Annotated in this window: 55 protein-coding genes (1 of these 55 cut by a window edge); 19 read left to right on the top strand and 36 right to left on the bottom strand. The window is 65.0% G+C overall.

Features of this window, described 5'->3' with window-relative positions:
- Positions 1-549, bottom strand: the 5' portion of a protein-coding gene (locus BUE39_RS25655) for a glycosyltransferase family 4 protein (RefSeq protein WP_073431530.1). The gene continues 534 nt to the left of window position 1, outside the view; the window shows 549 of its 1,083 coding nt (coding positions 1-549); the start codon lies at positions 547-549; the stop codon falls past the left edge of the window.
- Positions 550-783: 234 nt separating this feature from the next.
- Between BUE39_RS25655 and BUE39_RS25650 the strand changes: the two genes are divergently transcribed.
- Positions 784-3,090 carry an FdhF/YdeP family oxidoreductase gene (locus tag BUE39_RS25650; RefSeq protein WP_073431510.1) on the top strand — a complete coding sequence of 769 codons (2,307 nt, stop codon included), beginning with the start codon at positions 784-786 and terminating at the stop codon, positions 3,088-3,090.
- A gap of 51 nt (positions 3,091-3,141) precedes the next feature.
- Here the strand turns inward: BUE39_RS25650 and BUE39_RS25645 are convergent, their stop codons facing one another.
- A complete protein-coding gene (locus tag BUE39_RS25645) occupies positions 3,142-3,735 on the bottom strand; it encodes a hemerythrin domain-containing protein (protein ID WP_073431509.1) in 594 nt (197 codons plus the stop codon).
- A gap of 437 nt (positions 3,736-4,172) precedes the next feature.
- Here BUE39_RS25645 and BUE39_RS25640 point away from each other — a divergent pair, with 437 nt between their 5' ends.
- Entirely contained in the window at positions 4,173-5,204 is a 1,032-nt protein-coding gene (locus BUE39_RS25640) for a flavodoxin family protein (RefSeq protein WP_073431529.1), read from the top strand.
- 67 nt (positions 5,205-5,271) lie between these two features.
- Here BUE39_RS25640 and BUE39_RS25635 read toward each other — a convergent pair whose 3' ends face one another.
- On the bottom strand, positions 5,272-7,320 hold the full coding sequence (locus BUE39_RS25635) for an NAD(+) synthase (protein ID WP_073431508.1): 2,049 nt from the start codon (positions 7,318-7,320) through the stop codon (positions 5,272-5,274).
- A 155-nt stretch (positions 7,321-7,475) separates the two neighbouring features.
- The gene (locus BUE39_RS25630; RefSeq protein ID WP_073431507.1) at positions 7,476-8,003 is read right to left on the bottom strand and encodes a CinA family protein; all 528 of its coding nucleotides are present in this window, start codon (positions 8,001-8,003) and stop codon (positions 7,476-7,478) included.
- A 275-nt stretch (positions 8,004-8,278) separates the two neighbouring features.
- Here BUE39_RS25630 and BUE39_RS25625 point away from each other — a divergent pair, with 275 nt between their 5' ends.
- Positions 8,279-8,791 carry a GNAT family N-acetyltransferase gene (locus tag BUE39_RS25625; RefSeq protein ID WP_073431506.1) on the top strand — a complete coding sequence of 171 codons (513 nt, stop codon included), beginning with the start codon at positions 8,279-8,281 and terminating at the stop codon, positions 8,789-8,791.
- Positions 8,792-8,843: 52 nt separating this feature from the next.
- Here BUE39_RS25625 and BUE39_RS25620 read toward each other — a convergent pair whose 3' ends face one another.
- The 8 genes from BUE39_RS25620 to BUE39_RS34465 all read right to left on the bottom strand — a co-directional run bounded on the left by BUE39_RS25620 (position 8,844) and on the right by BUE39_RS34465 (position 18,269).
- Entirely contained in the window at positions 8,844-10,187 is a 1,344-nt protein-coding gene (locus tag BUE39_RS25620) for a c-type cytochrome (protein WP_073431528.1), read from the bottom strand.
- Between the two features lie 113 nt (positions 10,188-10,300).
- Complete coding sequence (locus BUE39_RS25615) at positions 10,301-11,191, bottom strand: cytochrome c oxidase assembly protein (protein ID WP_073431505.1); 891 nt, start codon at positions 11,189-11,191, stop codon at positions 10,301-10,303.
- A 428-nt stretch (positions 11,192-11,619) separates the two neighbouring features.
- Positions 11,620-11,949, bottom strand: a complete 330-nt coding sequence (locus BUE39_RS25605; RefSeq protein WP_073431503.1) for a hypothetical protein — start codon at positions 11,947-11,949, stop codon at positions 11,620-11,622.
- A gap of 12 nt (positions 11,950-11,961) precedes the next feature.
- Positions 11,962-12,549, bottom strand: coding sequence for a cytochrome c oxidase subunit 3 (locus tag BUE39_RS25600; RefSeq protein WP_235004960.1), 588 nt, complete (start codon positions 12,547-12,549; stop codon positions 11,962-11,964).
- 93 nt (positions 12,550-12,642) lie between these two features.
- Entirely contained in the window at positions 12,643-14,592 is a 1,950-nt protein-coding gene (gene ctaD / locus BUE39_RS25595) for a cytochrome c oxidase subunit I (RefSeq protein WP_073431502.1), read from the bottom strand.
- Complete coding sequence (gene coxB, locus BUE39_RS25590; RefSeq protein ID WP_235004958.1) at positions 14,589-15,836, bottom strand: cytochrome c oxidase subunit II; 1,248 nt, start codon at positions 15,834-15,836, stop codon at positions 14,589-14,591. Before coxB ends, ctaD begins: the two co-directional genes overlap by 4 nt.
- Positions 15,837-15,899: 63 nt before the next feature.
- A complete protein-coding gene (locus BUE39_RS25585) occupies positions 15,900-17,582 on the bottom strand; it encodes a hybrid sensor histidine kinase/response regulator (protein ID WP_073431501.1) in 1,683 nt (560 codons plus the stop codon).
- A 417-nt stretch (positions 17,583-17,999) separates the two neighbouring features.
- The gene (locus BUE39_RS34465; protein ID WP_143031988.1) at positions 18,000-18,269 is read right to left on the bottom strand and encodes a hypothetical protein; all 270 of its coding nucleotides are present in this window, start codon (positions 18,267-18,269) and stop codon (positions 18,000-18,002) included.
- Positions 18,270-18,412: 143 nt separating this feature from the next.
- Between BUE39_RS34465 and BUE39_RS25580 the strand changes: the two genes are divergently transcribed.
- Positions 18,413-18,727, top strand: a complete 315-nt coding sequence (locus tag BUE39_RS25580; RefSeq protein ID WP_073431500.1) for a hypothetical protein — start codon at positions 18,413-18,415, stop codon at positions 18,725-18,727.
- Here the strand turns inward: BUE39_RS25580 and BUE39_RS25575 are convergent.
- Positions 18,717-19,103: a hypothetical protein gene (locus BUE39_RS25575; RefSeq protein ID WP_073431499.1), complete on the bottom strand. Its 387-nt coding sequence runs from the start codon at positions 19,101-19,103 to the stop codon at positions 18,717-18,719. The genes BUE39_RS25580 and BUE39_RS25575 overlap by 11 nt on opposite strands.
- Positions 19,104-19,434: 331 nt before the next feature.
- Here BUE39_RS25575 and BUE39_RS25570 point away from each other — a divergent pair, with 331 nt between their 5' ends.
- From BUE39_RS25570 to BUE39_RS25555, 4 genes are all read left to right on the top strand, one after another.
- Entirely contained in the window at positions 19,435-19,872 is a 438-nt protein-coding gene (locus tag BUE39_RS25570) for an Hsp20/alpha crystallin family protein (RefSeq protein ID WP_073431498.1), read from the top strand.
- Positions 19,873-19,901: 29 nt separating this feature from the next.
- A complete protein-coding gene (locus BUE39_RS25565; protein WP_073431526.1) occupies positions 19,902-20,309 on the top strand; it encodes an Hsp20/alpha crystallin family protein in 408 nt (135 codons plus the stop codon).
- 499 nt (positions 20,310-20,808) lie between these two features.
- The gene (locus BUE39_RS25560; protein WP_073431497.1) at positions 20,809-22,548 is read left to right on the top strand and encodes a methanol/ethanol family PQQ-dependent dehydrogenase; all 1,740 of its coding nucleotides are present in this window, start codon (positions 20,809-20,811) and stop codon (positions 22,546-22,548) included.
- A 90-nt stretch (positions 22,549-22,638) separates the two neighbouring features.
- Positions 22,639-23,880: a c-type cytochrome gene (locus BUE39_RS25555; protein WP_073431496.1), complete on the top strand. Its 1,242-nt coding sequence runs from the start codon at positions 22,639-22,641 to the stop codon at positions 23,878-23,880.
- A 211-nt stretch (positions 23,881-24,091) separates the two neighbouring features.
- Here BUE39_RS25555 and pqqD read toward each other — a convergent pair whose 3' ends face one another.
- From pqqD to BUE39_RS25535, 4 genes are all read right to left on the bottom strand, one after another.
- Positions 24,092-24,373 carry a pyrroloquinoline quinone biosynthesis peptide chaperone PqqD gene (gene pqqD / locus BUE39_RS25550; RefSeq protein WP_073431495.1) on the bottom strand — a complete coding sequence of 94 codons (282 nt, stop codon included), beginning with the start codon at positions 24,371-24,373 and terminating at the stop codon, positions 24,092-24,094.
- A gap of 87 nt (positions 24,374-24,460) precedes the next feature.
- A complete protein-coding gene (gene pqqA / locus BUE39_RS25545) occupies positions 24,461-24,535 on the bottom strand; it encodes a pyrroloquinoline quinone precursor peptide PqqA (RefSeq protein WP_073431525.1) in 75 nt (24 codons plus the stop codon).
- A 311-nt stretch (positions 24,536-24,846) separates the two neighbouring features.
- Entirely contained in the window at positions 24,847-26,829 is a 1,983-nt protein-coding gene (locus tag BUE39_RS25540) for a sigma-54-dependent Fis family transcriptional regulator (RefSeq protein WP_073431494.1), read from the bottom strand.
- A 290-nt stretch (positions 26,830-27,119) separates the two neighbouring features.
- The gene (locus tag BUE39_RS25535) at positions 27,120-29,384 is read right to left on the bottom strand and encodes a LamG-like jellyroll fold domain-containing protein (protein WP_084561484.1); all 2,265 of its coding nucleotides are present in this window, start codon (positions 29,382-29,384) and stop codon (positions 27,120-27,122) included.
- Between the two features lie 500 nt (positions 29,385-29,884).
- Here BUE39_RS25535 and BUE39_RS36115 point away from each other — a divergent pair, with 500 nt between their 5' ends.
- The gene (locus BUE39_RS36115; RefSeq protein WP_412534870.1) at positions 29,885-30,316 is read left to right on the top strand and encodes a DUF2964 domain-containing protein; all 432 of its coding nucleotides are present in this window, start codon (positions 29,885-29,887) and stop codon (positions 30,314-30,316) included.
- Positions 30,317-30,392: 76 nt separating this feature from the next.
- Here the strand turns inward: BUE39_RS36115 and BUE39_RS25525 are convergent, their stop codons facing one another.
- Both BUE39_RS25525 and BUE39_RS25520 read right to left on the bottom strand, forming a co-directional pair.
- Complete coding sequence (locus tag BUE39_RS25525; RefSeq protein ID WP_073431492.1) at positions 30,393-30,767, bottom strand: DUF3564 domain-containing protein; 375 nt, start codon at positions 30,765-30,767, stop codon at positions 30,393-30,395.
- Positions 30,768-30,836: 69 nt separating this feature from the next.
- On the bottom strand, positions 30,837-31,169 hold the full coding sequence (locus BUE39_RS25520; RefSeq protein ID WP_073431491.1) for a c-type cytochrome: 333 nt from the start codon (positions 31,167-31,169) through the stop codon (positions 30,837-30,839).
- A gap of 238 nt (positions 31,170-31,407) precedes the next feature.
- On the opposite strand from BUE39_RS25520, the gene BUE39_RS25515 reads away from it, so the two are divergent.
- Together BUE39_RS25515 and BUE39_RS25510 are read left to right on the top strand one after the other, a co-directional pair.
- Positions 31,408-31,692, top strand: a complete 285-nt coding sequence (locus tag BUE39_RS25515; protein WP_176035829.1) for a DUF1488 family protein — start codon at positions 31,408-31,410, stop codon at positions 31,690-31,692.
- Positions 31,693-31,791: 99 nt separating this feature from the next.
- Positions 31,792-32,778: a zinc-dependent alcohol dehydrogenase family protein gene (locus BUE39_RS25510; protein WP_073431490.1), complete on the top strand. Its 987-nt coding sequence runs from the start codon at positions 31,792-31,794 to the stop codon at positions 32,776-32,778.
- 84 nt (positions 32,779-32,862) lie between these two features.
- Here BUE39_RS25510 and fnr read toward each other — a convergent pair whose 3' ends face one another.
- From fnr to BUE39_RS25475, 7 genes are all read right to left on the bottom strand, one after another.
- Positions 32,863-33,651, bottom strand: a complete 789-nt coding sequence (fnr, locus tag BUE39_RS25505; RefSeq protein WP_073431489.1) for a fumarate/nitrate reduction transcriptional regulator Fnr — start codon at positions 33,649-33,651, stop codon at positions 32,863-32,865.
- Positions 33,644-34,075, bottom strand: a complete 432-nt coding sequence (locus tag BUE39_RS25500) for a response regulator (RefSeq protein WP_073431488.1) — start codon at positions 34,073-34,075, stop codon at positions 33,644-33,646. Before BUE39_RS25500 ends, fnr begins: the two co-directional genes overlap by 8 nt.
- A 250-nt stretch (positions 34,076-34,325) precedes the next feature.
- Positions 34,326-34,973, bottom strand: a complete 648-nt coding sequence (locus BUE39_RS25495) for a response regulator (protein WP_073431487.1) — start codon at positions 34,971-34,973, stop codon at positions 34,326-34,328.
- On the bottom strand, positions 34,970-36,316 hold the full coding sequence (locus BUE39_RS25490; RefSeq protein WP_073431486.1) for a PAS domain-containing sensor histidine kinase: 1,347 nt from the start codon (positions 36,314-36,316) through the stop codon (positions 34,970-34,972). Before BUE39_RS25490 ends, BUE39_RS25495 begins: the two co-directional genes overlap by 4 nt.
- Before the next feature lie 261 nt (positions 36,317-36,577).
- Positions 36,578-37,093: a universal stress protein gene (locus BUE39_RS25485; protein WP_073431485.1), complete on the bottom strand. Its 516-nt coding sequence runs from the start codon at positions 37,091-37,093 to the stop codon at positions 36,578-36,580.
- Between the two features lie 37 nt (positions 37,094-37,130).
- A complete protein-coding gene (locus BUE39_RS25480; protein WP_073431484.1) occupies positions 37,131-37,979 on the bottom strand; it encodes a universal stress protein in 849 nt (282 codons plus the stop codon).
- 117 nt (positions 37,980-38,096) lie between these two features.
- Positions 38,097-39,728: an oleate hydratase gene (locus BUE39_RS25475; protein ID WP_073431483.1), complete on the bottom strand. Its 1,632-nt coding sequence runs from the start codon at positions 39,726-39,728 to the stop codon at positions 38,097-38,099.
- A gap of 239 nt (positions 39,729-39,967) precedes the next feature.
- Here BUE39_RS25475 and BUE39_RS25470 point away from each other — a divergent pair, with 239 nt between their 5' ends.
- Together BUE39_RS25470 and BUE39_RS25465 are read left to right on the top strand one after the other, a co-directional pair.
- Entirely contained in the window at positions 39,968-40,312 is a 345-nt protein-coding gene (locus BUE39_RS25470) for a hypothetical protein (protein ID WP_073431522.1), read from the top strand.
- Between the two features lie 48 nt (positions 40,313-40,360).
- Positions 40,361-40,834: a universal stress protein gene (locus tag BUE39_RS25465; protein WP_073431482.1), complete on the top strand. Its 474-nt coding sequence runs from the start codon at positions 40,361-40,363 to the stop codon at positions 40,832-40,834.
- Between the two features lie 325 nt (positions 40,835-41,159).
- Here the strand turns inward: BUE39_RS25465 and BUE39_RS25460 are convergent, their stop codons facing one another.
- The 4 genes from BUE39_RS25460 to BUE39_RS34460 form a co-directional block, all read right to left on the bottom strand.
- Entirely contained in the window at positions 41,160-41,846 is a 687-nt protein-coding gene (locus BUE39_RS25460; RefSeq protein WP_073431521.1) for a nitroreductase family protein, read from the bottom strand.
- 112 nt (positions 41,847-41,958) lie between these two features.
- Positions 41,959-43,428 carry an MBL fold metallo-hydrolase RNA specificity domain-containing protein gene (locus BUE39_RS25455; protein ID WP_073431520.1) on the bottom strand — a complete coding sequence of 490 codons (1,470 nt, stop codon included), beginning with the start codon at positions 43,426-43,428 and terminating at the stop codon, positions 41,959-41,961.
- A gap of 47 nt (positions 43,429-43,475) precedes the next feature.
- Complete coding sequence (locus BUE39_RS25450) at positions 43,476-43,718, bottom strand: hypothetical protein (protein WP_073431481.1); 243 nt, start codon at positions 43,716-43,718, stop codon at positions 43,476-43,478.
- Positions 43,719-43,902: 184 nt separating this feature from the next.
- Positions 43,903-44,169: a hypothetical protein gene (locus BUE39_RS34460; protein WP_143031987.1), complete on the bottom strand. Its 267-nt coding sequence runs from the start codon at positions 44,167-44,169 to the stop codon at positions 43,903-43,905.
- On the opposite strand from BUE39_RS34460, the gene BUE39_RS25445 reads away from it, so the two are divergent.
- The 5 genes from BUE39_RS25445 to BUE39_RS25425 all read left to right on the top strand — a co-directional run bounded on the left by BUE39_RS25445 (position 44,168) and on the right by BUE39_RS25425 (position 48,177).
- Positions 44,168-44,965: a potassium channel family protein gene (locus BUE39_RS25445; RefSeq protein ID WP_073431480.1), complete on the top strand. Its 798-nt coding sequence runs from the start codon at positions 44,168-44,170 to the stop codon at positions 44,963-44,965. The two genes, BUE39_RS34460 and BUE39_RS25445, sit on opposite strands and share 2 nt — an antisense overlap.
- A 224-nt stretch (positions 44,966-45,189) precedes the next feature.
- The gene (locus BUE39_RS25440) at positions 45,190-45,750 is read left to right on the top strand and encodes a hypothetical protein (RefSeq protein WP_073431479.1); all 561 of its coding nucleotides are present in this window, start codon (positions 45,190-45,192) and stop codon (positions 45,748-45,750) included.
- Positions 45,751-45,837: 87 nt separating this feature from the next.
- A complete protein-coding gene (locus tag BUE39_RS25435) occupies positions 45,838-46,830 on the top strand; it encodes an IS5 family transposase (RefSeq protein WP_073431478.1) in 993 nt (330 codons plus the stop codon).
- Positions 46,831-47,165: 335 nt separating this feature from the next.
- Positions 47,166-47,816 (top strand): BON domain-containing protein, encoded by a 651-nt coding sequence (locus BUE39_RS25430; protein WP_073431477.1) that lies wholly within the window; start codon positions 47,166-47,168, stop codon positions 47,814-47,816.
- Positions 47,817-47,910: 94 nt separating this feature from the next.
- Entirely contained in the window at positions 47,911-48,177 is a 267-nt protein-coding gene (locus BUE39_RS25425) for a UDP-glucose 4-epimerase (RefSeq protein ID WP_073431476.1), read from the top strand.
- Between the two features lie 134 nt (positions 48,178-48,311).
- Here BUE39_RS25425 and adhP read toward each other — a convergent pair whose 3' ends face one another.
- Positions 48,312-49,337, bottom strand: coding sequence for an alcohol dehydrogenase AdhP (gene adhP / locus BUE39_RS25420; protein ID WP_073431475.1), 1,026 nt, complete (start codon positions 49,335-49,337; stop codon positions 48,312-48,314).
- A gap of 231 nt (positions 49,338-49,568) precedes the next feature.
- On the opposite strand from adhP, the gene BUE39_RS25415 reads away from it, so the two are divergent.
- Entirely contained in the window at positions 49,569-50,258 is a 690-nt protein-coding gene (locus BUE39_RS25415; RefSeq protein WP_073431474.1) for a CBS domain-containing protein, read from the top strand.
- 212 nt (positions 50,259-50,470) lie between these two features.
- Here BUE39_RS25415 and BUE39_RS25410 read toward each other — a convergent pair whose 3' ends face one another.
- The 5 genes from BUE39_RS25410 to BUE39_RS25390 form a co-directional block, all read right to left on the bottom strand.
- Entirely contained in the window at positions 50,471-51,628 is a 1,158-nt protein-coding gene (locus BUE39_RS25410) for a glycosyl hydrolase (RefSeq protein ID WP_073431519.1), read from the bottom strand.
- Positions 51,629-51,809: 181 nt separating this feature from the next.
- Positions 51,810-52,772, bottom strand: coding sequence for a T6SS immunity protein Tli4 family protein (locus BUE39_RS25405; protein WP_083083755.1), 963 nt, complete (start codon positions 52,770-52,772; stop codon positions 51,810-51,812).
- A gap of 89 nt (positions 52,773-52,861) precedes the next feature.
- Complete coding sequence (locus tag BUE39_RS25400) at positions 52,862-54,019, bottom strand: glycosyl hydrolase (protein WP_073431518.1); 1,158 nt, start codon at positions 54,017-54,019, stop codon at positions 52,862-52,864.
- A gap of 79 nt (positions 54,020-54,098) precedes the next feature.
- Positions 54,099-54,962 carry a hypothetical protein gene (locus tag BUE39_RS25395; RefSeq protein ID WP_073431472.1) on the bottom strand — a complete coding sequence of 288 codons (864 nt, stop codon included), beginning with the start codon at positions 54,960-54,962 and terminating at the stop codon, positions 54,099-54,101.
- Positions 54,962-56,173, bottom strand: a 1,212-nt coding sequence (locus BUE39_RS25390) for a DUF2345 domain-containing protein (RefSeq protein ID WP_143169522.1), incomplete at its 5' end; no start/stop codon positions are given. The genes BUE39_RS25390 and BUE39_RS25395, both read right to left, overlap by 1 nt.

Raw genomic sequence — 56,173 nt, 5'->3', positions numbered from 1 at the left:
GCCGGGCATCATGCGGCCGAGAAACAGCAGATACGATCCCGGCTCGGGCTGCAATTCGAACTCGTCGAGCGGCAGGCCGTGATAGACGGTGCCGCGCCAGTTCGCCCACGGCACCGGCCCGCGCTGATCGTTCGAGATGGAGACCAGCGGCGCCGCGGCGAATTCACGAAACAGCGGACCGTGGTCGACCGGAAGCAACTGCCCATGCAGCGTCGTGAGCGACGCGACGGGCAACGAGTCGGCCAGCGGAAAATGCAGCGGATCGCCGTGAAAGTGCACGACGTCGAACTCGTGCGCGAGATGCGCGACGCGCGCCAGTTGCCTCACGTGATGCGTGAGGGTGTCCCACACGCCGGCGTCGCGCCAGAGTCCGCGTTCGCAGACGGGCACGAGCCGCGCGCGCGTGGTCGAATCGGCGCTCGCGAAAAGCGTGACGTCATGGCCGCGCCGCACGAGTTCCTCGGTGAGATACGAAACGACGCGCTCCGTCGCGCCATAGGCGAGCGGCGGGACGCTTTCATAGAGCGGGGCGACCTGGGCGATTTTCATCGTTGCTTTCGAACTGTGCGAGGGTTGCTTTCCACGGTGGTGAATCACGGCCGTCATGGCCGATAGGTCAGAGGGATGCAAGGCGTGCGCCTTATCGCTGCCTTCACCCTCGTTATCGCTGCAGCAGCATCGGCTGTGCCATCGAAAACGGGGCGATCCCTGGCGCGCACATCGCGACGCGGGCATCGCGGTTGCTGCGCTGTGTTGCCGATAGCGTGTTGACCGGAGCGAGCGATGACCACCAAGCGCAATACCGAAGCCTATCCCTACGCCTCCGGCGGATGGGGTTCGCTCAAAGCGGTGACGAGGATTCTCACCCAGGAGCATGTCGCGTTGAAAGACGGCCGCGTGTTCGCGAAACAGAACAAGCCCGACGGCTTCATGTGCGTCAGTTGTTCATGGGCGAAGCCCGCCGAGCCGCACCTGTTCGAGTTCTGCGAAAGCGGCGCGAAGGCGACCGCGTGGGACACGACATCGAAACGGGTCACGCCGGACTTTTTCGAATTGCACACGGTCGCCCAGCTTTCCACCTGGCACGACCACGATCTGGAGGCGGCCGGCCGGCTCACCACGCCGCTGCGTTACGACCCGGCCACCGACCGCTACGTCAAGGTGAGCTGGCAGGACGCATTCGACGAAATCGGCCGCGAGCTCAACAGCATGCGGCCCGAGAGCGTCGTGTTCTACACGTCGGGGCGCGCCTCGCTCGAAACCTCATACATGTACCAGCTTTTCGCGCGCATGTACGGCACGAACAATCTGCCGGATAGCTCCAATATGTGCCACGAGAGCACGAGCGTCGGCTTGAAAAAGGCGATCGGCGCGGGCGTCGGCACCATCACGCTCGACGACTTCGAGAAGACCGATCTGATGTTCTTTTTCGGCCAGAACGTCGGCACCAACAGCCCGCGCATGCTTCACCAGTTACAGGACGCGCGCAAGCGGGGCGTGCCGATCATCACCTTCAATCCGCTGCGCGAGCCGGGTTTGATCCGCTTCGCCAATCCGCAGTCGCCGCGCCAGATGCTCACGCCGAACGACACGCTCATCAGCACGCAATATCACCAGGTGAAGAACGGCGGCGATTCGGCTGCGATTCTCGGCATCTGCAAGGCGGTGATCGCCGCCGACGACCTCGCGCGCGAGCAAGGCCGCGAGCGGATCATCGACGTGCCGTTCATCGAGGAACATACGCAGGGCTACGAGGCATTCGCCCGTTACGCGCGCGACGCGGCATGGCGCGACATCGAGACCGTCAGCGGTTTGCCGCGCGACGCGCTCGAAGCCGCCGCGGGCGAATACATGAAGGCCAACGCCGTGATGATTCACTATGGCATGGGCCTGACCCAGCACCGGCTCGGCGTGCAGAACGTGCGCATGCTGTGCAATCTGCTGTTTCTGCGCGGCAACATCGGCAAGCCGGGCGCGGGCCCCTCGCCGGTGCGCGGTCATTCGAACGTGCAGGGCCAGCGCACGGTGGGCGTGACGGAAAAGCCGGAACTGGCGCCGCTCGACAAACTGGCGAGCCAGTTTTCGTTCGAGCCGCCGCGCGAAACGGGCATGAATACCGTGGAGGCTTTCGAGGCGATGATCGCGGGCAAGGTGAGCGCGGTGTTCAACCTCGGCGGCAATCTGGTGCGTTCGGTGCCCGACCGCGCGCGGATCGAGCCCGCGTGGCGCAAGCTGCGGCTGACCGTGACCGTGGCCACCAAGCTCAACCGCAGCCAACTGGTGCACGGCGAGATCGCCTACATTCTGCCGTGCCTGAGCCGCATCGAAATCGACCGGCAGGCGAGCGGCGAGCAAGCCGTTTCGATGGAGGACAGCACCGGCTGCATGCATGGCTCGCGCGGCATGGTCGAGCCGGCCGGCGACGACGTGCGCTCGGAGCCGTTCATCGTGGCGGGCATGGCGAAGGCGACCTTGGGAGAGCGTTCGAGCGTCGATTGGGACGCGTGGAAAGACGATTACTCGATCGTGCGGGAAGAAATTGCCAGGACCTATCCCGAGATTTTTCACGACTTCAACGCGCGCATGTGGACGCCGGGCGGTTTCTTGCGGCCCTTGCCCGCGCGCGAGCGCAAATGGCAGACCGAAAGCGGCAAGGCGGAATTCATGGTGCCCGAAACCTTGGGCGAGGACCCCGACATGCCCGAGCGCGAACCCGGCGCGCTGCGGCTCATGACCTTGCGCTCCGACAGTCAGTTCAATACGACGATCTATCATCACGACGACCGCTTCAGGGGCGTGAAGGGCAACCGCATGACGCTGCTGATGAACGCCTCCGACATGGCCGCGCACGGCCTCGCGGAAGGCGACATCGTGACGTTGCAGACCATCGCGGACGACGGCGTCGACCGGCGCGTGACCGGCTTTTCCGTGAAGACGTATGAGATTCCGCCGGGCTGCATCGCCGGGTACTACCCGGAATGCAATCCGCTGCTGCCGCTTTGGCACTGCGCGAAGGAAAGCAAGGTGCCGGGCGCGAAATCCATTCCGGTGCGGATCGTCGAGACAGGGCGGCAGCGTGAAACGGCGTGAGCGTGCCGCCGCTCGGTGTCTTCCATGTCGCTCGGTGCCGCTTAATGCCGCTCAATGCTCGCGGGCCCGCCGCGGTTCGCGCGCTTTCGGCAGGCAATGCGTGACGCCGAGCACCAGCATCGCGCCGATCAGAAAGCTCGCCACCGGGAACGTGCCCATCGTATTGAGCGCGATTTCCGCGGGGCGCTGCCCCAGCAATTGCAGCCTGCGCCGCGTCATGCTGGCGCCGAGCGAATGAAGCTGCGTCTGCAAGGCGCGCTCCGCGGCCGGTAAAAGGACCGTTTCTTCGTCCGCGGCGTGGTGAATGATCTCGCGCATCAGTTGCATGAAGAGCGCGTCGTAGGCCGCGTTTTCCGGGCCCATCGCGCGCAGCCGGTTGATCGTCGCGCGCATTTCGTTGTGTTCCGGGGCGCTTTTGGCGAGCGTTTCGTCGTCGCCCATCACGGCCGCCAGGGCCGGATAGAAAATTTCTTCCTCCAGTTGCGCGTGAATCTCCAGCGCCGCACAAGTTGAATTGACGATCGCCTGCTTGCGCCACCAGGGGCTCGTCGCGTGATAACGATGGAACGCGGCAAGCGCGTGCATGTGATCGAGGCGAATCATCGCGGTGATGCTCGGGGACATTCTGGACGTATCGGTGGGCATGGCGTTTCTCCATGATTGACGCCGGTATCGCGCGCATCGGCGGGCGACGCCAATGCGGCGTGACCAAGGACGGATGGCGTGCGGCAAGCAATGGGCAGGAGAATCCGGGGTCCGAAGTTCGCCTGCGCGGCTCGAATCCCGCATGCGCTGTACCTGCTCGCGGCGATTGGCCGGGCGCACCGCCGTGACGTCCGAAGCGGACCGCCGCGTTGGTCCGGTGCAGCAGCGGAATGTTTTTTGCTGCACGGTTCGCTGTGCCGTGACCGTGCGTAACTCGACGCGCTGCACGATTCGCGGTGCACGATCAACACCCCCTCGTGACGACAGACAGCCAACTCATGGACCCAACCCAAGCCCCGCCATCGCCCGCCAACGAGCCTGCCGCACAAAAGCTCGACATGAAAATCGACGTCAGAAAAGGACAGGTCACTGAAAAAATGTCGCGCGACGCGTTTCGCGCGCGCTTCATGGCGCGCTTTTACGACCCCGCGTTTCGCGGCGAAGACGAAGCCTTGGCGCGGCTCGAAAACATTGCGTGGGACGCTTACTCGCAAGCGCGCAAGTCGCCGGTCACCGACAAGGCCGGCCCCGGTTTTGCGGACCCCGGCTACGATCTTTCGGTCGAATGGCGCGCGGCCAGCGAGCGCATCAAGGCGGCACAAGCGCGTCAACGCGATCCTGCATCGCGCGCGCGGGTGCTGGTGGTCAACGCATCGTCGCGAAACGACTATACGTGTCCCGGCGAAATGTCGAAAAGCTTCCGGCTCGCGAAACTCGCGCAGGCCACGCTGGTGCAGCAGTCATTCGACGTGGATCTGCTGGATCTTTCGCGCCTCGCGTCGGATCGCGATCTGCACATTCATCCGTGCAAGGGCTGCGTGTCGACCGCGATGCCGCTGTGTCACTGGCCGTGTAGCTGCTATCCGAACCATTCGCTGGGCCAGGTCAACGACTGGATGAACGACATCTACGAACGCTTCGCCGCCTGCCACGGCGTGCTGTTCGTCACGCCCGTCTACTGGTATCAGGTCAGCAGTCCGCTGAAGCTGATGATGGACCGGCTCGTCTGCGCGGACGGCGGCAACCCGGACCCGACCTCCACGCACGGCAAGCGCGTCGACGAAGCCAAGCGCCTCGAACTCGACGGCTGGGGCTATCCGAAACATCTGGCGGGCCGCGCGTATGGCGTCGTCGTGCATGGCGACGTGGCGGGTATCGAGGACTCGCGGCACGCGCTGACCGACTGGCTCGACTGGATGGGATTCGTCGAAGCGGGCGCGAAGTCGCGTCTGGATCGCTTCATCGGCTATTACGAGCCTTATGCGACGAGCCACGCCGCGCTCGACCGGGACCACGACGTGCAGCGCGAAGTGGCGAACGTCGCGCGTGCGCTGGCCGAGACGGTACGGCAGGTCCGCGCGGGACGCACGAATCCGGACGAGCCTCTGGAGACGCCGCGAGCGAAGTGATGGAAAGTGATCGAAGGGACCGCGCGAACACCGGGCATACCCCGCCCCGAACACACCATTCAAACGCTCAGTCCGGAATACGCCCGAGATCTTCCAGCCACACCGTCGCCTCGCCGTCGCTCGGCGCACGCCAGTCGCCGCGTGGCGACAGCGAGCCGCCGCTGCCGACCTTCGGCGCGTTGGGAATGCACGAGCGCTTGAACTGGCTGGTGCGGAAAAACCGCTCCGCGAAAATGGCGAGATTGCGTTTGATGTCGGCCAGGCCGTACTCGTTGCGCACCATGTTCCGCCCGGCGGGCCACACGCCGTGCTCGCGCTCGCCCCATGCGGCGAGCGCGAGAAACGCGACCTTCGACGGCGCGAAGCCGAAACGCAGGATGTGATATAGATTGAAGTCCTGCAATTCATACGGGCCGATCACGCTTTCGGTTTTCTGATCGAGCACTTTCTCGACCTTGCCGGGCACGAGCTCGGGGCTGATCTCCGTGCCGAGGATCTGTTCGAGCACACGCGAACCCGCCGCGCCGATCTGCTCCGACTCGGCCACCCAGCGCACCAGATGCGCGATCAGGGTTTTCGGCACGCTCGCGTTGACGCTGTAATGCGACATGTGATCGCCCACGCCATACGTGCACCAGCCGAGCGCGAGTTCGCTCAGATCGCCCGTGCCGATCACGATGGCCTGGTGGAAGTTGGCGAGCCGGAACAGATGGCTGGTTCGCTCGCCGGCCTGAACGTTCTCGAAGGTCACGTCGTACTGTTCCTTGCCGGATGCGAACGGGTGCCCCAGGTCCTTGAGCATTTGCAGGCAACTCGGGCGGATATCGATTTCCTCCATCGCGCATCCCACGGCCTGCATCAGGTCCTTCGCCTGCTGCAAGGTGCGGCTGCTGGTCGCGAAGCCGGGCATCGTGTAGGCGAGAATGTTCGAGCGCGGCAGCTTCAGCCGATCCATCGCCTTCGCGCAGACGAGCAGCGCCTGCGTCGAGTCGAGACCGCCCGACACGCCGATCACCACCTTCGAAATTTTCGCGGCGCCCAGCCGTTGAATCAGCGCCTGCACCTGGATGTTGTAGACCTCCGCGCAACGTTCGTCGCGATTCGCCGCGTCGGCCGGCACGTAGGGAAAACGGTTGACGGCGCGCGCGAGCGGCAAGCGTTCCGCGTCGGGCAGCGATACCGGAACCGTGACCACTTCGAACTTGCCGACTTCCTCCGCATGACGGCGCGTGGACTGTCCGAAGGTGGTTTGCCGCATGCGTTCGCGCGAGAGCCGTTCGAGATCGACGTCGCCGTAGATCACGTGAGACGTGTCCAGAAAACGTTCGGATTCAGCGAGCAATTCGCCGTTCTCGTAGATCAGCGCCTGGCCGTCCCACGCGAGATCGGTGCTCGATTCGCCACGTCCCGCGGACGAGTAGAGATACGCCGCGAGGCAGCGCGCGGATTGCTGGCCGACGAGCTGATGGCGATACCCCGACTTGCCGATCACGATGTTCGACGCCGAGAGGTTCACGAGCACGGTCGCGCCGGCCAGCGCCGCGAACGACGAGGGCGGCACCGGCACCCAGACGTCCTCGCATATCTCGACATGAAAGCGCAACAGCGGCGCGGCGGGCACGTCGAACAGCAGCGACGCGCCGAACGGCGCTTCCTGTCCGCACAACGCGATTCGCGTGCACGACGCGTTCTCGGCGGCGCTGAACTGGCGCGCCTCGTAGAACTCGCCGTAATTCGGCAGATAGCTCTTGGGCACCACGCCGCAAAGCTTGCCGCCCGCAATCACCAGCGCGCAGTTGAACAGCTTGTGCTCGACCTTGAGCGGCGCGCCGATCACGAGCACGCTGGCGATTTTCGCGGAGGCCGCGATGATTTCACCGATCGCGTCTTCGCAGGCATCGAGCAGCGCGCGCTGATGGAACAGGTCGTCGCAGGTATAGGCGGACACGCCGAGCTCGGGAAACGCCACCAGCAGCGCGCCGTGTTGCGCGGCCTCGCGGGCCAGTTCGAGCGTTTGCGCGGCGTTGAAATGCGGATCGGCGACGCGGCACACCGGCACCGCCACCGCGACGCGGGCGAAATCGTGAGTGTAGAGATTGAAGAACGATCGGCTCATGTTCTGGAACACCTTCGAGGACTGCGGGCGGAAAACAGGCACGCGCCAGGTGCGGTGCGTGCGGTGCGTGCGGTGAACAAGCGCCGGATGACGGGTCGATGCGGGCTCATCGGATGCAGCGCGCCGCGCATCGGCGCGCGTTCGGCCTGTCGCACTCAAAGCGCCGCAAGAGATCGCCCGTGCCTGACGTTCGGCAACTGGTTGAAATAATGCTCGACCCGCGAGAGGGCGTAAAGCGCGGCGCATTGGCGGATCGTGACGCGGTCGCCGTCGAATACGCGCGTTTCGCTGAACGCATACTGGCGCTCGCGCTGCTTGTAGCGCCACGCGAAGCATTGCGTGCCGGGCGCGAGATCCGAGCCGTCCGGCGGCGGCCCGGCGAGCCCCGTGTTGGCGACGACGATGTGCGCGTGGCACGCTTGCTGCGCAAGCAGGCCCGCCGCCATTTCCCGCGCGACTTCCTCGCTCGTCAGGCCGAAGCGTTCGATCGTGCGCGCTTCAACATTCAGAAAGCCGCATTTGCCCGAAGGCGAATACACCACCAGGCCGACGTCGAGACACGCGCCGCTGCCGGGCACGTCGGCGAGCAGCGAGGCGATCAGGCCGGCCGTGCAGGATTCCGCGGTGGCGATCACGAGGCCGCGCGACGCCAGAAAGCCAACCACACTGCGGGGAATATTCATTGTTCTCCGGTCCTCCACGACGCTCGATGAAGCGCTCCTTCCTCGCGTAGCAAGCGCGATACCCGCGCTTGCGCGCCACCGTCACCGTGCCTGGCGATTGCTAAAGGCGCGTTTGCGGCGGCGCGGCGCTACCGTTGTGGTGCGCTTCGGATCGCTCTACCGGCGCGCCGTTTTCCGGCCCCGGTATCGCGTCGTCCTCCCAATTGCCGCAATGCGAAGATCGGTACAGCGCTTGCTGATCTTCCTATGTACGCAACGTAAAGGAGGCGAGGTCGATGCTGTTCCCGACAATCGTTGTCAGCCGCGAGGACCCGTCCTCGACCGACGCACGCATCCTGCTCGACGAACTGAGCGCGACGCTGGCCGTGCTCACCGGCGACGGCGGGCAGAGCCGCTTTTCGGTGCGCGACGTCGCCGTGGACACCGCGCGTTTCGTCGTGGCGAGAAGCGCGTTCGGCACGCCGCTCGGCTGCGGCGCGTTCAGGCCGCTGCGGGAAGACATTGCCGAGCTCAAGCGCCTCTATGCGCGCCCCGGCGCGGACGGCGCGGGCAGCGCGATACTCGCACATCTCGAACAGGAAGCCGGGCGGCTCGGCTATGCGGCGCTGTGGCTGGGCACGCACGCGAACAATCGGCGGGCCATCGAGTTCTATGAAAAGCACGGCTTTCATCCCATTCCGCCGTTTGGGCCCTACGTCACGAGGGCGAACGTCTGCTGCTTCGAGAAACGGCTCGATGGTCAGTCCCCCGGCAATCAGCGCGAAATCAGCATGCGCGGCGCGGGATGAGAGTGCGCGGCGGCCCTCCCGAACGCCGTTCGCGGCGTCGTTCGCGCCCGTGTCATTTATGCAATTTCTCCCGCAATGTGCGCACGTCGTTGGCCGTGACCGGCTGCGCGTCGTTGCCCCAGGACGTGCGAATCCACGTGAGCACGGCGGCCATCTGCGCGTTCGTGAGATCGTGCGCGAAGCCCGGCATCGACTGGCGCGGCGGTCCGTGCAGCGTGCTCGGACTATTGCCGCCTTCCACCAGTAGACGAATCAGCGACGTGGTGTCCTCGCCGATCACCGCGGGGTTGCCCGCCAGCCGCGGAAACACCTCCGTCACGCCCATCCCCTCCGATCCGTGGCAACGCGCGCAAAACGACGTATAGACGCGCGCGCCGAGCGTTTGCGGCGGGTCGAGGCGGTTGCCGTTGCGCGTGGACGGATCGGGCCGCGCGTGCGGGTCGTAGCGTCCCGCCGGTTTTTGCGCCGGCAGGGATTTGAGGTAATGGGCGATGGCGAGCGCGTCGTCGTCGGTGAGATATTGCGTGCTGTCCTCGACCTGCTCGACCATCGAGCCGAAGGCCGCGAGCCCCGCGCCGTGGCCCGTCCTGAGAAACGCGGCCAGCTCTTGCGCGCCGATGCGGCCGAGCCCCGCGCCCGGATCGCCGGTCAGATTCGGCGCGAACCAGTGATCGTTGACGCCGCCCGTCAGCCAGTCCGACGACGATTCGTCATAGCCTTTTTCCTGGTAGCCGAGGCCGCGTGGCGTGTGGCAGGTGCCGCAGTGTCCCGCGCCTTGCGCGAGGTAGGCGCCGCGATTCCATTGCGCGTCGCGGCCGGGCTTCGGCTGATACGGCTGCGTCGGCAGGAAGGCCAGTTGCCAGAAATAGAGCGCCCAGCGCTGGTTGAACGGGAACGGCACTTTCGTCGGCTGATTGGTCTTCGCGACCGGCTGCACCGCGCGCATGAAGTACGCGTAGAGCGCTTGTACGTCGTCGTCGGTCAGTTTCGAGAACGACGGGTAGGGCATCGCCGGATAGAGCCGCTTGTTGCCTGGCGCGACCCCCTTGCGTAATGCGCGCTCGAAATCCGCGTAACTGTAGGCGCCGATGCCGTAGCGGCGCTCCGGCGTGATGTTCGTGCTGACGATGGTGCCGAAAGGCGAGGCGAGTCCGAGCCCGCCGGCGTAGGCCGCGCCGCCGACCGAGGTGTGGCAGCCGGCGCAATCGGCCGCCTTGGCGACGTATTCGCCGCGCGCGATGAGGGTGGCGTCGAGGCTATGGGCCGGTTGGCTCGACGCCGATGCCGCGAGCGAGCCGAACGTCAACGCAGACGCGATGTGCAACACGGCCAGCAATTCGATGCGCCGCTTGTTGGTCGATCTCCTGGTCGACTTCCTGGTCGACTTTTTCGTCATCTGTCGTGGTCGCGCGCGGTTCGCCGGGTTGACCTGCGCGCGAGCCATTGTGCCGCTTTCGGGCGTGGCGCCGCCGTCGCCGGCGCCGCGCTGGGGCAACGCTTCGCGCCGTTTCATGATGCGCCGTCCCGGCGCGCGGCCACGCCATTCGGAACGAGCGCGGCGGGTGCGCGCCGCATCAGCCAGCGCGCGCCCGTCACCAGCGCGGCGAGCAGATACGCGAGGCCGCCCGGCACCCACATCACGAGACCGCCCAGTTGCTGATCGAGCAGTGGATCGACGCCGAGCGCCGAGGCTGGTTCGACGTAGGCCGGATACCAGAGCCCCGGCGCGAGCGTCAGCAACGCGCCGAGCGCGCCGGTATGAACCATCGTCGTGAAGAGCGACAACATCGCGTAGCCGCTTTCATTGCGCCGGGCCGCTTCGCCGAACACGGTCCACCAGAACAGCAGCGCGCTCAGCACAAAGCTGGCGTGCTGCAGCGCATGCAGGCCGGGCGAGGCGAGCGCGGCCTCGAACAGACGCGGCATATGCCACGCCCACAGCGCCGCCGCATGCAGCAGCCAGGCGACGGCCGGCCGGCACAGCACACGCCAGATGCCGCGCCACGCTCGCGTGCGCACCGCCGCGCCGATCGCATGCCGCGAGCGCGGCGGCAACGCCCATAGCCAGAGCGCGAGCGGCCGTCCGAGGACGAGGAGCGGCGCGGCGACGATCATCAGCAGCTCGTGCTGCACCATATGCGCGGAAAACAGCGCGGCGCTCAGCGCATCGAGCGGCGACGCGAGGGCCGCCACGAGGGCGAGCCAGCCCAGGCCGAACGCCGCCAGTTGCCGGGCGCGGACGACGCGGCCTCGCCGGCCGCGCGTGCGCAAGCGCAGGTAGCCGAGGCCGTATAAGCCGAGGCTCGCGAGCAGCAAGGCGACGACCCACGGCTCGAAGGTCCAGTGCGGCACGAAGGACGGCGCGGCTCGGTCCGCGGCGCTCAGGTCATGCGCCTGCACGTAGGGACTTACGAATAGCGCAAGGGTAGCGGTAGCAGTAGGGGAAGCGGCTTTAGCAGTGGCACCAGCTTTGGCAACGGCAGAGGCAACAGCAGAGGCGACCGCAACAGCAGAGGCAACCGCAACGGCAGAGCCAACCGCAACGGCAGAGCCAACCGCAACGGCAAAGCCAACCGCAACAGCAAAGCCAACCGCAACGGCAAAGCCAACCGCAACGGCAAAGCCAACCGCAACGGCAGAGGCGACCGCGACAGCAGAGGCGACCGCAACAGCAGAGGCGACCGCAACAGCAGAGGCGACCGCAACAGCAGAGGCGACCGCAACAGCAGAGGCGACCGCAACGGCAAAGCCAACAGCAACAGCAACAGCAACAGCAACAGCAACAGCAACCCCGACGCCACCCGCGCCGCAACCCGCCAAGACGTCCATCACACGCATGCGGAAATCAGCCATTGCGGAATCCACATCGCAACCAGTGCGAGCGTCGAGACGAGACCGACGAGCGTCGCCGTGCACGCGAGCATCGCGGGCCGGGCCGGCAAGGCGACGGCGGAGGCCGGCGCGATCAGGCTCGTCTCGCGCCAGCGCCGCCAGGCGAGCAGCGTCGCGATGACCGAAAAGAGCAGCGCCGCGCCGGTCACGCCGCCGAGCGGCAGCATCGTGCGCCACGCGCAGGCGGGCGGCACCAGCGCGTAGTCGATCGAGAGCGCCGCCAGCACCGCGGAGGGCGTGCCCAGAAGCGCGAGCCAGGTTCGCATGGTCAGTCTCCATCACAGCCGCGGCGCCAGGTAGATCACCGCATAGACGGGCAGCCAGCTCAACACCACGAAATACCAGTACAACGCGTTTTCGCTGACGTCGACGAGGCGCTTGCCCTCGAACGGTCCGGTGAACAGCAGCACACCGAGCACGGCGGTGTCCACCGTGTCGGTGATCAGATGCGTGGTGTGCAGGCCCAGCAGCAGCCACACGACCGAACCATACGCATTGGTGTTCCAGCTCACGTTCAGCGCGGCGAACTCGAAACCGCGCAGCACCAGAAACACCCCCGCGAACGCGAGACAGACGGAAAGCCACAGCCGCGCGCCAACGCGATCCTCGCGTTCGGCGGCGCGCTTGGCGAGCTGATTGGGCCACATGCTCACGAGCAGCACCGCCGTGTTGACGCTGCCCCACACGAGCGCGGGCGGCACGGCGTTCAGCGGCCAGATCGCAGTGAGGCTGCGCAGATAGAAGTACATCATCGCGCCGATCGCGAACACCGTGCCTTCGATCAGCATCAGGCAGACCGTGCTCCACCACATCAGGCTGCGATGACTGAAACCGAAGCTCGGCAAGCGGCGCACGTCGAGCGTCAAGGTGTCGGGCGCATCGCGCGTGGTGTGCCGTGTCGTTGGCGTGCGCGGCGTTCATGGCGTTCATCGCACTCGCCGGCACCTTGCGAAGCTCCGTCATGGCCGCTGCTCCAGGTCGAGCGCGCGGCGGTTTTCGCCGCGATTCGGCCAGAACCAGCCGATCAGCGCGACGGCGACCGGCACCGAGCCCCACACGACCGCCCACGGCGTAAACACCGAGCCGATGAACAGCACGGTGGTGGCGACCGCGCTCACGAACGGCCAGATCGACGGCGACGGAAACAGCGGCCGCAGATCGGGGAGCGCGTCGAGCGCGGTGGTCGACAGCACTTCGCGGGCGTCGGCCGCGAGACCGCTCACATAGGCCGGCTGCGCGCCCGGCTCCCAGAGCGGATCGCGTCCGTGCACGACCGGCAGCGCATCGAAGTTATGCGGCGGCGGCGGGCTCGCCGTGCTCCATTCGAGCGTGCCGGCGCCCCACGGATCGGCGCCCGCGAGCGCGCCGCGCCGATAGCTGCGCACCACGTTGACGAGGAACACCAGCACACTCACGCCGATGGTCAATGCGCCGAGCGTCGCGCCCAGATTCAGGCCGTCCCAGCCCATGCCGTGCGGATAGGTCCACACACGGCGCGGCATGCCGTGCAGCCCGAGCACGTGCATCGGAAAGAACGCGACATTGAAGCCGATGAAGAACAGCCAGAACTGCCAGCGCCCGAGCGTTTCGTCCAGCATCCGGCCGGTCGCTTTCGGAAACCAGTAATAGAACGCGCCGAAGAGCGGAAACACCGCGCCGCCCAGCAGCACGTAATGCAGATGCGCGACCACGAAATACGTGTCGTGCACCTGCAGATCGAGCGATACGGAACCGAGCATCACGCCCGTCAGACCGCCGAGCACGAGGATGAAGAAGAACGCGAGCACGAACCACAGCGGTGTTTTCAGATTCAGGCGGCCGCGCCAGAGCGTGGCGAGCCAGCAGAAGATCTGCACGCCCGACGGTATCGCGATCATCAAGCTCGCCGCGGTAAAAAAGCTCTTGCCGAGCGCCGGAATGCTGGTGGCGAACATGTGATGCACCCAGAGCCCGAAGGCGAGAAACGCGGTGGCGATGAGCGCGAGCACCATCGCCGGATAGCCGAATACCGGACGCCGCGCGAAGGTCGCGACGATCGACGAGATGAAGCCGAGCGGCGGAATGAAGATCAGATAAACCTCGGGGTGGCCGAAGAACCAGAACAGGTGCTGCCACAACAACACGTCGCCGCCGCGCGCCGGATTGTAGAAGTGCGTGCCGACGAGGCGATCGAGTATCAGCGCGGTGCTGCCGAGCATCACGGCGGGCATCGCGAACAGCACCATGAACTGCGTGACGAGCGTCGCCCACACGAACAGCGGCATGCGGTTGAGCGACATGCCCGGCGCGCGCAGCTTGAAGATGGTCGCGATCAGCACGACGGCTTCGAGCAGCGCGGAGAGTTCGGTGAAGGTGATCATCTGCGCCCAGATGTCGACGCCCTTGCCGGTCGAGTAATCGGGACCGGCGAGCGGCACGTAGCTGAACCAGCCGGTGTTCGCGCCCGCGCCGAGCGCGAACGCGACGTACAGCGTCAGGCCGCCGAACAGGAACACCCAGTAGGCGTACGCGTTCATGCGCGGGAACGCGACGCTGCGCGCGCCGATCATCAAGGGCACGAGCCAGATGGCGACGGCCTGCATGACGGGCACGGCGAACAGGAACATCATCGTCGTGCCGTGGATCGTGAAAAGCTGGTTGTACAACTCGGGGCCGACGAGGCGATTGCCGGGTCGCGCGAGTTGCAGCCGCATGGTGAGCGCGAGCAGGCCGCCCAGCAGAAAAAACGCGAACGTGGTGACGACGAAGCGCCGCGCGACCGTCTTGTGATTGACCGCCGCGAGCGCGCCGAACCAGCCGGGACGATCGCTCCAGGTGCGCGCGAGCGCGGCGCGCACCTCGGGCGTAGCGCCGGGGCCGTCGAACAGGCGTGTTTCGGGCGTCGCCGAAGCGGATGGAAGGTCGCTCATTGCAGGGTTCCGAGCCACGCGACGAGGGCGGCCATGTCCTGTTGCGAGAACCGGCTCGCGGGCATCGACGTGCCGGGTTTCATGCTGCCGGGCGCCGCGATCCAGGCGGCCAGATTGGCGGGCGTATTGTCGAAGGTGCCGGCCGCGAGCATCGGCCGGCTCATCAGGTGCGTGAGATCCGGGCCGAGCAGGCCCGCGGCCGACGTGCCGCGCACCGTGTGGCAATTGGCGCACGCGCCGGTCGTGAAGAGTTGCTCGCCGCGTTTGTGCATGTCGGTCACGGCTTGGGGCGCGGGCTCGCGCTGATGCGCGGCCCACGCCTCGTACCGCGCGGGCGGCTCGGCCACCACCGAGAACGCCATCAACGCATGTTCGAGGCCGCAGAATTCCGCGCATTGACCGCGATAGGTGCCGGCGCGGTCCGCGCGAAATTCGATGGTCGCGTCGCGGCCGGGGATCATGTCTTTCTTGCCGTGCAGGTTCGGCACCCAGAAGGTGTGGATCACGTCGTCCGCTTTCAGCGAAATGACGACGGGGCGGCCGACGGGCACGTGCAATTCGTTGGCGACCGCGAAGGCGTCGCCGGCGCTGTCGCCGCCGTAGCGCGCTTCCCACCACCATTGATGGCCGGTCATCTCCAGATGCAGCGCATTGGCGACGGGCAGCCGCGACAGCGCGCGGTCGGTCATCACGTCGGCGAGCAGCAGGCCGAACAGCAGCACGACGGATGCGATGCTCGCGCCGGTCACCACGCGGCGTGTGCGTGCTTCGTGGCTCGACTCGTGGCCTGCCTCGGGCCTATTTTCAGGGCTCGGCTCAGGCCGCGTTTCGGACCACTCCCACGGCGTGGGTTCAAGACCCGCCTGCCGCTTGCGAGCCGACGCGCGCAGCATCGCGATCAGCAGCGCAATCAGCACGGCGGCGAACACCAGCGAGCACACCGCGAGCGTGAGATTCCACAAGTTGAAGATGTGCAAGGCCTGCACGCCGGCGGGACGCAGCGCATTCTGAGCCGGCTCGCCATTGGCGTGGGGCGGGAGAAAGGCGGCGCAAAGCAGCGCGGCGAACCGCAAACCCGAACGGACGAGCCGCGGCTTCCGTGCAAGCGCGCAAACGAGCGCGACGAACCACGAACCCCGGCGGACAAGCCGCCGCTGCCGTAGAGGACGCCATTGCTCGATGGTGCATGCGTTGCGGGTTTTCATCGCGCCGGGGGACTGGATCGTGTGCCCGAGCGCCAGCAATTACCGTTCCCCAGCCGGGGCGCGGCGGTTTATCCGCACTGAACGCGCAATGAACGCGCGCCGCTAGACGATCCCCTGAACCCGCCCCTCGGTGCGGTTCTCCAGAATGTGCTGAAGCTTTTCCAGCGACAGCGGCTTGGTGAGGTGGTAATCGAAACCGGCCGCCAGCGCGCGCGATTTGTTGGACTCCGACGCGTAGCCCGTCAACGCGACGAGCGTCACGTCGTCGAGGCGCGGGTCGGCGCGAACCGCGCGCGCCACGTCGAAACCGTCCATGTCCGGCATGCCCACGTCGATGATCGCGACTTCGGGATGCGTCTCGCCGATCAGGCGCACCGCATCGTGTCCATTGTCCGTCGCGCTCACGTGGTGGCCTTCCAGTTCGAGCAGGACGCTGAGCACTTCCAGCGCGTCGCGGTTGTCGTCGGCGAGCAGCAGGCGGGTGGGGCGCACCTGGGGCATCGTCATGGCGGGCTTCTGGGCCGGCGCGCTGCGCAGGATCGGCAGGCGCACCGTGACGAGCGTGCCCGCGCCGGCCGCTCCGCTTTGAATCGCAATGCTGCCGTGGTGCAGTTCCACCAGACGTTTCGCCACCGCGAGCCCGATGCCGAGGCCGCCCTCGGAGCGGGCGCTGCCGCACGTCGACTGCGCGAACAGCTCGAACATGTACGGCTGGATCGACGGATCGATGCCGATGCCGTTGTCCCTGACCTCGATCACGACGCACCCCGGCTCGCCGGAACCGGCGGCATGCTCGGTACGAACCGACAGTTCGATCTTGCCGCCCGCCGGCGTGTACTTGGCGGCGTTCAGCAGCAGATTGCCCAATACCTGGCTCAGCCGCACATGATCCGCGCGCACGTGAACCGGCGCTTCGAGGCCGCTCAGTTTCAGCGTATGCCTGCGCGATTCGAGATGATGCTTGACCGCGCTGACCGCGTCGAACGTGATCTCGTTGAGCGACGTATCGCTCAGCTTGATGGCGAGCTTGCCGTGCTTGAGCCGCGCCGCATCCAGCAGATCGTCGACCAGCGTGCGCAGATGCTTCATCTGGCGTTGCGCGATGGTCAATACGGCGTCGGCTTTTTCGTTCGCGGCGCACAGGCGCTTCGCGGCCGAGATCGCGCCGTCGATCGGCGCGAGCGGATTTCTCAGTTCGTGTCCGAGCATGGCAATGAACTCGTTGTGTCGGCGATCGCTCTCGGCGCCGTCGTCGCGCACGTTCGCCATCGTCAGCGCGGCGCCCGCGACGATGGCGAGGCTCGACAGCACGCGGGCGTGCTCGCCGTCGAAGCGGCAGGCCGCGTCGTGAGACATCGCCCAGATCGCGCCGAGCTGACCGCTGTCCGACGGAATCGGAACGACGATGCCTTCATGCACGTCGATGCCCGCGAACCGCAGACACCCGAACTGTTCCTCGGGCCGCACGAAGAGCCGCGGGCGGCCGGCGTCGAGCGTCACGCCGCACGGGCACTCGTTCCACGCGGTGCTTTTGCCTTGCAGGCCCGCGCACGATCCGGCCACGGCGAGCCAGCGGAACGAGCGGTTGTGGGGCGGCCCTTCCAGCAGGCTGATGCCCGCGCTGCCCGCATTGCACAATGCCAGCGCTTCGTTCGCGATCGCTTGCAGCAGCGCGTCGCGCGAGCCGGTTTGAGCGCGCGCGAGACGGAGGAGGGCAAGGTTTTCCCTGGCGTGGTCGGCCGCCCTGGCCGGGCGCCGCGCCAATTCATCGGCATCGTCGTGCATGCGATTATCCAAACGGTCGGGGAACTGGCGGCGAGCGGGCAGACGGACTTCGTTGACCGCCTCCACAAATCAATATAGCTGAAGCGGTGAAAAATTCCGGGGGTTTCGTGCGCGAGCGCACAGGGTGAACGAGGGGCTGTCGTTGCCGACGAAATGATGTCGCGTAGAGCGCGCGAGCAGACGTCGTATGTGAAGAGGAAACCGCGGCCTGGCGCCGTTCGAAAACGGTGGGCTCTGCGTGGTCGCGGCCTTGTTGCCGGCGTGTCGATCAGCCGGCGCACGCGGGGAAGAAACTACAAGCGTGCAGGCAGGAACTGCGTCGTGTGTCACCGTTGCCGCCGTTGCCGCCGCGTGGCCGGCCCGGTCATGCGCCTCCTTCCGCATGATCTCCGCGCGGCCACGGCGGCTACGGGTTCTTCATGCTTCCTCATCCGACTCCGGGGACCCGGTTTCCGACAGATCGTCGTCCCGAACTTCGGCTTCGCGCACACTCGTGCCTTCGTCGTCGGTCTCCGACACATCGGTCTTGAACGTGCCCGGTTCGCCGGCCTCTTCATCGGGGGATGCACGCCCCGGTTGACCGGTCTCCACATCGGGCGACGCACGGCCTGGTTCATTGGGTTCAGCGGGCTCAGTGGGTTCATTGGGTTCATTGGGCTCATCGGGCTTTTGTGCTTGCGTGGCCATGATTCTCTCCTTCGAGATTGAGGGTGCCTGCGCTGCGAGCAACGATCAAGCCCGCCTTTGCGGCGGCGCGGCGCGCGGCTTGGCGCACCGGGCATGGGCAATGCGGCCTTGTCGTCAAAAGGCCCACGAGGCAGGAGGTTCACATGCGAGTACAGACGATAGCCATTGCGAACCTGCTGGTGACCTCGACTGCCGTGCCCGATTCCGACGGCGGTTTTCTATGGGCCGTGTTCGTCACGGAAAGGAATCCGGAACACCGGTCGATTCTCGAACGGAGAGGAACCTGTGGACATGTGCCGAGAGGCGATGCGCTCGACATCGCGGCGCGCATGGCTCGCGAGATCGCCATCGGCCTGGCCGTGCTGGCCGACGATGCGCTCGCGTCCAGAACAGCCGGCGGCGTGGCGCCGCTCGCCCGCTCTGCGGCACCGCCGCCGGCCACCGCGCTCACTGAATAGGCGGCACGGTGCCGGTCTTCTGCGCGAGCAGGCGTTCATAGACGCCGAAGCGCAGTTCCACCTCCTGCTCGCTCAACCGTTCGATGCTCAACGTGACCTTGTCGGCCGGCAGGCCGAAGACCGTGGAGAGCGCGACTTCGATCGGCGCGGCGCTCGCCAGATCCTGCTCGACGGTGGTGGCGACCGTGATCTCGAAGCTGCCGTCCTCGTCTCTCAGCAGAACCTCGACGAGCCGGGCGCGCGCGCTCATGTTGTTCTCGATCGCCAGCTTCGCGACTTCGGCGAGCGTGCGCAGCGTGGCGGTCGGAAAGCCGCGGGTCGCGCGCAGGCGAGTCCGGTGTTTGCCGAAAGTGACCCATTCCGCGTCAAAACTCATGATGCCTCCAGGGGTGAATCGGGTTGCAAGGGAATCGGGAGAGAGTGTAGGGATGGGCCAACGATTTTCAAGGGCGGCGAGGGCCGCTTTCGCTCAAAAAATTTCGCCGGGCGAGCTCTTGAAACCGCCTGGCCTCGACCTATTTTCCGGTCATCATCGTGCAGTCGCGTCTCGCGTTCGCATCCTGCGTTGCGTGAATCGCGCTGCGTGTTTAACTCGTGTTTCGACTCGTGTTTCAACTTATTTGCCGGCGGTGAGGCGGATGAACCCGGAGCGCGTTTGCCCGTTCGTCGCCTTGCCTTAATTAAGGAGCTTACGGAGGACCCAAGCCATGAGTGACTTCTTTTTTGGACTTCCCCTGTTCGACGATTTCGAGCGTCTGCAACGCCAGATGACGAACCTGCTGACCGGCGCGCCCGTCAGCATTCGCGCGGGGCGCTTCGGCGCGTTCCCGCCGATCAACCTGGGCAGCACGGACGATTCGGTGGAGATCGTCGCCTTCGCGCCGGGCATCGACCCCGCGAAACTCGAAGTGACGGTCGACAAGGGCCTGCTCACGATCAACGGTGAACGTGAAGCGGCACCCGACGCGGAGGGCGAGAGCCGCAGCTACGCGCGCGAGCGTTTCACGGGCAGTTTCCGGCGCGCCGTCGAGTTGCCGCGCGACGCCGATCCCGACAACGTGCGGGCGCGCTACGTGAACGGTTGCCTGATCGTCACCGTGGGTAAGCGCGAATCGTCGAAACCCCGCTCGATTGCGATTCAGTGAGCATTGCGATTTTCATCAAGGAGCTTGCCATGAACGACAAAACTCAAGTGACCGAGCGCGACACGAGCGCAGTCGCTCAACGCACGGGCGAGCGCTCGTCGAAGACGCCGGCCGTCGTGCCCGCGGTGGACGTGGTGGAGGACAAGCACGGCATCACGCTGTGGGCCGACTTGCCGGGCGTCACGCGAGAAAATCTCGACCTGCGCGTGGAAGGGCCGAACCTTTTCATCGAGGCCGAAGCCACCGTGCCCATGCCCGCCGAATTGCGCGTGCATCACACCGAGATGCAGCAGCCGCGTTTCGCGCGCGCGTTCACGCTGAGCGCCGACTTCGACACCGCGCAGATCGACGCCAGCCTGAAGGACGGCGTGCTCAAGCTGACGATTCCGCGCAGGGAAGAAGCGCGTCCGCGGCGCATCGACGTGAGCGTCGATTGAAGCCGGCGGCGCTAGTGCGTCGAGGCCGCCTCGTTGCGTAGTCTTAGCCGCGAGGCGGTGGGGTCCGTCGCAGGGTTTAACGCTGCGACGGACCGCCGCTCAACCGCGTCAACCGCGGCTTCTCCTTCCAACCGACACCCGATTCCCGGCCCGCCGACGCTGATCCCGCGCTGTCTTCTTCTCGCGGCCGATTCGCGGCCGATAACTGTCCTCTTTAGCAACACATCCCCCTTTTGCTTGCGCCAGCGTGCAACACCGCGAGGCACGCCGCGGCAAGCTGTCACACGATAGTCCCTGTTCCTTTTCACGCGCCGTCAAGGCTTCCCGAGACGCCGCGTCCCAATGGCATGCGACTTGCCTTGAACGGTCAGCAGCCAGTCTGCGTTCACTAGACGATGACGCCGCCCGCATGGCCTCGCGTCGAATAATTCCACAGCAATCTGCATGGGACCGGCGTCACGCTCCAAAGCGCGAACGCCGGTCCACACAGGAGACAAGGATGAAAGCACGTCCAATTTCGGCGACGCGGCCCACGGCGCTCGCGATGAGCATCGCCACGGCGATCGGTCTGATGCTCGCCTCGGCAGCGGGATCAGCGGCGGGAGCGGCCGACTATCCGCCGGTCACGTACGAGCGGTTGACGGCGGCGCAGAGCGACCCCGGCTGGCTCACGTATTACCGCACCTATAACGGCCAGGCGCATTCGCCGCTCAAGCAGATCGACACGTCCAACGTGAAGGGACTCAAGCAGGTCTGGAGCTACAAGTTTCCGGCCGATCTGCAGCAAGGTTTCGAGGCGACGCCGATCGTCAATGGCGGCTATCTCTTCGTGACCACGCCGAAAGACAACGTGTACGCATTCGATGCCGCGACCGGCAAGCAGCTCTGGAAATTCGAGCCCAAGCTCGGCGCCGAGTCGTTCAAGACCGCATGCTGCGACGTGATCAACCGCGGCGTGGCGCTGTACGGCAAGAACGTTTATGTCGCGATGCTCAACGGCGAGGTCGTCTCGCTCGACGCGCAAACCGGCGCGCTCGCCTGGCGCAAGTCGATGTTCGAGCCGGGCCTCGGCTACGCGTTCTCCCTCGCGCCGCTCGCGCTCGACGGCGCGCTGGTGGTCGGCAGCGCAGGCGGCGAATACGGCGCGCGCGGCTTCATCGCCGCGCTCGATCCCGCCGACGGCAAGGTGCTGTGGAAGCGCTTTACCGTCCCCGCAGCCGGCGAGAAGCACGCCGACACATGGCCGAAGGGCATGCAGGAGCATGGCGGCGCGCCGGCCTGGCTGACGGGCACTTACGACGCCGCATCGAAAACGCTCTACTGGGGCGTCGGCAATCCTGGGCCGTGGCTCGCCGATCTGCGTCCCGGCGACAACCTGTACTCCGACTCGCTGCTCGCGCTCGATCCGAAGAACGGCGATCTCAAATGGCACTACCAGTACACGAAAAACGATACGTGGGACTACGACGGCGTCAACACACCGGTGCTCGCCAATATCAAGTATCAGGACAAGGATTACGACGCGATCATCCACGCCGACCGCAACGGCTATTTCCATGCGATCGATCGCGGCACCGGCAAGCTGATCTACGCGAAGCCCTTCGTCAAGGCGACCTCGGTGACGGGCTATACGGAGGACGGCGCGCCGATCCAGGACAAGTCGAAGTATCCGAAGGCCGGCACGACGATCGAAACCTGCCCGAGTTTCCTCGGCGGCAAGAACTGGTGGTCGGTGTCATACGATCCGCAAAAGCACATCGCGATCGTGCCCGCGCTGCATGCGTGCATGTCGCTGTCCGGCAAGTCGGTCAATTACATGGAGGGGCTGCCGTATCTCGGCGAGGGCTTCGAGATCAAGCCTGAGCCCGGCAGCAAGGGTTATGGCGAGTTGCAGGCCATCGACGTCGATACCGGCAAGAAGCTCTGGAGCCACTGGAGCAAGCTGCCGTGGAACGGCGGCGTGGCGACCACCGCGGGCGGCCTGGCATTTAGCGGCTCGCTCGACGGCTACCTGTATGCGTTCGACGTGACGACGGGCAAGGTGCTGTGGAAAAGCCCGAAACTCGCGAGCGGGATCATCGCGCAACCGTCGGTGTTCGAGGTCGACGGCCGCGAGTACGTCGCGATCCTCGCCGGCTATGGCGGCGCCAATCCGATCTGGGGCGGCCCGATGTCCAAGGCGGCGGACAAGGTGCCACGCGGCGGCACGCTGTACGTGTTCGCGCTCAACAAGGGTTGAACTCCACATGGCCGCCGCGCCGGTTTGCGCCACGCAGCTTGCGTGCGCCCTGCGGTCGTGGCGGCCGGGCCTTTTCCGGAAAGCAGGATCATGAAGACTTCACTCCATTCGTTTGCTCTCGCCAGCGCGTTGCTGGCGATTGGCGCGCTCGCGCCTCAATCCGTTCTTGCCGGGGCGGCCAGCGTGCGCGTCTGCACGTTCCCCGGCAGTCCCTCCACGGCGCTCGACGAGGCGGTGGCGCGCGAAGCGTTCCGCACCGCGGGCATCGCACTGTCGCTCGCGCCGGGCGGCTTCGCCAGCAGCGACGACGACGGCGTGTCGCTAAAGGAACTCGACAAGGCGTTGGCGCGCAAATGCGACGTGATCGCGGGCTTCCCGCGCTCCGAGGTCGCGGACGGCGCCGCCAGCAAGCTCACGTTCTCGCGCGGTTATCTACAGTCCGGGTATGTGAGCGTCACGTCGCGCGGCTCGTCGGCGCAGGCCGGCGACGCCGAAGTGGTCGCGGCGACTTACGCGAGTCCCGCGCAACTGATCGCCGTGCAGCAACCCGGTGTCGAACTCGACCTGGAGAACACGGCGGAACTGACCGTCGATGCCGTGGCACGCGGCCATGCGCGGCGCGCGATCGTCTGGTATCCGGCGGTCGTCGCTTATTCGATCGCGCATCCCGAGCGGCATTTCCAGATCGCCGGCACGCACTCGCCGTATGCGGACTGGCATCTGACCTTCGCGTTCGGCACGAACGGCGCCGCGTTGCGCCCGCGTATCGACGCCGCGCTGGAGAAGATGACGACCGACGGCAGGCTCGCCGCCTTGACCCGCGCATGGCGTTTGCCGGAAACGGCGCTGGCCGACGCGCGACCGGCGGCCACGTTCGCCTATCGCGACGGCCCCGCGCGCGGCAACGACGTGGGGCGGATGATGCGCGCGGGCGGCCGTGAGTCGCCGCAAGGCCGCTTCATCAAGGTCGATGCGAGCGCACCCGCCGAGGCGCCCGGCTTCGACCGCGCCCAGGTCGCGCACGGCAAGACGCTGTACTCCAGTTCGTGCGCGAAGTGCCACGGTCCCGATCTGCAAGGGCTGAATGCGCCCGCGCTGCGCGGGCCGTCGTTCGCGCCGGCCGCGAATGCGAAGCTCACGATCGGCGGGGTGTACGGCTACATGGCGAGCAATATGCCGGCGGATCGTCCCGGCAAGATGAAGCCGCAGGATTACGCCGACATCATGGCGTTCCTGCTGTATTCGAACGGCTATGGAGCCGGCAAGACGAAGCTGACGGACGACGCCGCGAAAGCGTCGACGACGCCGCTCAACGCGCGCGCCGCGCAATAGTGCGAAGGCCCGGCGCTCGCCGTGTGGTTGCGCGGCGAGCGCCGGAGGTCGGGCTCAAGAGCGATTGCGTGTTAGAGAAGATGCCGTGCGCGGCGCATGAAAACACACGCGATGCGAGAGGTCGGTTGAGCCGTGCCAACAGCCATGACGACCTGCCCGCTCGGCCCTCCCACGATGCCCGCATCAACCCCTGTCAATCGAGTCAATCGAGTCAATCGAGCCAGCCGCGTTGCCGTGCATGGTCGATGAAGCGATAGATATCGGCGGCCAGATCGGACGCGCGAAACAGATCCTCCAGTTCACCGATGATGTCGTCCAGTTCGCGCGTGCCATCGCAGCGCGAGAGAATTTCGCCCGCGCTCGGATTGAGCGTCACCCGACCTTCGGGATGGAGCAACACATAGGCATGCTGCCCGGCTTCCCATTGCAGGCGGAATATCGCGCGCAGGCGCGGCCGCAAGCTGAGGTAGCGCCGGATGTTCGGGGCGGTCATGGGAAGCGGGGTGTGGCTGAACGATGAGCAGGGCGCCGCCGCGCACGATGACGACTTGCAACGTGCGCGCGGCGCTTCATCGTTGCTTCAGCGAACGGCGATGTACATCGTGACTTCAAAACCGAAGCGAAGATCGGTATAGGCGGGGGTGGTCCACTGCATGGCTGTCTCCTGGGGTATGGCATGTGATGGGAAAAACCGCATGGTTAAAGCTAAGCGGCCGCGTCATTAAACGCAATGTCCATGCCGGATGGAGCGAAACGGCGTATCGAAGCGGTTAGCCGCGCAGTGATGACGCGGCCGTTGAGATCAACGCGGCATCAACCGCTTTTGCCTGCTGCTTGCGCCGATCTGGCGCATCGAACAGCGCAGCGCTGAACCGCGCGCTGTTCAATCGAAGAACACGCCTGTTGCAATATGGAACACCGTTGAACACGTGTCGTCGCGCGAGGTCCGTAGCGCTCGGTCCGCTGTCAGGCCTCGCCCGCGGTGCCGTCCGTGCTCGCTAGCGCCGGCAATTTGCGGTAGATGGTATTGCGCGACACGCCCAGCGCGCGGGCCGCCGCCGACACGTTGCCGCGATGCTGCGCGATGGCCGCGGCGATCGCGCTGGTGGTGACGTCGCGCAAGCGCTCGCCCTGCAAGGGAGCGGCTTCGGCGGGGCGCGCGCTGGGCGACGGGGCGGAGCGCAAATCGTCGAAGAAGTCGTCGGGCAAGTGCTCGCGGCGAATCTCGCCGTCCTCGTCCACCATCGCGGCCGCGGTGCGCAGAAGATTGCCGAGCTGACGAAAATTGCCCGGCCACGCGCACTGCTCGAACAGCGCCATCACGTCGGCGGCGACGCTCAGACGCCGGCCGTCGGGCTCATCGAGCGATGCGCAATGCAGCATCTTCTGGATCACGGCTAGCAGGTCCGTGCGCTCGCGCAGCGGCGGCAGTTTCACCACCAGACCGTTCAGGCGGTAATACAAGTCCTCGCGGAAACAGTTCTGCGCGATCATCTCGCGCAGATCGCGATGGGTCGCGCAGATGATCGCGATATCCACGGGAATCGATTTGGTCGAGCCGAGCGGATTGACGAGACGCTCCTGCAACACGCGCAGCAGCCGCACCTGGAGCGGGTAGGGCATGTCGCCGATCTCGTCGAGAAACAGCGTGCCGCCGTTCGCCTGCAGCAGCTTGCCGGCCGCGCCCTTGCGGCGCGCGCCGGTGAAGGCGCCTTCTTCATAGCCGAACAGTTCGGATTCGATCAGGCTTTCCGGTATCGAAGCGCAGTTCACCGCGACGAACGCCCCCGACCTGCGCGGCGAATCGTTGTGGATCGCCTGCGCGAGCAGTTCCTTGCCGGTGCCCGTCTCGCCGGTGATCAGAATGGGGATGTCCTTGCCGAGCACCTTGCGGACCTTGGTGATGACCGTGGCGATCTGCGGATCGCCGGTGTCCAGATAGCTCAGTCTCGACAGCGCGCCCGCGGCCACCGCCGGCGGCGTCGCGTCGGGGCGCGGCGCGGGCTTCTCCGCGCGCGGCGCAGGCGGCGGCACGCCGTCCTCGGCGAGCGTGGCGCGGCGGAATTCGACGCGCGCGCAAACCACCGCGCCGTTATGCAGGTTCAACGACAGATTCCGGTCGCCGCCCGCACGCAGACGGTCGATCAACTGCGGACTCGTCAGGCCGAACAACGAGAACAGCGTATGCGCGCGCAAGGCGGTGAGCGGCAGGCCCAACTGGAATTGCGCGCTGCGGTTGGCGGACAGGAAGCGCCCATCGCAGGTGAACGCGGCGATGCCTTCCATCAGCGTGCCGAGAAACTCCGGCCGGCCGTGAAAGGCGATCCGCAAGGTCTCGCGGAAGGTATTGGTGAACAGATGATTCTCGATCATCTGCACGGACATCTTGGCGAGCGCCATCGTATGTTGATGGTAGCTGCGATGGTCGCCGCTCACGTCGAGCACGCCGATCAGATCGCCATACGGATCGAGGATCGGCACGCTCGAACAGGTCAGAAAGCGGTTGGCCGCCAGATAGTGCTGCTCGCCATGCACGACGGTCGGCGAGCATTCGGCGATCGCGGTACCGATCGCGTTGGTGCCCTGGCGGTCCTCGGCCCAATTCGCGCCGGGGCGCAGCGCCACCTTCTCCGCGCGGCGCAAAAACTCGTCGTCGCCGATCGAATGAAGAATCAGCCCTTCGGCGTCGGTCAGCACGATCATGCTTTGCGTGTTGACGATCTGCTCATGCAGCGTTTCCATCACCGGCGTGGCATGCGCGCACAGAACGCGGCTCTGTTCCAGCCGCAACGCGAGTTCCGCGGCCGGCAGGACGTCGTAGTCGGGCCGCATCAAGGCACTGAGGCCGAACGTCTGCGAACGCTCGTGGGACCTCTGGATGGATGGCGTGAGCCAGCCCGCTTCATGCGGGGCGATTGGGGTCATGGCGTGATGAACGGCATCGCGCATTTGTCTCCTCCTGCTGGTCAGGTCTGGTCGATCGCCAGAACCGTATGGGCACATCGCTTAAAGCAAATCGCGCGCCAGTTCGCGATTTTTTGGGCCGCGCATGGGGGGCCAAGCGCGGCTCAAGCGTGGCCCAAACGTGGCACAAGCGCGGCCCATGCGTTGCATGTTGTTCCTGAACGCAACCCAGGGATTGACCTGAATCAACGCAGCGCGCATTGAATGCGCCCGAGGCGGGGCGCTCAATGCTGACGCTGCGTCGAGGAGGTGCCCGTCGAGATGCCGGCCCGTCGCTACGCGGAGATCAATGCCGTGATCTGCTCGGCGCTGAGCGCGTTGCGATAGACGCGGAACTCGTCGATCGAGCCGTTGAAATACGGATCGGCGAATTGCGAACGGCCGATCCAGTTCTGGCTCGTGCTTTCCAGGCGGAACGGCGCGAACGACATCGCCGTGTTGATGCCGATCGCGGCGCCGTTCAGGTACAGCGTGCCGACGCCGCCCGACAACGTCACCGCGACGTGCGCCCATTGTCCGGTGGGCAGGGCCACATTGCCGTTGATATCCTGCTCGCCGGCCCCACCGTTCAAGGTGATCGCAAAGCGCGCGAGCCCGTTGTTGGCGCGCGGCGTCAGCATCATGTAGCGGCCCGTGCCGGCGCCGAAGTCGAACACGCGCTCCCAGGTTCGCGCCGCGTTCCAGTAGACCCAGGCCGCGATCGTGAAGTCGGCGACGTCGGCGACCAGATCGACGGGCAAGCTGACATAGCCGGTGCTGCCGTCGAGCGAAACGGCATTGCCTTTCTTGCCGGGCACCCGGCTCGCTCCGCCGACGAGCGTGCCGGCATGGCCGTTGCCGCTCGAATCGGCCGCGCTCGTGCCGCTCGTTTCGTCGAAGGCGAGCCACGTTTGCAGTTGCACCGCGGTGACCGCCACCGCCTCGTTCGACGCGGCCGTTTCGCCGGACGGCGTCGTGGCCGTGACGACGTAGTACCAGGTGCCGGCCGCCACGGCGCTGTCCGTGTAACTGAGCAGATCCGTGACGCCGCTCGCGATCGACGTGTACGGACCGCCCGCCGTGCTGCCGCGCTTCACGTTGTAGCTCGTCGCATAGGCGGTCCCCCACCACGACAGGATGACTTGCCCCGCGCTGACGCTCGCGGTGAGTCCGCTCGGCGCCGCGCCGCTCGCGATCGGATCGCGCGTGCAGGTGAGGCTGCCGTAGCCGAGCTGGTCGTAACCGCCGCTGTTCGGGCCGTAGTTGCCGCCGCCGCCTTCCGGTTGAACCAGCGCCGCGAATTTCTGCGTATACGGCGCGGCCAGGCCCTTGCGGTTGACGTAGTGGTTGTACACCAGCGCCCAGCAGGGCCGGATCGTGCCTTGAGAGGCGGTCGAGAACACCGTCTGATTGACGTTGTCGACATTGTTGTAGCGCACATAGGGCACGGTGTAATACGTCGTGCCCGATTCGATCAGGTTGCCTTTGGCGACGTATTCCGCGCCCATCAGGAAGCGGTTGTTGTCGTAGCCGTAGAGGTCCACGCCCTGGTTCCAGGCCATCTCGCAGATCGCGCCGCCGAGCGCGATGCCGAGCGTGTTGTGCCCCTGGTCGCGTCCCGATTCCTGCCATTGACCGAGATAGCCGGGGTGCACGTAGTACACCGCGTTGAAGATCGCGCCGTTGCCCGCGCCGCTCTTGAAGTAGGACACGGCTTCGTCGAACAGGGCCTGGTCGTCGCATAGCACGCCGATCGCCATGATCGACGCCATGTTGCACAGATCCCAGTTGGCCCAATAGTGGGTCGCCTGGGTGTTGTTGTGCCGGTTGAGGAAGTCGTGATTGATCGGATAGAAGATGTTGCGCATCATCGCCTGGAAGCGCGCGAGGTCGGCGGCGGCCCAGCCTGAATACGTGCGCATGATTTCGCCGGCGTTGGCGAATTCATAGCCGTAGATGCCGGCCGCGAGATCGACGTCCGTGGAGCCGCCGAGGCCGGTCAACGTCGAGGACCACGCGTTCATGATCTGCACCGACTTGTCCGCATACGCCGTGTTGCCCGTCACTTTCCAGCGCAGCGCGCACGCGTAGGCCGCCGCGATGTCGTTGAACAGCAGCGAGTAGTTCTGCGGGTGAACGCCGTCGTCGCCGCGGTAGACCACCGCTTGCGGACGCGGCGTCCATGACAGGCTCGCGTGACTGTTCGCGATCAGGCTGTTCCAGCTATCGACCCACGGCGACGCTTGCGCCGCGACCTTCTGGCTCATCCGGTCGAAGTCGGCCTGGGTATGCAGCAGGCCGGGATGCACGAACGCGCCGGATGACGCGCTGTTCGCCACGGCTTGCGTCGACCGGGGCGACGATTGCGCCGATGATTGGGTCGACGACTGCGCCGAGGCCGCCGCGGACGCGCCGCCTTCCGCGCCGCCGCCGCAGGCGGACAGCGCCAACGCGCCGAGGCTGTAGAGGAAGGTGCGGCGCGACATGCCTTCGGCGATGTCCGCCTCGTTGGCGAGGCTGTCCGATGGTTCAAACCACGGTTCAGGCGAAGCTGAATTCATGTGTGCCTCTGGTGCAACGGCCTTGCTCGATTTCGCCCGCTTCATGCGCTTCTCCGCTCCTGATTGGGACGGCTCCGGGGTGGGTTCATGAACCCTTGCGGTGGCCGCCGATGGTTGGCAAACGTTTGCTTTTGCGGCCGCGATCCGTGTTGCCGGCATGCGCCGGCGAACGACATCATCGTGGCTTATTCGTGCTGCGGTTTAGTGACTCGCGATTTGCGACATACGCGTTAATTCGTATAAAACTGATTTGCCGGCATTCGCTTTCCATTCGCTTACATGAATGCGCGGCTCGTGCTGCTGCGATGAATGGAATTCGGATATCGCTCCAATCCTGTCGAGCGATAAGAGGCACGTGTCCAAGCGCGTATCCAAGCGCATATCCAAGCGCATATCCAAGGTATACGGCCACGACGAGGGGTTCTGAAGAGCAAAACCGGACGCTATTTTATTGGATCGGGCCGGTCGCCGATTTTCAATTGCATTAATACAAAGGCGCAATGAAAAAAACAGGGATTCCCTATATGGGAATCAGGATTGCCTTACACGGAAAAGCGGCCAATTGCATCCGCGATGCGACGAGCGCATCGAGCTTCGCGAGGTCATCGGGGAGACGCCATGGCCTGCCGGTTTCGCGTTCTTTCCGGCGCATGCCGACTATGTTGATATCGGTCAAGCGAAATCAGCCCGCGAGAGCGATGATGTCTTTATCACTCCGTCCAGGCTCCGTGGAGGGCATCATGGTCCGCTCAGAAAGCAGAATCGTTTTTTCGGCCATTGCCGTATTCGTGGCGTTGGCGGGCATTGCTGCGTCGATCCGCGGTTTGCTGTTCGATGCGCCGCAGTTCTTCCACTACGGTGTCGCGGCCGTGATTGGCGGCGTCGCGTGCTTTGTGCTCTTGCTCAATCCGACGCGCAACGGCGATACGTAAACGTAGGATAAGCGCGGCGATCGTCACCGCGCCGCGAGCGGGTGGTCGGCGCCAGCCGGCGTTTTACGCTGCTTCGTTACGCTTCCTCGCCGGCAGCGAACAAGCCGTGTTCGGGCTGCGCCTGCTCGTTATCGACACACTGCACATGCCAGTGGCCGGTCATCAGGAGGCGGCCGCGTTCCGCGCAGCATTGCGCGCGTCCGGTCTCGCCTTCGAACGGCCCGCTGCGGTCTTTCAGATCGAGGCCTTCGAGCACGCAGAGAGGCGTCGCGTCGCGCGGGCCGCACATAAGGGTATTGCCGCCATCCACCCGCAGCGTGCCCCATTCGGGCAGGTCGAGCCCGTGGTGGCCTTCGCGCGACCATTGCCGCGTGTCCTTGTCCAGCCAGAGGATTGCAAATGCCATCGGGTGGGTGCAGTCGAAGGCGTCGAGGTGGACAGTGAGGCGCATGAAAATTCTCCGAAACGGGCGGTCCGGTTCAGGCGGAGCAGACCGCGGAAGTCATGATTCAAAAGCGGGTCATTGACTCAACACCCACTGCACCAGCGTGTGCGCATCCTCCGGGGACAGCGGGCCGCCGCGGTCGGCCGGCAGCGGCATCGGCGTATCGCCCCAATGCGCCTTGCCGCCGAGCCGCAGCTTGTGTTCGAGCATGAACTGCGCGTTCGGCACGTCGCGGTAACGCTCGGCGATCTGCTGAAACGACGGCGCGAGGAACGGCGCATCGCGCGTGTGGCAAAACATGCAGTGATGCTGATCGACCAGCGCGGCCGGCTCCGGCGCGGCGTGCGCGGCGGCGGCCAGCACGAACCCGGCACATGCCACCAGACAGTTTCTGGACAGGACGTTCACGGCACGCGCTCCTTGGCGACGGGGATGAGTCCAGTGTAAGGGCCGCGCTCCGGGTGCGATTGACCTCGGTCAACGAGGACGCAGGGGCTGAGTTTGACGAATCGCGCCGGGCTCCTATGCTGATGACAGGCGGTGCAGAGCGGGGCGACCCACGGACCGGGCCGCCTCGACGCGTGGTGCGCGATGCGCGGGTGGGCGGGCATGCCGCCCAAGCCTCGCATTCTGCGCAAGGAACCAGGTGGTGATGATGAAGATTCATTTTCCCGAGGAACGTCCGGAATATTGCGCGCGCGATCTCGTCGTCGCGTTTCCGGCCGAGGTGGATGGCGTGCGCGTGCAGTGCGCGATCACCGCGGAAGCGCTCGAGGATCATTTTGGCGCCGCGTCGCTGCGCGAGGACGATCTGATCGCCGCATTCGACTCGAACCGGCATCCGATCGAACACGCGGCAACGCAACTGCTGAACGAAATCGGGGCCAAGCCGGTGCTCATGCACAGCGGGTATTTCCGCTTTTGCGACTGATTTCGCGTGAGGCGGCCGGGCGCGCGGCCTGTTTCAATGCGTTCGGATGCGTTTCGATGCGTTTCGATGCGCCAGCCGCCCCGGTTCGAGGAGACTCTGATGCGTGCGATGGTATTCGACGGCAGCGCGTCGTCGCTGCGTGAGCGGGATATGCCTGATCCGACGCCAGGCCCTGGGCAGATCCTGATCGATGTTCATACCTGCGGCGTGTGCCGCACCGATCTCCATCTGATCGACCATGAGCTGGAGCACCCGAAACAGCCCGTGATTCCGGGCCATGAAATCGTCGGCACGGTGGCCGAACTCGGCGCGGGCGTGACGGGCTTCGCCGTCGGCGACCGGGTGGGGGTGCCGTGGGTGGGCCGCACCTGCGGGCATTGCCGCTACTGCCTGTCGGCGCGCGAAAATCTCTGCGACGAGGCCGGCTTCACCGGTTATACGATCGACGGCGGCTACGCCGAGCGCACCGTCGCCGATAGCCGCTACTGCTTTCATCTGCCGGAGCACTACACGGATATCGAGGCGGCGCCGCTGCTGTGCGCCGGCCTGATCGGCTATCGCACCTTGAGCATGGCGGGCGACGCGCGGCGGATCGGCATCTACGGTTTCGGCGCGGCGGCGCATATCGTCGCGCAGGTCGCGCGTCATCAGCAGCGCACGGTGTACGCGTTGACGCGTCCGGGCGACGATGCGGCCCGGCAACTCGCGCTGCGTCTCGGCGCGGCCTGGGCGGGCGGCAGCGATGAGACGCCGCCCGACGAACTGGATGCCGCGTTGCTGTTCGCGCCGGTCGGCGCGCTTGTTCCGCAAGCCCTGCAAGCGGTGGCGAAAGGCGGTGTGGTGGTGTGCGGCGGAATTCACATGAGCGATATTCCGTCGTTCCCGTACGCGTTCCTGTGGGGCGAGCGGCGCGTGGTGTCGGTCGCCAATCTGACGCGCGACGACGGGCTCGCCTTCATGCGCATCGCGCACGAGACGCGCCTCGCGATCGAAACGACGACGTATCCGCTGACGGATGCCAACCGCGCGCTGAGCGACCTGCGTGACGGCAGACTGACGGGCGCGGCCGTGCTCAGCATTCGCTAGCGTGAGCGGTTCGGATGTGGTCCGCATCGCCCCGCGTTTTGCGGTGCGTTCGGGCGAAAACCGCACCGCGGATCAACCCCGGAATCACACCCGCACGAGGCCCGCGTGATCCACGATCCGGATATCCTTGCCGCGTATGTCGACCAGTCCGTCGCGCTGGAACCTGGAGAGCATCCGGCTCACCGTTTCGAGCTTGATGCCCAGGTAGCTGCCGATCTCCTCGCGCGTCATGCGCAGATGAAATTCCGCCGGCGAATACCCGCGCAGCCGCAGGCGGTCCGACATGTTCAGCAGGAACGTCGCCACCCGCTGGTCGGCGGACATGGTGCCGAGCAACAGCATCTGTGACGACTCGCGCACGATCTCGCCGCCCATCATCCGGTGCAGGTGCTGCTGGACCGCCTTGACCTCGCGGCACATGGCTTCGAGCAGATGGAACGGGATGATGCAGACCTTGCTGTCCTCGAGCGCCACGGCGTCGCAACTATGGTGGCCGGAGCACACTCCGTCCAGTCCCAGCGAGTCGCCGGCGAGATGAAAACCGGTCACCTGCTCGCGGCCGTCGCGATGCATGACGACCGTCTTGAACGAGCCGGCGCGCACCGCATAGATGCTCTGAAACGAATCGTTCGCGCGGTAGAGGGTCTCGCCCTGCTTGATGGTCCGCGACGGGCAGATGAGCGATTCCATCCGTTGCAATTCCTCGGATGTCAGCCCTTGCGGCATGCAGATGGAGCGCATCGAGCAGGCCGTGCAACGTACCGCGTCGTTGCGCGGCGCCCGCGCGGTTGCCGGCTCCGCTGCGGGAGCGGGCGAGGCTTGCCGGGTCTTAAGCGAGGGCGACGTGACGGAATAGACGGCAACGTCAGACATGATGTGCTCCAGGTTGAGGAAGGGTGCGCGCGCGATGTTCGCCGGCGATCCGCTGGATCGCGTTGCGCGCTAGATTGAATTCGCTGGTCTTGTCGAAAAAGTAGTGAGCGCCGCTCGCGAGGCATGCGCGCCGGAACCAGGCGCCTGAACGGTTCGTCAGCACCATGACGATCACATGCGGCATGCGTTGGGCAAGCAACGCGAGCAACTCCATGCCGGTGCCGCCGTTCAGATGCAGTTCCGTCACGACCAGATCGACCGCGCCGGCGGCGATGCCCGCGAATGCCGCGCCGGGCTCCTCGGCTTGGCCGACGATCTCGACGCCGTCGAGCGCGCCGAACAGCGCGGCGATACGGTGCCGCACCAATGCGGCATCGTCGACGAGAAAGACGCGCAGGGCGGGGTGGTCAGTGCTTGAGTTCATGGCTCGAAGTATCGGTCGCGCCGTATCTAAATGAAATCGGCGTCGAATGAACTTCGAGTAGGCGAGAGGGAGGTGCTGTAGGGCGTTTCCTACAGCGGGTGGAGCGGAGCGGGGATCGGCGAGTGCGCTAAGTGGGCGGAGTGCGCAATGGGCGTGGTGGGCGGCTGGCGCGGCAGGTTAGAGCGGGAACGCGCGGCGGCGGGGTCCGTGCGCGTCGTGACCCGCAAGCCGATGCGAATCACGCGGGCGTTTAGATGTCGTCCTCGTCGCCGACCAGCTTGTGACGCATCGCATAGCGCACCAGCGCGGCGTCGTGCGGCATCTGCATTTTCTCGAGGATGCGCGTCTTGTACGTGCTCACGGTCTTGGCGCTCACGCACAGTTCGGCCGCGATCTCGGTGATCGTCTGACCGGTGGCGATGCGCTTCAACACGTCGAATTCCCGATCGGACAGACGCTGATGCGGCAGCAGATCGGTGGGTTCGTTCAGGCTCTGCGCGAACCGCTCGGCCATCGCGAGGCTCACGTAGACACCGCCCGCGGCGACCTTGGTCACGGCGGCCACCAGCTCGGCGCTCGCGCTTTCTTTCGTCAGATAACCGGACGCGCCGGCCTTGAACGCGCGCACCGCGTATTGCTGCTCGGCGTGCATGGTCAGCACGAGAATGCGCAGCGTCGGCTTTTCTTCCTTGATCTGCTTGATCAACTCGACGCCGTTGCGGCCGGGCATGGACAGATCGAGCACCAGCACGTCGGCGGCCCGCTCGCGGATCAGCGCGACGGTGCTCGGGCTGTCGTTCGCTTCGCCGACTACTTCGAAGCCGCTTGCGCCCTCCAGGATATGGCGCAGACCGTCGCGCACCAGCGCATGGTCGTCGGCGATCAGGACGCGGGTCATGTTTGCATCTCCTGCATTTGCACGGTTTCCGCCGGAATGGTGACGCTCAGCACGAAGCCTTCGCCTTGCGCCGTATGAATGTCGACCGCGCCGCCGAGCATGTGCGCGCGTTCGCGCACGCCGAGCAAGCCGAACGACTTGCCGGCCGGCTCGGCTGCCTGCTGCGCGCCCTGGCCGTTGTCGGCGATGCGCAGCACGAAGGTCTGTTCCGCCGCGCGCAGGCTCAGCGTGACCAGCGTGGCGTCGGCATGGCGCGCGACATTGGTGAGCGCTTCCTGCACGATGCGGAACAGCGCGGTGGCGCCCGCGGGCGTGAAGCGCGCGTCGCCGGTTTCGATGTCGCGCTCCACGTCGATGCCGTAGCGGTTGGTGAAGTCGTTCGCGAGCCATTCGATCGCGGGAATCAGCCCGAGGTCGTCGAGCATGACCGGCCGCAGATCGGCGGCGATGCGCCGCACCGAGGCCACCGTCATGTCGATCAGCCGGCGCATGCCTTGCAGTTGTTCACGCACCGGCGCGCTCGCCGACGCATCCAGCGCCTGTTCGACCGACGAGATGTCCATTTTCAGCGCGGTGAGTTGCTGGCCGAGATCGTCGTGCAGTTCGCGCGCGATGCGCGTTTTCTCGTCTTCACGGATGTTCTGCAAATTGGCCGACAGTTCGCGCAGCTCCTCGCGCGCCTGCTGCTGCGCGCGCTCCGCCCTGACGCGTTCCGTGACGTCACGCAGCATCACCGTGTAAAGGCGCGTGTTGCCGTCGCGGATCTGCGAGATCGACGCCTCCAGCGGGAATTCCTCGCCGTTGGCGCGCAAGCCCGATAACAGCCGCTGCCTGCCCATCTGCCGGTCCGACACGCCTGTCTCGCCGAACTGCTCGACATGCCGCGCATGAACCGCGCGAAACCGTTGCGGGATGAAGCGGTCGAGCGAGGAGCCGATCGCGTCCATCGCGGAACAGCCGAACACCTGTTCCGCCATCGGATTGAAGATGACGATGCGCTGCTGTTCGTCGATGGTGATGACCGCTTCCATCGAGGAGCGGATGATCGCCATCATGCGAGCCTCGTTCACGCCGGCGTGGCTGCTCCCGGGGCTTGCCTCGCTGCGTGCGGACGACCCGTCGCGACGCGCGCGCACGAGCAGGAACGCGCTCGTGGCCAGAAGCAGGGCGGCGGCGACGCAAATGAACAACACCGGGTCGAACCAGCGCCGCGCCGCCAGCATCGCGGCCAGCGTCACGACGAACGCGGCCGTGGCCGCGACCGCGGGCCGGGCCGCCAGCGAGCCCAGGCGCTCGCGTGAAGCGGCACTGGGCGGCATGGGCGTCTTACCGCTAACGGGCATGTGCGCCTCTTTGGAATGACAACGGACAAGAATGGGGCGCGCCGCCCGACGAGCTCGGTGCAGCGGTGCGCGCGGCAAACACGCTTGTTCCGGGTGATTCCGTGATTCATGTGGCCGCAGGCCGCGGAAACACCGCGCGGAAAGTGTGTGTTTGCGTTCATTGTCCGTGAAACGCCCGCTTCATGCCAGCGCGAGCGCATAGCCCGAGCCGGGCAGCGGCATGGGCGCTGTCGTCGAGATGCGCCAGCAGCGTTGTGCAGTTCATGACCGCTCCCTGGACGATTCGCTCGCGGGCGGGGTGGCGTCAGCCGCGCTCGCCGCGGGCGATGCGCAATGCGCGGAGATCAGCAGCACCGGACGGTTGGCGATGCGCACAAAACGTTCGGCGACGCTGCCGAGCATCAGCCGCCGCACGCCGCGCCGGCCGTGCGTGCCCATCACCACGAGGTCGGCGTCGAACTCGTCCGCGGCGAGCCGGATGCGGTGCGCGATGTCGTCACCCGTCAGGTCGGTTTCGATCATGCGCGGCGAGCCTTTCACGCCCGCGCCGGCCATTCGCGCGGCGGCGTCGGCGAGCACGCGCCCGCTTTCCTCGACGAGCGCGTTGCGCACGTAGGACGGGTCATAGGAGGGCACGTCGTAGACCATCAGCGGCACGTCGACCACATAGAGCGGCTGCAATTGCGCGCCCGACTCGCGCGCCAGTTCGACGGCGGCCGCCAGCGCGCGCGACGAGGTGTCGCTGCCGTCGACGGCGACCAGAATCCTGTTGTACATGGCGAACACTCCTGAACCGGAAAGCAATCTGCCGTGCTCAATGCGACATCAGCACGGGCACCGTCATCGACTTGAGGATCGTGCGCGTGGCGCCGCCCATCACGAGTTCACGCCAGCGGGCATGGCCGTAGGCGCCCATCACCAACAGATCGACGCCGCCGTCGGCGACCTGCGAGAGCAGCACCTCGCCGACCGAGCCGCCCGCTCCGGTTTCGGTATCGGCGACCTCGACCTGCACGCCATGCCGCGCGAGCACCGTGGCGATGTCCGCGCCGGGAAGACGGATGCGCTCGTCATCGTCCCGGCCCGCGTGCATCCCGTTCACGGTGAGGATCGTGGTGCTCGCCGCCGCGCGCAGGAACGGCAGCGCGTCGTGCACGGCGCGCGTGGCTTCGCGGCTGCCGTCCCACGCGACCAGAACGCGATTGCCCGTGGTTCTGTCATTGCCCGCATACGGCACCAGCAACACCGGCCGGCCGCTCGTCAGAATCAGGTTTTCCGGGAAGAAGTCGCCGACATACGACTCGGGATCGGCGGGGTTGTCCTGGCCGGCCACGATCAGGTCGGCGCAGCGGCCCGCGCGCGGAATCGCGAGACTCGCGGGCGCGTCGATGGCGATCCACTCGCCGGGCACCTCGGCGCGCCGGAGTTCGGCGTGAAAGAGGCGCTCGAGCGCCGCGCGCCGCTCGGTGCGCCGCGCTTCCTGCTCCCGGTAATACTCCGCGGTTCCCGCCATCACATGGAGCGAACGCGGGTCCGGTGAGAACACGGCATAGGCGCCCGTCAGATGCGCGCCGAACTGTTTGGCGAGCCGCAGGGCGATTTCGAGCCGCGGATGCGCGCGCTCGCTGGTGTCCAGGTGAACAACGATGGTTTTGTAGTTCATGACAGTCGCTCCGGAAAGAGACGGTGACGCACGGATCGTTGAGCCTGAGTCCAGCAACGATCGCGGCGGCCCCGTTGATGCAGATCAATGGCGGCAGGGGCGGCGCGCATGGCCCGCTCAGTGCCCGCGCAACGCGGACGCCGCGCCGTACACCACGCGCGCATCGTGCTGGCCTTTGTACACGGGCGGCGCCGACCGGTTCAAACCGAGCAGCGTATAAACGGCGGTCTGCGCGGACCGAACCGAATATTCGACGGTGAACACGACGTCGTTCGGCAGCTCGCAAAACTGTCCGATGAACGCGAGGTTCGCCCAGCCCTCGGGCACGACTTGCGGCCGGTCGCCGCGCTTGCGCCGCAGGAACTGGCTGGTCACGAACGGCATCAGGCACGGAATGCAGATCGCGTCGTCGAGAATGCGCGGGGCTTCCGCCTGAATGTGCAGATGGCCGAGCAGTTCCGTCATGATCTCGCGGCCCGTGCACTCGGCCATCGGCTTGCCGACGAAGTTGCCGGGCCGGTCGATGAAGAGCCCATAACCCCAGAACACCTGGACGTCCTGCGGCTGGCCGATGAAATGCGGCTGATGAGGCAGCACGATCGAGGCGAGCCAGTTCGATTGCGGGAAGGTGATCAGGCCGCCTTCGCCGGGCACGTTGCCGGTCAGATCGCGGACCAGGCGGAACAGCGTCGGATCGCGCAGCGTCGCTGTAAAGGACAGCCATTTGGATTCGTCGACATGATCGGCGAACACCGAGGGGTGGCCGAATTCGGCTAGTCCGGCCGCGATGGTTTTCCACAGCGCCCACGCGCCGCTGCTGTCGGCATGATCGAACACGGCCGGGCGGTGCGTGCCGCCGAGGCTCGATCCCGCCGTCATCGAGCCGAGCGTGACGATGACCTTGTCCGCCGCGCCGACCGGAATCTCCACGCGCCGCGTGTCGTGTTCGCAGACGATGCCCGACACGCGGTTCAGTTCGCCGCTTTCGTCATACCGCAGATCGACGACGCGCGTGTTGGCGCGAAACGCCACGCCATGCTCGTCGAGCCATTTGCGCAGCGGCCGCACCATCGAGTCGTACTGGTTGTAGACCGTGCGCATGATGCCGTGCAACTGGTTGAAGCCCGAGGTCATATGCGCGAAGCGCAGCAGGTAACGGCGGAATTCGGCGGCGCTGTGCCACGGCTGGAAGGCGAACGTCGTGCACCACATGGTCCAGAAGTTGGTGTCGAAAAAGTCCGGTTCGAAGTGGTCGGAAATGCGGCTGTCGCCGAGCAGAATTTCCGGTTCGAGCGACAGGCGGCCGAGCGTCAGCAGATGCGTGTCGGCGAGCCCGTACGCGGGCGCGTCCTCGCGCCGGCCGTCGCGCACGAGCCGCGCTTTCGACGAGGTGCGCAGCGTCTCGTTCCAGTCGAAGATTTCCTTCGTGACGCTGCCGTGGCCGTCGAGCGTGGGAATCGAGTCGAACAGGTCGTAGGTGCACAGATACTTGCTTTCGAGCATGCGGCCGCCGCGCACGACGTAGCCTTCCCGCGACGAACCGGCGCCGTCGAGGCTGCCGCCCGGCTGGTCCAGCGCTTCGAGAATCGTGATGCGGCAGCCGGGCATATCGGCGTCGCGAATCAGAAACGCCGCGGCCGCCAGCGACGCGATACCGCCGCCGATCAGATAGACATGGCCGGCGGCGCTCGCGTCGTCGCGGGCCTGATCCGCGAGCGGATGAGCAGGGAGAGAGTTGGAGTCGTTCATGTGATGCTCCCCGAAGGGTAATGGCCGTGGACGTATTACCCGGACCATACGCGCGCGGCGCAAAGGCGCGTTGCGTTGGATCAACCGGAGCGCGACCTTGCCGCGCCGTTGACGCATGTCAATCGCATGGCGCGAATAGCGCCGATCATGTATTCATCGGCTCGCTGTCGTTCGCGGCTTCCGTTCCGGCGACTGACGCCGCGACGGCCGATGAGTATCAAGGCACGCTCGGAGGCGGCATGGGAATCGATATGCAGATCGTGTACTTCGGGTTTGCGGGGTCCGCGCAAATCGAGGCCGAAGCCGCCGTTCAGTTCGTGCGGCTCGAGCGCTTCGGCAAATCCATCTCTGGTTGCCATCTCGCGATCGAGGCGATTCGCGAGCGTGCGCCGGATGGCACCTCACGCGGGGTGTTCGACGCCACACCGAATCACCTCATGTTCGATGCGCGACTCGATCTGGTTCTGCGCAACGGCGAACTGGTGCCGCTCGAACATCGGCAGAGCGCCGACCCCGACGCCGCCGTGCGCGCGGCTTTCGATGCGGCCGAACGCCTGCTCGAACGCGGCGTTACGCGCGTCTGATCGTCCAGCGCCTGTCGCAACGTTTTATTCCTAGTCCCGGAGGCAGTCATGTATTCGAACATCGTGGTGGCCATCGACGGCAGCGCAGCCGCGAAGCGCGCGCTCGCCGAGGCGGTTCAGCTCGCGAAGCTCTCGCGCGGCAAGTTGACGGCGGTGTACGTGCTGGATCAGTCGGCGGCTTTCACCTACGCGGGCGCCTGCGATCCGCATCTGCTGACGGACGCCGCGCGGCAGGTCGGCACGAGTTTGCTGCATGACGCGCTCGCGCAGATGCGCGAGTTCAATGTCACGGGCGATATGGAGATCGTGGAGACACAAGGCATCGGCGAGGACATTGCCGGCGCGTTGCTGCGCTGCGCGCAACGGCGCGGTGCGGATCTGGTCGTGATGGGCACGCACGGACGCCGCGGCTTGCGGCGCATGGTGATCGGCAGCGTGGCCGAGCGGTTCGTCCGCTTCGCGACGTGCCCCGTGCTGCTGATCCGTGAGGCGGGGGATACGGGTCAGCAGGCGGCGGCTTGATGAGCATTTGTCCGGTTTGCGCGGGTGCGGGCTGACGCTTCTTTCAAGTGAAATGGCCGGTGATGCCGCGACGGATGCGTTGCTTGGCATCATGCAGGGGCGGCGCCGCTGCCCGGTGGGGGGCGCGCTCGTGCGTCAGCGCGCGATTTGGACAAGGCGATTCACAACACCGGGCGACAACTCAAGCACCGACTTGCGGCCGTGCGTCCCGCTTGCACCACGACACGATACCGCTCAGTAAACAGCCCCGGTCTCACGGCATGCCATGCAGACACCGACCGTAGCGCGGCCCAGTACGCGCACGCGCGCTCGGCTCGCGCACTCCTCAGGAGATATCGTCCGCATCCCCAGGCTCGGACCGATCGAAGTGCCCGACGGTTTGTGCGAGAACCGGCACGCTGTCGCGCGACAGATGCATCTCGACCCCCAACGCGCTGCGGTTGAGCCAGCTTCGGGCGGCGACCGCCAGCCCCGCGGCGGCGCAGAAAAGATAGACGTTCTCCACGATCGCGCCCGCGCTCGCATACGCGAACGGCTCGCGCTGCGACGGCGCGATGTCGTGCATGCGCGCGAGGTCGGCCACATAGACCAGTTCGACCGGCGCTTCGCCGACGAAGTCCTGGTAGCCCGTCAAGCCGCGCAGATCGGCGGCTCTCACCAGATCCAGGCAATGCTGCAACGGGTCGTAGCGGTATAAGCCGCAGGCGAGCGCCGCATAAACGTCGATCTCGTGCAAGGCGAGCACGGACGGCGCCGTGCGTCCGCCGTTGCCGTCCGAACCGCCGCGGTTGACGCCGTTGGCGGCCCAGAGCAACTGGCCGAGGGTCGCTTCGTCGAGTTCCGTCGCGGCGAAGCGGCGCGTCGTGCGCCGTTTCGAGAAGGCTTCCATGATGGGCAGGCCGCCGCTCGACATCGGCGCGGGCAGGGCGATACGCGGCGCCGATGGGCCCGTCACCGGGCGGGGGCGAGCCGGGTCGCGCGTTGCCGTGCCGAGTCTGAAGAAGTGTTTCATCGCGGTCTCATCGAACACGTATGGGGCAGCCGCCGGGCGTTCATGTCGTGGTCTCCTGCACGCTGTCATACACCCACTGTGTCAGGCTGCGCCGCGCGCGGATTGATCTGGATCAGTTCGAATTCAATGGAGCGCCGCTCGCGGCATCGGGCGCCGGCATGCCGCACACCGTCGCCGCATTCGCGACGGCGACGCACGGATCGACGCCCGCGTATTCCGCGGATGCCGGCAAGTCGACGCTTTCCAGGTAGACCGGCACGTCGCAGCGCCAGTGATACGTCTCTTCGATGTGACGGCGCATCGCATCGGCGGCGGCCGGCTCGCCGTGGGTGACGAAGGTGCGCCGCGGCGGCTCCGGTATCGAATGCAGCCAGGACAGCATCTCGGCGTAGTCCGCGTGGGCCGACAACGACGACAGGCTCACCACCGAGGCGCGCACCGGCACGTCGTCGCCGTGAATCCTGATCGTCGGCGCGCCGGCCGCCAGCGCCGCGCCGCGCGTGCCCGCCGCCTGGTAGCCGACCAGCGCGATCGTGTTGCGATGATCGGGCGCAAAGGCTTTCAGGTGATGCACGACCCGGCCGCCGGTCGCCATGCCGCTGCCCGCGATGATCACCATCGGGCCGTGCCGCGTCAGAATCGCCTTCGATTCGTCGACGCTGCGCACCCTCTGCGCGGCGTGGCTGATCGCGTTGGCCTCGGTCGAGCTCAGCCGGTGTTCGCCGACATGATGCAAATAAAGCTGCGTGACGCTCGTCGCCATCGGGCTGTCGAGAAAGACCGGCACGTTCGCCATCCGGCCGGTGGTTTTGAGTCGCGCGATGTGATGAAGCACCGATTGCGCGCGCCCCACCGCGAAACACGGAATCACGACGACGCCGCCGCGCCGGAAGGTCTTCGCGAAGACTTCCGCCAGCTCGGTGGCGGGATCGGCTGTGTCGTGCAGACGGTCGCCGTAGGTGGATTCGACCACCAGGTAGTCGGCGTGCGCGAGCGGCATCGGCGCGCGCATGATCGGGTCGTCCGGCCGGCCGAGATCGCCCGAGAACGCGATGACCTTGCCTTCGACGCACAGCACCACGCTCCCCGCGCCGAGAATGTGCCCGGCCGGCAGCAGGCGAAAACACGCGTGCTCGTTCAAGCGCTTGGGCACGTCGAAGTCGCGCGGCTCGAGCAGTTCCAGCGCGCGTTCGGCGTCGTCCAGCGTGTACAGCGGCAACGCCGGATGATGCTTCGACAAGCCGTGGCGGTTCGCGTAGGCCGCTTCTTCCTCCTGCAAGCGCGCGCTGTCGCGCAGCATGATCTGGCACAGGTCGCGGGTGCCGCGCGTGCAGTAAATTGGTCCGCGATAGCCCGCTCGCACGAGCCCCGGCAGGTAGCCGCTGTGATCCAGATGCGCGTGGGTCAACACCACCGCATCCAGCGTGTGGATATCGACGGGCAGGGGGCGCCAGTTGTGCAGACGCAGATTCTTCGTGCCCTGAAACAAACCGCAGTCGATCAGAATCCGCAGCCCCGCGCCTTCGAGGAGATATCTCGAACCGGTGACGGTTTCCGCCGCACCGAGAAAGGTCAGCTTCATGTCGCGCACCTCGCAGTCGGGAGTGGCCGCATTGGCCGGGAGTTCCTTCAGCGCGCCGAGGCTTGCAGGGAGGCGTTGCGAAGCGCCTGCGCGACGCGCCGGAACGCGTTGGGCGAGCCGGCGACGCTTTGGTACTTCTCACGGACGATCCGACCGTCCAGCGTGACCAGCATGCCCGCCTCGCGAGCGAGCGTGAAGCTGCGATTGAGATCGTCGCCGGCGTCGAGCGCATCGCGCAACTGGCCGTCAGCCGGCGCCTTCCCGGCATCGAAAGAAGCGTGGGTCGTCATGATGGTCTCCTGAAGCGCTCGACAGGAATGGCGCGGCGGTTTTTACCGCTGCGCGGATGGGCCGATTGCGGTCTCCGATGAATTCAGTATTGGTCATCGAACAGGCCGGATAAATCAGGTCTCGCTGAGACTGCGGTAGGTGTTCCTGCGCGGATGTCAGCGTTTCCCTACACGGTGGCCCCTCTCACGATAGATCATGATCTACGTCAAATGTCTCGACACGTCCTGCCCATACTTTTGAAAACAGACGAGTGGTTGCAACGGCATCCGTGACGTTGCACCTGAAAACGGGCGGACTGTGATGAAAAACCGATGGCGCGCGGCGCTTGCGCTGCTGACGATCCGTGTTGCCGGCTGCAGCACCGAAGCCCGCATCGGAGCATATCGCGACACTGAAATCGCGCTTGAGAAGGCGCGCGATCTCGCGCGCGTATAGAGACGGTGTCGTCATGAACGAAAGCTTGCGCGTGGCGGGTCTCGCCGGGGTCGATCCTCACGACGACGCGCGCGCCGTGCACGCATGGCGCTGGATGCAGTGGGCGCTGTTCGCGCTCAGCCTGCTCGCGATTCCGGCGTTCTATTTCGAACTGGCTGCCGCAGCCGGGTTTCATCTCGCGGGACGTGCGCTCTATGCCTGCATGTCCGCCGGATTCGCGGCGGTCCTTGTCCGCATGGCCTGCCTGAGCCGCAAACCGCGGCGCTTTCTCACGCGCAATGGCTACGACGTGCTGATTGCGCTGGCCGCGGCGGGCGGTGTGGCGTGGGGCATGGCGCCGTGGTCGTCGGCCGAATGGGTGCTGCGCATCCTGTTCGTGGGGCTCGTGGCGGTGCGCGTCGTGGTGTCGCTGCAAGGGTTCTTCTCGCCCGGCCGCCTGTGGCTGCTGCTCATCGCGGCGGCGATACTGCTCGCCTGCGCGGGAGCGGGGTTTTACTGGCTCGAACCCGGCGTGCATACCTACGGCGAGGGCATCTGGCTCGCGTTCGAAAGCAGCGCGACTGTCGGTTATGGCGACATGGCGCCGACCACGCCCGCCTCGCGCGTTTTCGCCGCCTTCGTGGTGCTGCTCGGCTACGGACTGTTGTCGCTGGTTTTCGCCAGCATTGCCGCGATTTTCGTCGAACGGGAAGAGCGCATCCTGCGGCGCGAAATGCATCGCGACATCAAGGCGCTGCGCGGCGAAATTGCCGCGCTGAGAAAAGACGTGCAGACGCGCGGCGGCGAAACACGCGTTGCCGATCCGCCTTGATGCGCCTCGCGTCTTGCGCCACGCGCCGGCCGACGTGTGGAGAGGAGGAGGTCTCACGGCACGCGCAGACGGCTCACGTCGAGGGCAAGCCCTTGCGCGATTGACGCAAGTCAACGGGCTTCAGACGCCCGCGCCTACATTGGACGCAGTGCTGCCGCGCAAGCACTCGCCGCAGCGTCTCGCTGCCCGCATGCGGACCGCTTCATTACGTCAGGAGATTCATCATGACAGACCCATCCGTCATCCCGTTCGATCTGTACCGCGCGAATCTTGCATTCGCGCTGCAAATGCTGAGCTTCGGCCACGAAGCGCGGCAACAGGCCGGCGAGTTCCACATGCAACGCGTCCGGCGCGACCTGGCGGCGGCGCAGGCGATTCGCAATGCGGCCTCGACAGCGCGTGACTGGAATGAATTCGCGGCGTCCTGCCAGAGCGTGGCGCGCGAGTACCTGACAACCACCGCCAGTCTCTGGCAGCAAGGCCTGGGTTCCGCGGTGCGGCTGCAAAGCGGCTATGGCGAGGGACTGCGCGAAGCGTTGGCAACGTGGCAGTCGGCGTGGAGCGAGCAATGGCCGACGCACGTCCCCATGAATCCGGTCATGCAGCCGTGGCAGGAGTGGTTGCAGTACATGCAAGGCGCGGCGGCCGGCATGCCTTACCGGCGCGCGGACCGCGGCGGCGCCAGTCAGGCCGCGCCGGCCAATTCGGCCAATTCGGCGAATTCGATCCAGCCGCCGTCGTCGTCCGGCGGTCGCGAGCGGCGAGGCCAGCGACATGGCGGCTAGGGAAACGCTGATCAATTCGGCTCGGCGGTCATCGCTGACGAGGCCAGGGACGTTGTAGATAGAAGCTCACTGAACGGTCCCACGATCATGAAGCGGCAGATCGGTTTTGCAGAAGCGGAAAGCCTGGGCAAGAAGCGCGTGACGAAACGGCAGCGCTTCCTTGCAGAGATGGAGAAAGTGGTGCCGTGGCAGCGCTTGCTCTCGGCGATCGGGCCGTACTACCCGAAAGGCGAACGGGGCCGCCCGCCGGTCGGGCTGGAGCGGATGCTGCGGATCTACTTTCTTCAACAGTGGTACGGCCTGTCGGACGAAGGCCTTGAGGACGCGCTGTACGACAGCATCGCGATGCGTGCGTTCGCGGGCATTGACCTGGCGCGCGAGAACGTACCGGACGCCACCACGCTGCTGAAGTTCCGACGCCTGCTGATCGAGCACGAGTTGACGCGAAAGCTGTTCGACGAGATCGGCATCGAACTGTGCGAGCGCGGGCTGATGATGAAGGAAGGTACGCTGGTGGATGCGACGATCTTCGAGGCACCGCCGTCGACGAAGAATGCCGAAAAGAACCGTGACCCGGAGATGCACCAGGCGAAGAAGGGTAACGAGTGGCACTTCGGCATGAAGGCCCATGTCGGCGTCGATGCCGAGTCGGGTCTGGTGCACAGCGTGGTCACCACGGCGGCCAACGAGTCGGATGTATCGCAGGCGCACGCCCTGCTGCATGGTCATGAACTCGAAGCATTCGGCGATGCAGGCTATACCGGTGTAGACAAGCGCGATGAGATGAAAGACAAGACGGTACGGTGGCATGTGGCGCTCAAGCGCGGCAAGATCAAGGCGATGTCTGAGGGCGCGCTGAAAGATCTGGTGATCGCGGCCGAGCGGACCAAGGCGCAGATTCGCGCGCGGGTCGAGCACCCGTTCCATGTGGTCAAAAACCTGTTCCGGCATCGCAAAGTGCGCTACCGGGGGCTGACCAAGAACACGGCGCAACTGTTCAGCCTGTTTGCGCTGGCGAACTTGGTGATGGCGCGCAAGCGGCTGTGGCCATGCCATGGGAGTAGCCCGTCTGGAGTGTGAAAAAAGCAGGAAGTCGGCCGCGCAGGTACTCAGAATCTGCCTCGACGGCCTTCCGGTTTTAAAAATCGCGAGCCGAATACGCCAAACCAACGGCGATCGGTTCATTGATCAGCGTTTCCCTAGGCGGCGCTGCTTGCATCACCGGCGGCATGGGGTGATTCGCCGCCGCGCTCAGCCGGCGTCTTCACGATGCGGGGTGCTTGACGCACGTCAATCGGCGTCTCGCCGCCGCGCCTAAAGTCAGTGATACGGCATGCCCGTCACGACATGAAAGAGCGCGAACGCGTGATTCGCCGCACGACGGCGCATGGCTGCACGCAAACGAGGAGCACGCAATGAAGTCGGACATGGAATTGAAACGGCAGGTCGAAGACGAACTGGCCTGGGACGCGGCGGTCAACGTCGCGGACATCGGTGTCGAAGTGCATGACAGGGTCGTGACGCTGTCGGGCCACCCGGTCAGCTATGCGGAGAAGCTCGCGGCGGAGAAGGCCGCGCAGCGCGTGGCCGGCGTGAAGGCGGTCGTCGTGGAGATGGCGATTCGGCTGCCGCACAAGGACGTTCGCACCGACGAGGAAATCGCCAGCGCGGTCCGCACCATTCTGCACTGGACCGTCGGGTTGAGCGAAGAGGCCGTGAAGGTGCAGGTCGAGAAGGGCTGGGTGACGCTGGGCGGCGAAGTCGATTGGGCGTATCAAAGCCACGTCGCCACGCGCACGATTTCGCACATGCGCGGCGTGACAGGGGTTTCGAACCTCATCCGGATTGGGGGCGACGCGGCCGCGCACGATATCGGCGAGCAGATCGGCCGCGCACTGCAACGCCACGCCGAACGCGAGGCGAAGCACATCGGCGTGAAGGTGCACGAGGGAACGGTCACGCTGGAAGGCACGGTCGGCTCCCTGGCGGAGCGCTCGGCCGCGCGCGGCGCGGCATGGTCGGCGCCAGGCGTGCATGCGGTCATCGACAATCTGACGGTGAGGTAGGCACCGCCAACTCGCCGCGACATGGCCGACGCCGCTCATGCAGCCGCCGCCGTGCGCGACGCATTGCCGGCGACGCATCAACGAGGAACGACTCATGACGATTTCGGGTAACGCGGGCGAGGGCGACTGGTCGGTCGCCGCCACCACGCATTGCGCGGCGGGCGGCTTCGATTGCTCGATCGAACTCAGCCATCGCACGCCAGCGGGAGTGTTCAGGCACGAGTTCAGGCGCAGCAGTATTTTTCCCACGGAGCGCGAAGCCGTACTGGCAGGATTGCGCGAAGGCATGCAATGGCTGGGACTCAAGATGTCGAACACGTTGTCGGCCGTGCCACGCGAGTGTTCTGCCGGGGCGGCGTGATTGCCGGCTCTCGTTCGTGATTCACCGCTTCGCCATGAGTCCATGACTTCGTGCCGGGCGCGAGCCGGTCAAGCGCTCGCGCCCGCGTTGTGCCCCGCGTTGTGCCCCGCGTTGTTCCCCTGCGAATCCACCGATCAATCGAGCTTCAGCACGATCCGGCCATCGACCCGACCGCTCTTCAGTTCCGCGAAAACATGATTGATGTTGTCCAGCCGGTCCAGATGAATCCGCGCGCGCACGCGGCCTTCGGCGGCGAATTCGAGTGACTCCTGCAAGTCCTTGCGGGTGCCGACAATGGAACCCCGCACGGTGATGCCGTTGAGCACGGTCGAGAAGATCGGCAGCGGGAAGTCGCCCGGCGGCAGGCCGTTCAGCGCGACGGTGCCGCCGCGGCGCACCATGCCCAGTGCCTGAGCGAAAGCGCCGCGCGATACGGCGGTGACGAGCACGCCGTGCGTTCCGCCGATTTCCTTCTGGATCGCCGCGGCGGCGTCGCATTCCGCCGCGTTGAACGTGAGCGCCGCGCCGAGTTCACGGGCGAGAGCGAGCTTATCGTCGGCGATGTCGACCGCGACCACGCGCAGGCCCATCGCGATCGCGTATTGAACCGCGACGTGGCCCAGGCCGCCGATGCCCGAAATCGCGATCCATTGACCCGGCCGCGTGTCCGTCATGCGGATGCCTTTGTACACCGTCACGCCGGCGCAGAGGATCGGAGCGATATCCTCGAAGGCGACATTCGACGGCAAGTGGCCGACGTAGTTCGGATCGGCGAGCACATACTCGGCGTAGGCGCCGTTGACCGAATAGCCCGTGTTCTGCTGCTCGTGGCAAAGCGTTTCCCAACCGCCGAGACAATGTTCGCAATGACCGCAGGCGGTATACAGCCACGGCACGCCGACGCGGTCGCCTTCCTTGACATGCGTGACGCCCTCGCCGACGGCGGCGACATAGCCGACACCCTCGTGGCCGGGAATGAAGGGCAGTGTGGGCCTGACCGGCCAGTCGCCGTCGGCCGCGTGCAGATCCGTGTGACAGACGCCCGACGCCTTGATGTTGACGAGGATCTGTCCGCGCGCGGGCTTCGGAACGGGGACCTCCTCGATACGCAGCGGAGCGCCGAATTCGTGAACGACAGCAGCTTTCATAACTTGGGCCATGACCTTTCTCCAGACGAAGATTGCGTGGCAACCAGTATCGTCTTCACGGATGCGGCGCAATTGACCTGAGTCATCTGTCGGTGGATGCGCGCGCCAGCGTTCGGGATGATCCACGTCAAACGGGACGACGCCGCATCGGCCTAATCTCAAGGCACAAGAGGGCTTAACCGGCGTTCGATACCGACGGCCGGTTCCGCGAATTCAAGTACCCAACCGTTGAGGAGGCTTACCATGCGCGCATCCGATGTCATGACCACCAATGTCATATCCGTCTCACCCGACATGACCGTGCGGGAGGTCGCCAGAATTTTCGTCGATAACCGCATCAGCGGCGCACCGGTCCTGGGCCCCGGAGGCGATGTCGTCGGCATGATCAGCGAAGGCGACCTGCTTCGCCGCAGCGAAATCGGCACCGACGAGCGCACGCGAACCTCGTGGCTCGATCTCTGGTCCGCGGACCATGAAGCACGCGATTACGTCAAGACTCACGGCGCCAAGGTGCGCGACGTGATGACCGCCGAGGTGCTGAGCGTTCGGCCCGACACGCCGCTCGGCGAAGTGGCCGGGATTCTGGAAACGCGGCGCATCAAACGCGTGCCCGTGATGATGGCGGGGCAACTCGTGGGCATCGTGAGCCGCGCCAATCTCGTGCAGGCGCTGGCGAGCGTGCCGGATGAGCCGGCATCGAATGTCGCGCTGTCGGACGGCGAGATCCGCGCGATGTTGATGGGCGAACTCGCGGGCCGCAAGTGGGCGTTCGCGGGCCGCAATATCGTCGTCAGCGACGGCGTCGTGCATCTGTGGGGCGTGTTTCAATCGACGGAAGCGGTCGATGCGGTTCGTGTGGCGGCGCAGAACATACCCGGTGTTAAAGGCGTGGAGGATCACACGGAGCCGTATCAGATGATGCCGGGGATTTGAGTGTGGGTGCTGCCGCGGGGATGAGGATGGGTAGTGATGGGTAGTGGGAAGAGTGCGAAACGAGCCCCGCGAGGTTTCGCGGGGCGGTCGTTGTCTCTGTGAGACGTGGGAGCGGTTGTGAGCTAGCGAAAGCTGCGCTCGGGGGCCTGTCACGGGGGAAGGGTTAGGGTTTTACGGCGGTTTTACGGCGCGTTGCGCATTGGGTTGAATCGCTATAGTTTCCGCTTCTTCAGCGTATAGGCGAACAGTGCGTATTGGGTGTTGGTATCCGGGTCGAAATAGCCGCCCTGGGCCGCGCCATCATTGAGTTCGTTCCACGATTTGCCGGAATCCTTGCTGATGAAAGTGAGATCGGCCGGCGCACCGTCGCCCGTCGCATCAGTGGCATAGACCAGCAGCACGCCTTGTCTTCCCGCGCTGAGACCATCGAGCATCAGGCGGTCGTCGAACGTATGCAACTGCTGCACGTTGGGGCGCTGGACGTTCGCCCATACCGAGAGTGCGCCCGTGCGATGCCCCTTGTCGCTCGGGTCGTCCCAGTTGCGCGGCGTGCCCAGGCGGGATAACGCATACAGCGAATAGCCGCCGGTCGTCTCCGGTGATGATTGCAGGTCGACCACCGTCTGGTTCGGCAGCACCACGTCCTGCTCGAAGTCCTGCTGGTCCCACGTCATTCGGTAGATAAGACTCGATGTTTTGAGCTCGCCCAATTGTTCGACGTAGTAGGCAACACGCAGCACCCCATCAGCGCCGAGATTGACCGCGTCGAAGGTTTTGCGCGGCTTGCCGGTGTTGGCTAGCGGCGGCACCTTTATTTCTCGCCATGACTGACCGCCGTCGGCCGTGCGCCATACGTGGGGTCCCCAGCCGATTGCATAACCACGCTGCGGATCGAGAAACAGCAACTGGCCGATGTTGTGGTCTTCTTGCCAGTTCAGTTGGGTCCAGTTCTGGCCGCCGTCGCTGGAGCGCCAGAGTTTGGTGATCTGCGGGGCCTGCTCGTCAGCAGCGTGCGGTACCTTGTAATCCATCCATCCGGTGCTGACGTACACCGTGCGCCAGTCTTTTGAATACCACCAGACGGCATCTTGGCCTGGTTGCTGGAAGGTGCGAGTCAAACCTGTATCGACTGATCCGCGCAGGAACGTCACCGTCCGACGATTGAGTCGCTCGGCCGAACTGTCCATCCAGGCTTCAGTCGGTTCTGCGACCTCTGGGTTCTTCAACTGCTCGGTCGGCTTGAACGTGATCTGCGGGCCAGCAATCTTGAGACTAATGACCTGATTGCCATTCAGCACAAAGTCTCCGCCTCCGTAGGGCTTGTCATTTTTGGTGAAGCTTGTGGAGACCACTTCCCAGCCTGTCGTCAGGCTTTGATATCCATAGGTTGCAGCCGCCAGGAGCGCGAGTCCGCCAATTAAAGTCTTCCAGCGTTTGACCTTCTGCATGTCACCTCGTTAACAGGCCTGTGAGAGCGTGGCCAGCCGGATGATCCGTTAGCTGCCATCGTCATCGTTCAACACAAGATATCGTTCTATGACGTTTATTCGCTTACCGACGCTTCACAGACTTCAGTACATCATCCCAGAGTGTCATCAACGCCGGTCGTGCGCTTTCCGACACCGCTGAACGCGTATCCATTGATATCTTCATCGTGGGCTCCGTCGCGTGATCGTTGCCGGTCAGCGCGCTCCATTCCAACGACACTTCTTTTGACTGCTTGACCGCGTAGTCATACTCATCGCCGTCCCGTCCGGCAACGATCTTGCCGCCACGTCTCAAGATTTCTGTGTCGCTGGACACCAGATTAGCAAGTGGGAGGGGCAGGCTGCTCATACGGACAATGACGTTGCCACCAGTATTCTTGGCTTCCGTATTGGTGCTCATCATGAGCGACGCGTCAGGAGCAGTTAAGTCGGCGGAAATCGATGCCGTCTCACCTCCCGCGTAACCACCCGGAATAAAACCTCGCTCGATGCAAAACCCCTGTTCAGTCGGCACCGCAAATGGATCGCGAAGCCGGATCGTCTGCATTAACTGTGACATCGCTACTTTCGCACCTTGTACGGATTCACCCATCACCTCGATACTGAACAGGAAACCTGCGTCCTGTTTCAGCGTGGTGCCGTGAACAGAGTAAAGATCGGCTCCGCTCTGCCAAACCTGAACGGAGTCAGTCGTACTGCCCGCTTGTGAATCGATCCGCTTGGGCTGGAAATCGGTCACTTCGGCGGCACTTGCAACTTTATGGATCGTTTCGTCATGTAGCCGTTGCCGATTCGCCGGGTAGAACACATCTATATTGATACCCTTGAAGCTTTGTGTCAGACGCACATTCGTTGCCGAATGTGGAATGTCTATTGTGTACCGCCCGACACAGACCGTCTTGAGCGGCGCAATATTAGCGGTGGTAGAAGACGTACCCATAGCGGAATCCTGACGGTTGCTGCAACCAGATAGGAGCATTAAAAACGAGGTTGCCAGCACTGTGGCAATAAGGCCGAAACGCTTCATGCCTCTCCCCAATCGCCCGTACGGGCGATCCTGGCAGTCGCGTACTTCAGGCATCCATGGTCGATGCATTTAGGCATTGGGCCGGATCGCTACAGTTTCCGTTTCTTCAGCGTATAGGCGAACAGTGCGTATTGGGTGTTGGTATCCGGATCGAAATAGCCGCCCTGGGCCGCGCCATCATTGAGTTCGTTCCACGATTTGCCGGAATCCTTGCTGATGAAAGTGAGATCGACCGGCGCACCATCGCCCGTCGCATCAGTGGCATAGACCAGCAGCACGCCTTGCCTTCCTGCGCTGAGACCATCGAGCATCAGGCGGTCGTCGAACGTATGCAACTGCTGCACATTGGGGCGCTGGACGTTCGCCCATACCGAGAGCGCGCCCGTGCGGTGTCCCTTGTCGCTCGGGTCGTCCCAGTTGCGCGGCGTGCCGAGGCGGGATAACGCGTACAGCGAATAGCCGCCGGTCGTCTCCGGTGACGATTGCAGGTCGACCACCGTCTGGTTCGGCAGCACCACGTCCTGCTCGAAGTCCTGCTGGTCCCACGTCATTCGGTAGACAAGACTCGATGTTTTGACATCGCCCAATTGTTCGACGTAGTAGGCAACACGCAGCACCCCATCAGGGCCGAGATTGACCGCGTCGAAGGTTTTGCGCGGCTTGCCGGTGTTGGCTAGCGGCGGCACCTTTATTTCTCGCCATGACTGACCGCCGTCGGCCGTGCGCCATACGTGGGGTCCCCAGCCGATTGCATAACCACGCTGCGGGTCGAGAAACAGCAACTGGCCGATGTTGTGGTCTTCTTGCCAGTTCAGTTGGGTCCAGTTCTGGCCGCCGTCGCTGGAGCGCCAGAGTTTGGTGATCTGCGGGGCCTGCTCGTCAGCAGCGTGCGGTACCTTGTAATCCATCCACCCGGTGCTGACGTACACCGTGCGCCAGTCTTTTGAGTACCACCAGACGGCATTCTGACCGCGTTGCTGGAACGTGCGCGTCAAGCCACCACTGAACGTTCCTTTCAGGAAAGCTACTGTGCGTCGATTTAGCCGTTCGGAAGAATCATCCATCCACGCTTCGGTAAACTCCGCGACCTCGGGATTTTTGAGTTCACTTGCCGGCTTGAACTTCAGTTCCGGTCCTGCAGTCTTGAGGCTGATGATGTCGTCGCCGCGAATACGAAATGCGCCCCCGCCATAGGGTTTGTCACCTTTTGCAAAAGATGTCGTGACCGTTTCCCAGCCTGTTGTCATGCTCTGATATCCGTAGGTTAAAGCGGCCAGCAAAGCAAGACCGCCTAATAGCATCGTCCAGCGTTTCGATTTTTGCATGTCATTTTGCCAGCAGGCGACCAAGTGCCTTGCCGACTGGATCGTCGATGTCAGAATGGTTAATCATATGCGGCAGAACCACTTTGCCGCTGTCAACGGCCTGCTCCCACGTTCGTATGTCGCCCCATTCCTGGATGTTCGGTTGCGCCGATATCTTTACCAAATCCAGAATCGGAAGATCTGCGAGACCTCCATCCAGATATGCTAAGGGATGCGTCTTGAATGCGAAGGATTTGAAGGTATTGTCGTCAAGCTCAAGCATGTACCGTTGCACCGGAAAGTCGATGCTGCCGTTCCCTGGTTTCAGACTGTCCATTTGAATACCATCATGCTCCATGTTTTGGCGTAAGCCATCTTCCATGTTCGTCTGCAGAAGCTTTCTGGCACTTCGCAACCACGCTTGTCCCTCCGGACTCAATCTCGGATACAACTTCGCCCCATAGTTCGAGCAATAGTAATACCCATAGCTGACGTAATACGAGGGCGGCTTATGCCCACACCCGACATGGCGCATCATGAAATTGCCGTGACGCGACCAGTCGGAATCCGTGCTCTCAGGCGCAATCAGTTGCTCGCGACGATGCAGCAAACGGCGCGCGACTTCCTTGTCCTTCCACGGATCCCACGAGGTCGCGAAAGCCTTCACCGTTTCCCATGCGCTCGAGACGCTGACTTTTTCCACCGTCTCAAGATATTCACCATGCAGTGGCTGGTAGTAGTACGGACACTGCCCGATAATCGACGGTGCCGCTGGTGGCACGATCCTGTTGCAACTGCTCAGCGCGACCTTCGGGCGGACTTGATATCCGCTGGGCGTCAGCATTGCCGCCCCCGTTCCCAGGACGGAGTCCTGCTTGTCTGCCATCAATGGTTCTCCAGAAATTTAATGACCACATCCTTCGGCACGTGACTTTGGGTGAGCCCTGTTTCACCCAGTTCGTTCGTGACACCCTGCGAAATGAGCGTGCCGTCGGAGAACATTTGGAATTTCATATTGGCCGCGGGGATATCCGTGCCGGCCCAATGCGCAATAAACGCCTGATCGTAGCTACCTTCCGAACCGGGCATGGCGGGGAGGGCAGTGGACATGTGTGTCGGTCCGGAGAATGCATGCTGAGCGCCCTTGATATCGATCTTGCCAGGCGCATGAATCTCGATGTTGCCGCCCTTGATGCGGATGTACGCACCGCCCGACGTCAGAAGAATTTCCTGTTTCGCGGCCGCCTCGATCTTCTCTGTTGCCGACAGCAGCTTCATCGTCTTCTGCGCCGTCAGTTCGATGTTGTCCGAGTGCGCCTGAACTTCGACCTTGCCCCTGGCCGCGAACAGCTTCATCCCCGCGTTCTGCACGAACAGGCTGAGTTTTCCGGCCACGCTCGCGATCAGCGATTTGCCGGTCGCGAGGTGCGTGCCCTGACCGCTCACGAAGTTGATGTGCTCGTCCACCGATACATGGGCCGATTTCTGCGTGGACAACGCGATGCCGGACGGGCTGGCGAACAGCATGACCGGCTCGCTGAACGCATTGGCACTGCCCGCTCCACCGCCTGCCGTCCTGCCACCCGACGACGAGCCCGAAACATTGTTCCGCGTAGCATCGGTGAACGACTTCAGTGCCGCGTGTCCGTCCCCGAGGCTTTCAGCCTGATGCGTGGTGCTCGCCGCGGACAGCGCTTCCAGCACGCTTTCCGCATTCACCAGTTGCGAGTTCGCCTCGCGCACGTCGAGTTGCTGGCCCGCTGCCGGTTTCGCATGCGTGGAAACATAGAGGCCCTGGCCGGCGCGCACCGCGCCGTAGGCGTCGGACTTCAGGTCGAAACCGCTGCCCAGATACGCGCCGCGTGTGTTGCCGGTCTGCGCGATCAGGTATCCCAGATGCAGATGCGCATTCGTGCTGCTGCTATAGAGGTGAACGCGGTTCTGGCCGGTCGCATCGTCCATCACCATCTGGTTGTAGCCGCTGCCCTGATATTCCTTCGACCTGTAGCCCGACAGCAGACCGTTCGAATGCCAGTGCGGTTGCGTCGCGCCGTTATACACCCGGCCCGTGACGAGCGGCCTGTCGCAGTCGCCATC

Origin of the sequence: Paraburkholderia terricola (assembly GCF_900142195.1) — a bacterium.
Classification (GTDB): Bacteria; Pseudomonadota; Gammaproteobacteria; order Burkholderiales; family Burkholderiaceae; genus Paraburkholderia; species Paraburkholderia terricola.
Note: the sequence above shows the minus strand (reverse complement) of the source record. Positions and strands in the feature narration are given on the sequence as shown.

Excerpts from the sequence above, each read along its gene's own strand:
- BUE39_RS25455 (WP_073431520.1), bottom strand. The coding sequence starts at position 43,428 with ATGAAGCTGACCTTTCTCGGTGCGGCGGAAACCGTCACCGGTTCGAGA.
- fnr (WP_073431489.1), bottom strand. The coding sequence starts at position 33,651 with ATGTCTGACGTTGCCGTCTATTCCGTCACGTCGCCCTCGCTTAAGACC.
- BUE39_RS25465 (WP_073431482.1), top strand. The coding sequence starts at position 40,361 with ATGTATTCGAACATCGTGGTGGCCATCGACGGCAGCGCAGCCGCGAAG.
- BUE39_RS25495 (WP_073431487.1), bottom strand. The coding sequence starts at position 34,973 with ATGACCCGCGTCCTGATCGCCGACGACCATGCGCTGGTGCGCGACGGT.
- BUE39_RS25405 (WP_083083755.1), bottom strand. The coding sequence starts at position 52,772 with ATGAAGCGTTTCGGCCTTATTGCCACAGTGCTGGCAACCTCGTTTTTA.
- BUE39_RS25635 (WP_073431508.1), bottom strand. The coding sequence starts at position 7,320 with ATGAGCCGATCGTTCTTCAATCTCTACACTCACGATTTCGCCCGCGTC.
- BUE39_RS25630 (WP_073431507.1), bottom strand. The coding sequence starts at position 8,003 with ATGAATATTCCCCGCAGTGTGGTTGGCTTTCTGGCGTCGCGCGGCCTC.
- BUE39_RS25640 (WP_073431529.1), top strand. The coding sequence starts at position 4,173 with ATGTCGCGCGACGCGTTTCGCGCGCGCTTCATGGCGCGCTTTTACGAC.
- BUE39_RS25460 (WP_073431521.1), bottom strand. The coding sequence starts at position 41,846 with ATGAAACACTTCTTCAGACTCGGCACGGCAACGCGCGACCCGGCTCGC.
- BUE39_RS25570 (WP_073431498.1), top strand. The coding sequence starts at position 19,435 with ATGAGTGACTTCTTTTTTGGACTTCCCCTGTTCGACGATTTCGAGCGT.
- BUE39_RS34465 (WP_143031988.1), bottom strand. The coding sequence starts at position 18,269 with ATGGCCACGCAAGCACAAAAGCCCGATGAGCCCAATGAACCCAATGAA.
- BUE39_RS25415 (WP_073431474.1), top strand. The coding sequence starts at position 49,569 with ATGCGCGCATCCGATGTCATGACCACCAATGTCATATCCGTCTCACCC.
- BUE39_RS25480 (WP_073431484.1), bottom strand. The coding sequence starts at position 37,979 with ATGAACTACAAAACCATCGTTGTTCACCTGGACACCAGCGAGCGCGCG.
- BUE39_RS25445 (WP_073431480.1), top strand. The coding sequence starts at position 44,168 with ATGAACGAAAGCTTGCGCGTGGCGGGTCTCGCCGGGGTCGATCCTCAC.
- BUE39_RS34460 (WP_143031987.1), bottom strand. The coding sequence starts at position 44,169 with ATGACGACACCGTCTCTATACGCGCGCGAGATCGCGCGCCTTCTCAAG.
- BUE39_RS25470 (WP_073431522.1), top strand. The coding sequence starts at position 39,968 with ATGGGAATCGATATGCAGATCGTGTACTTCGGGTTTGCGGGGTCCGCG.
- BUE39_RS25645 (WP_073431509.1), bottom strand. The coding sequence starts at position 3,735 with ATGCCCACCGATACGTCCAGAATGTCCCCGAGCATCACCGCGATGATT.
- BUE39_RS25435 (WP_073431478.1), top strand. The coding sequence starts at position 45,838 with ATGAAGCGGCAGATCGGTTTTGCAGAAGCGGAAAGCCTGGGCAAGAAG.
- BUE39_RS25430 (WP_073431477.1), top strand. The coding sequence starts at position 47,166 with ATGAAGTCGGACATGGAATTGAAACGGCAGGTCGAAGACGAACTGGCC.
- BUE39_RS25500 (WP_073431488.1), bottom strand. The coding sequence starts at position 34,075 with ATGAACTCAAGCACTGACCACCCCGCCCTGCGCGTCTTTCTCGTCGAC.
- adhP (WP_073431475.1), bottom strand. The coding sequence starts at position 49,337 with ATGGCCCAAGTTATGAAAGCTGCTGTCGTTCACGAATTCGGCGCTCCG.
- BUE39_RS25585 (WP_073431501.1), bottom strand. The coding sequence starts at position 17,582 with ATGCACGACGATGCCGATGAATTGGCGCGGCGCCCGGCCAGGGCGGCC.
- ctaD (WP_073431502.1), bottom strand. The coding sequence starts at position 14,592 with ATGAGCGACCTTCCATCCGCTTCGGCGACGCCCGAAACACGCCTGTTC.
- BUE39_RS25400 (WP_073431518.1), bottom strand. The coding sequence starts at position 54,019 with ATGACAACAGGCTGGGAAACGGTCACGACATCTTTTGCAAAAGGTGAC.
- BUE39_RS25560 (WP_073431497.1), top strand. The coding sequence starts at position 20,809 with ATGAAAGCACGTCCAATTTCGGCGACGCGGCCCACGGCGCTCGCGATG.
- pqqD (WP_073431495.1), bottom strand. The coding sequence starts at position 24,373 with ATGACCGCCCCGAACATCCGGCGCTACCTCAGCTTGCGGCCGCGCCTG.
- BUE39_RS25395 (WP_073431472.1), bottom strand. The coding sequence starts at position 54,962 with ATGGCAGACAAGCAGGACTCCGTCCTGGGAACGGGGGCGGCAATGCTG.
- BUE39_RS25575 (WP_073431499.1), bottom strand. The coding sequence starts at position 19,103 with ATGAGTTTTGACGCGGAATGGGTCACTTTCGGCAAACACCGGACTCGC.
- BUE39_RS25525 (WP_073431492.1), bottom strand. The coding sequence starts at position 30,767 with ATGCGCCTCACTGTCCACCTCGACGCCTTCGACTGCACCCACCCGATG.
- BUE39_RS25565 (WP_073431526.1), top strand. The coding sequence starts at position 19,902 with ATGAACGACAAAACTCAAGTGACCGAGCGCGACACGAGCGCAGTCGCT.
- BUE39_RS25425 (WP_073431476.1), top strand. The coding sequence starts at position 47,911 with ATGACGATTTCGGGTAACGCGGGCGAGGGCGACTGGTCGGTCGCCGCC.
- BUE39_RS25620 (WP_073431528.1), bottom strand. The coding sequence starts at position 10,187 with ATGACGAAAAAGTCGACCAGGAAGTCGACCAGGAGATCGACCAACAAG.
- BUE39_RS25450 (WP_073431481.1), bottom strand. The coding sequence starts at position 43,718 with ATGACGACCCACGCTTCTTTCGATGCCGGGAAGGCGCCGGCTGACGGC.
- BUE39_RS25625 (WP_073431506.1), top strand. The coding sequence starts at position 8,279 with ATGCTGTTCCCGACAATCGTTGTCAGCCGCGAGGACCCGTCCTCGACC.
- BUE39_RS25485 (WP_073431485.1), bottom strand. The coding sequence starts at position 37,093 with ATGTACAACAGGATTCTGGTCGCCGTCGACGGCAGCGACACCTCGTCG.
- BUE39_RS25490 (WP_073431486.1), bottom strand. The coding sequence starts at position 36,316 with ATGCCCGTTAGCGGTAAGACGCCCATGCCGCCCAGTGCCGCTTCACGC.
- BUE39_RS25605 (WP_073431503.1), bottom strand. The coding sequence starts at position 11,949 with ATGCGAACCTGGCTCGCGCTTCTGGGCACGCCCTCCGCGGTGCTGGCG.
- BUE39_RS25510 (WP_073431490.1), top strand. The coding sequence starts at position 31,792 with ATGCGTGCGATGGTATTCGACGGCAGCGCGTCGTCGCTGCGTGAGCGG.
- BUE39_RS25540 (WP_073431494.1), bottom strand. The coding sequence starts at position 26,829 with ATGCGCGATGCCGTTCATCACGCCATGACCCCAATCGCCCCGCATGAA.
- BUE39_RS36115 (WP_412534870.1), top strand. The coding sequence starts at position 29,885 with ATGAAAAAAACAGGGATTCCCTATATGGGAATCAGGATTGCCTTACAC.
- BUE39_RS25650 (WP_073431510.1), top strand. The coding sequence starts at position 784 with ATGACCACCAAGCGCAATACCGAAGCCTATCCCTACGCCTCCGGCGGA.
- BUE39_RS25535 (WP_084561484.1), bottom strand. The coding sequence starts at position 29,384 with ATGAATTCAGCTTCGCCTGAACCGTGGTTTGAACCATCGGACAGCCTC.
- BUE39_RS25440 (WP_073431479.1), top strand. The coding sequence starts at position 45,190 with ATGACAGACCCATCCGTCATCCCGTTCGATCTGTACCGCGCGAATCTT.
- BUE39_RS25555 (WP_073431496.1), top strand. The coding sequence starts at position 22,639 with ATGAAGACTTCACTCCATTCGTTTGCTCTCGCCAGCGCGTTGCTGGCG.
- BUE39_RS25580 (WP_073431500.1), top strand. The coding sequence starts at position 18,413 with ATGCGAGTACAGACGATAGCCATTGCGAACCTGCTGGTGACCTCGACT.
- BUE39_RS25475 (WP_073431483.1), bottom strand. The coding sequence starts at position 39,728 with ATGAACGACTCCAACTCTCTCCCTGCTCATCCGCTCGCGGATCAGGCC.